Genomic DNA, 55562 nt, shown 5'->3' with positions numbered 1-55562 from the left:
GCCGCTGCCGGCTAGACCCGGGGAAAGATCCGGCGACATCGACCATGCGGCTGACCTTCGTGCCGATCCACGTGTTCCGCGAAACCCCTGCGGTCACGTTCTTTGACGCCAGCGTGCCGGAGAGCAACGGCTCCGACGTGGTGTTGCACACGGGAGCGGCGGTGTCCCCTCCCGATGCCGGGGGATTTCAGCAGTTCTACGTCCACGCGCACCAGATCGACCACAACCTGGTGCTGCAGGGTCGCCGCACCTACACGCTGCTCAACCCCGCCTGGCCGCACGTTCACCACGTGGTGCATCTCGAGCGGGTGATGGGCGCACTGCAGATTCCCACCGGCACTTACCACCGCTCGGTGTCCGGCGAGGAGGGCAGCCTGGTGCTGAACCAGGCAACACGGGATCCGGAGTTCACCTACGCCACCGAGTTCATTCCAGTGAACGTGGAACAGCGCCCCGATCTCCAGGCTGCTCTGGCCGCACCGGCCTGCGTATGGCGCTGGCGCAACGGTCACATCTGCCGCGACCCAGCCTGAACCGGCCGGCCCCGGTCAGCTCTGCAGCGCGGGCGCCCGCTTCTCCCAGATGGCCGCCGCCTGCGCGAGGGCATCCTGCGGACCGCAGAGGCTGAGGCGGGGCCGGGGCAGATGGCGCCGGGCGGCCGCGAGCAGCTGCTCGGGCGTCACGGTCTCGGCGAGCTCAAGCGTGCGGGCCACATAGTCCTCCCCGAGCCCATGGCCGAGCACGAGGGCCTGGCGATCGGCGATCTGGCCGCAGGTCTGGCGGCCCATGGCGTCCTGACCCCGGAACTTGGCCTTGGCCATGGTGAGGGCATCGGTCTCCAGGGGCTCTTCCAGAAGACGTTCCCATTCCTCCAGCAGGCAGCGGGTGGCCTCCATCGCCCGTTCCGCAGAGGTGGACAGATGCCAGACGAACGGCGTGGCACCGCAGCGGGCGGGCATGTGCACGCCCACGTCGTAGGCCAGCCCGCGCTCCTCCCGCAGCAGCACGAAGAGGCGGCTGGACATGCCCATCCCCAGATGGGCCTGGAGCAGACGCAGGGGCAGGGCATCGGGATCGCCCAGGGGCACCGTGGCGCTTCCCAGCAGCAGCACCACCTGCTCGGTGTCCTGCGGATGGAGGGCCAGCGAGGGGCCGGGCAGGCCAGGGGCACCCGCATGGCGCTGCGGCAGGGCGGTGGTCCAGGGGGTCTGCACCAGCTGGTCCACCAGGGCGGCCATCAGGCTGCCGTCCCCGGGGATGTCGCCACAGATCACCAGCAGTGCCCCCTCGTCCCCCAGCTGCTGGAGCAGGGGATGGAGTGTCCCCACGTCGAGCGCCTCGAGCTCGGCCTCCACCCCCAGGGGGTCATGGCCGTAGGGACCGTCACCGTAGAGCTGATGCCGCAGCTGGTCATGGGCCAGCTGGAAGGGGTCCTCCTGCTGGCGCTGCAGGCTCTGGAGGTTCAGCTGACGCTCCAGCTCCAGCTGGTCCGCTTCCAGGCTGGGCTGGCGGGCCATGGCCAGCAGCAGCGGCAGGAGGTCCGGGGCATCCTCGGTGGCGCACTTGAGGCTGATCACCAGCGCGTCCTCGTGGGCCTCACTGCGCAGGGCCGCGCCCCGGCCCTCGACCAGATCCGCCAGCTGTTCGGCGTCCAGCTGTCCGCACCCCCGGGTCATCAGTCCGGCCAGCAGCTGCATCGCCCCGCGGCCGCCCTGCGGGTCACGGCTGCTGCCGCCGCGGAGCCACAGGCGGGCCGCCACCAGCCCCACCCCCGGCCGGTGCTGTTGCACCAGCACGAGACCGCCGGGGAGGGTGTGCTGCAACCAGGAGGTCATGCGGGGGGTCTCATGCGGAGGGTCTCATGCGGGTACGGCCTCGAGCACGCAGGCGAGCGCGGGATCGAGCAGGGGCAGGGTCCGGGCCTGGAGCTCCGGCGCCGTCCAGCGGCTGATCTCCGCCAGAGGAGCATCGAGGCCATGCCGACGCCGCCACAGCAGGTTGCTGCCGATGGTGGCGGCCACCCCACCGGCAGATTCGAGCCCGAAGCGGTAACCATTCGCCACCAGACGCTGGGCCCGCAGCCATTCCTCTGCGGCCATGCCTGCCTCCGCGAGGTCCTGCCAGACCTCGCCGATCGTCTGGCGCACCAGAGGCAGATCGGGCTCCTCGCAGATCGCTTCGAGCAGGGCGAAGCTGCCGCACTCGAGCACGTGAAGGTCGAGGTCGACGCTCTCAACGATGCGCAGATCCTCCCGGAGCCGCTCCACCAGCCGGCTGCGGCGGCCCTCGGCCAGCACCGTGGTGAGCAGGTCGGCCCCCATCACGGCGTGCAGCTCGTGGGCGGGCGGCAGACCCCACAGCATCAGCAGCCGGGCGGACTCCAGCCGGGGCAGGGCGATGCGGTGCAGCCCGGGCTGCACGCTCAGGAGGGGGCGCGGTGCCGGTTCGGGAACGGTGGCGAGTCTGGCCAGCGCCCCCTCCCGCAGGCGCCGGGCCAGGAGCCCGGCGTCCGTGTCGGTCTGCTGGGAATCGAAGCTGGGATCCAGGGCGCCGCTGAGTGCCAGCACACAGGTGTTGGCCCCGTACAGGCGCTGCTGGAAGGCGCCCATGCTGGCCGGAGTGTGCTGCAGCAGAGCCTCCCGGCGTCCCAGGATCGGCTGGCCGTAGGCGTGGGGGCCACAGGCCTTCAGCAGCAGCTGCTGCAGGGCGACCTCATCGGGCTGATCCTCGCTCTGGGCGAGCTCCTCGAGCACCACCTGCCGCTCCAGCTGGAAGGCCTCCGCCTCCAGCCGAGGCTCCAGCACCAGCTCCAGCAGCAGATCCAGGGCATCAGCCGCCGCCGCCGGCGGAATCAGCACGTGGTAGTGCACATCATCGAAACCGGTGGCGGCATTGCTGTTGCCACCCATGGCCTCGATCCGGCGGTCGAACTCCCCCGCATCCAGCCCCTCGCTCCCCTTGAACACCATGTGCTCCAGGAAGTGGGCCAGGCCGCTTTCCTCGGGTCGTTCGTAGACACTGCCGGCGCGGCACCAGAAGTCGAGGCACACCAGTGGGGCCTCCGGCAGGGGAAGCTGCACCACCTGCGCTCCGTTCGGCAGCAGCTCCACCCGGGGGTCGGCCAGACCTGGCAAGCGGCGGGAGGGAGGGGCCAGGGGCAAGGGGTGGGTGCATGGCAGGATCGGCATTCTGCTGGCTGGTGATCCCCTGTGAGCACCGTTGAGGTCGAATCCGGGGCCCTGGGCGGGGCCGCAACCAGAGCCAGCGGTGGGATCCATCCCCTGGTCGACGCCCTTGCCGAACGCATCCGCGCCAGCTGGCAGACCCTTCCTGGCCTCGCGCCGCTGCCCATCGACCCGGAGCTCGAGGCGATCAGCGGCAGCCTCGATGGCGAGGCCCTGTTCATCCGCAACGAGCTGCGCCAGTGCCGGGGCCTGCGCAAACTCCACCTCGAAACGGCCCGGCTGGGGGCCGGCCTGCAGATCCTCCACTGCGTGCTGTTTCCTGATCCCCGCTTCGACCTGCCGGTGTTCGGCGCCGACATCGTCGCCGGCCCGGCCGGCGTGTCTGCGGCCATCGTCGATCTTTCCCCCGTGACCGGGTCACTGCCGGCCGGCATCAGCACGGCGTTGGCGAACCGTCATCCGCGCCGCTACCAGCAGGAACGGGAGCTTCCTGGCTGGGGGTCGATCTTCTCGCCCCATGTGCGCTTCGTGCGGCCGGTCACGCCCGAGGAGGAAGCCTCCTTCATCGCCGAGGTCGGCGAGTTCCTGGCGGTGCTGAGCGACGCGCTGCGCAGCAGCGAGGCTCAGGCCGTGGATGCCCCAGCTACGGTTGATCGATGGAACGGCCAACTCCGATATTGCAAGCAGCAGAAACAAAACGACAAGACCCGGCGGGTCCTCGAGAAGGCCTTCAACCGGGAGTGGGCGGACCGGTACATCGAAGAGCTCCTTTTCGACGATCCTCCGGCCCTCTGACGCTGCTGGGACGGGAGGTGAGCCCCCGGCGTCTGTCGCTGATTCTCGGAGGCGCCGTGCTGGTGATCCTCGGCGGGGTGTTGCTCGCCCGTCAGGGGCGGCCCTCGGCGCCGAACCCCGCCTCCAGCCCGGCGACCCCCCTGCAGCCGGCTCGCTCGAGGATGGTCGCGGCCCTGGGGCGGCTCGACCCCCGGGGAGAGGTGCGCCAGGTCGCCGCCCCGATCAGTGGCATCGGCGGCAGCCCCCGCCTCACCCGCCTGCTGGTGCAGGAGGGGGATCAGGTGTCCGCGGGCCAGTTGCTCGCCATCTTCGACACGGCCCCGCCCCTGCTGGCCGAACGGCGCCTGCTCGATGTGCGCATCGCCAACCTGCGCAGCCGCCTCACCGTGCAGACCCGGGACATCGCCCGCTACCGCTCCCTCAGCCGCAGCGGTGCCATCCCCAGCGGTGAGCTCGACACCCGGGAAACCGACCTGCTCGAGCTCCAGGGGGAACTCCAGGAGGCCCTGGCGGAGCGCGACAAGGTCAGCGCCGATCTGCGGCTCACCGAACTTCGGGCCCCGATCAGCGGGACCGTGCTGCGGCTGCACGCCCGGGTGGGTGAACGTCCCGGCGACGACGGCGTGCTCGCCCTGGGTGCCAGCGAACGGATGGAGGCCCTGATCGAGGTCTACGAGAGCGACATCGACCGGATTCGCCTCGGTCAGACCCTCACCCTCACCAGCGAGAACGGCGGCTTCGAGGGGAGCCTGCGCGGCCGGGTCGAGCGGATCAGTCCCCAGGTCCGGCAGCGCGAGATTCTCGAGACGGATCCCACCGGTGATGTGGATGCACGGATCGTCGAGGTGCGGGTGGCCCTGGATCCGCAGGATGCCCAACGGGTGCGGGAGCGCACCGGGCTCAAGGTGATCGCCCGCTTCGACCCCTGATGCTGGAGCGTTTCTGGCGGAGCCGGCGGATCCCCCTGGCCTGGCTGCTGTTGTCCCGCCAGCCGCTCAGGCTGGCCGTGGCCCTGGCGGGCATCGCCTTTGCCGGGATCCTGATGTTCATGCAGCTCGGCTTCCGGGACGGGCTGTTCGATGCCAGCGTCACGATCCACAAGCTTTTCGACACCGATCTGGTGCTGATGAGCCCCCGCACGATGAGTTCGATCGGCATGGCCGGGTTCCCCCGCCGGCGGCTGATCCAGGCGATGGCCGACCCCGCCGTACAGGACACGACGCCGGTTCACTGGAACCTGCTGCTCTGGAAGAACCCCGACAACGGCCGAACCCGCTCCATCCTGACCCTGGGTTTCGAGCCCAGCGATGCCCTCTTCGACGAGCCCGCCCTGAAGGCCCAGGCCCAGGTGCTCACCCAGAAGGGGCGCGTGATCTTCGATGAACGCTCCAGAAGCGAGTTCGGACCGATCGCCGCGTGGTTCCGCCAGGGCCGCATCGTCGAGACCGAGGTGGCGGGCACGCGGGTGCGCGTGGCCGGTCTGGTGAGCCTGGGACCCTCCTTCGGCGCCGACGGCAACATCCTGATGAGCCGGGAGACCTATCTGCAGCTCGTGCCGGGCACCCCACCCGGCAGCATCGAACTCGGGCTGATCCGCCTGGTGCCCGGGGCCGATCGCGAGGCCGTGCTGCAGCGTCTCGAGCGGGCCCTGCCTGACGACGTGCGGGTGTTCACCAAGGAGGGCTTCGAGGAATTCGAGAAGACCTACTGGCGCACCAGCACGGCGATCGGCTTCATCTTCACCCTGGGCGCCGCCATGGGCTTCATCGTCGGGTGTGTGATCGTGTACCAGATTCTCTATTCCGACGTGAGCGATCACCTGCCGGAATACGCCACCCTCATGGCGATGGGCTACCCGCTGCCCGGGCTGCTGGGGGTGGTGGCACGGGAGGGGCTGATCCTCGCCATCCTGGGTTACCTCCCGGCCTATGCCGCCGGTCAGGGCCTCTACGCCCTGGTGCGCAGCGGCACCAATCTGCCGGTCAGCATGAACACCCCGAGGGCCGTGATCGTCTTCACCATGATTCTGGTGATGTGCATGGGTTCAGCCGCCCTGGCCATGCGCCGCCTGGGGGATGCCGATCCCGCGGAGATCTTCTGATGACGCCCGCGCCCACCCCTGCCGCCACCGACCCGGACGCCACCTCCCCCCTGGTGGAGGTCCGGGGGCTGAGTCACTGGTACGGATCGGGATCGATGCGCCGCCAGGTGCTGCAGGGGGTGGATCTCACCATCGCGCCGGGCGAGGTGGTGCTGCTCACCGGCCCCTCGGGCTGCGGTAAGACCACCCTGCTCACCCTGGTCGGCGCCCTCCGCCAGGTCCAGGAGGGCTCGGTGCGGGTGTTCGGCGAGGAACTGAACGGCGCAGGCCGGTCTGCCCGCCAGCGGCTGCGCCGTCACATCGGGATGATTTTCCAGGGGCACAACCTGCTGCGCTGCCTGAGTGCGGAGCAGAACGTGCAGATGGGTTCCGACCTGCTCGGCGGTCTGGGCTATCGCGCCCGGCGGGACCAGGCCCGCGAATGGCTGCGGCAGGTGGGCCTTGGGGATCAGCTCCACAAGCTCCCCCACGACCTCTCCGGTGGCCAGAAGCAGCGGGTGGCGATCGCCAGGGCCCTGGCGGCCCGGCCCCGGTTGCTGCTGGCGGACGAACCCACCGCCGCCCTCGACAGCCGCAGCGGGCGGGAAGTGGTCGATCTGCTGAAGGGCCTGGCGCGGGAACAGGGCTGCGGGGTGCTCATGGTCACCCACGATCCCCGCATCCTCGACGTGGCGGATCGGCTGGTGCAGATGGAGGACGGCCAGCTGTCGGCCGGTTCCCTGGAGCTGGTCGGTGCGGGTTACCGCTGAGCCCGGTTGGTTAGGCTGATGACTGATCTGACCCCAACGTGCCGACCATATGGCCAAACGCCGGAATCTGAAGAAGGAAAAGCAGGAACGCAACCGCGCCTACGCCCGCAAGTTCAAGAAGCGCAAGCTGCGCAACGATGGCCGCGGTGAAGGCGCCGGCAACGGCGTCACCGGCACCGCCAACAACGGTGGAGCCGCGGACTGAACCCTGGTCGGCGTCGCGCCGCCCACCAGTCCGTTGATCGGGATCCCGAGGGATCCCTTTTTTGTGGCCCGGGCCGTGGGCCGGCACGGGCGACGACCGCTGGGAGTCAGCCCGGGTCTGTGGGGCCCATCCTGCGCACGTCCATTCCGATCTCCCCGCCCCGCCATCCGGCCTTCGGCGCCCATGTTCATCAGCGTCGTCATCCCCACCTACAACCGGCTCCCCATCCTCGAGAAGTGTCTCCGGGCCCTGGAGCATCAGCAGGGCCATGCCGCCCTCAGCGGATACGAGGTGGTGGTGGTCGACGACGGCTCGACCGACGGCACCGTGGCCTGGCTCGAGGCCCACGCCGCCGAACTGGCCCATGTGCGGTTGATCTGCCAGGACCACGGTGGACCGGCTGAGGCCCGCAACCGGGGGGTCGCAGCGGGCCAGGGTGATGTGGTGGTGTTCATCGACAGCGACCTGGTGGTGACCCGCTCCTTCCTGGCCAGCCATGCGGCCGCCCTGGCGCACAGCTGGAGCGAACGGGGGGACCGACGCTGCTTCACCTATGGCGCTGTCATCAACACCGCGGATTTCGAGGATCCCACCCGGGAGCGCCACAAGCTCCGGGATCTCTCCTGGGCCTACTTCGCCACGGGCAATGTGGCGATTGCACGGGAGGTGCTTGAACAGGCCGGCCTGTTCGACACCGGCTTCAGGCTCTACGGCTGGGAGGATCTTGAGCTGGGCGAACGGCTGCGGCGGCTCGGGGTGCGCCTGGTCCGCTGTCCGGAGGCGGTCGGCTACCACTGGCACCCAGCCCTGCGGCTCGAGCAGATCCCCGATCTGATCCGGGTGGAGCAGGAACGCGCCCGGATGGGCCTGGTGTTCTTCCGCAAGCACCCCACCCGCCGCGTCCGCCTGATCATCCAGTTCACCTGGTTTCACCGCCTGCTCTGGGAGCTGCTCACCCTGGGCGGCCTGCTGAACGAGCGGAGTCTGCGGCCGTTGTTGGCCTGGTTGATCCGCCGCGATCGGGCAGCCCTGGCGATGGAGATCCTCCGCCTGCCGCTCAACCGGATCGGCGTTCGGGCGCTGCAGGCCCAGGCCCGGCGTGAGGGGCTGGCCTGACGCCGCACCCCGTTTGATAGGGTTCGTGGGTTCCACTCACACCGCACACCTGCGTGTTTCGGGTGATCTGGGGCGCAGCGGACGGTCAACAGCTGCAACGCACCGGTGTCGCGGGGCCATGAAGCCTCGAGCCCAGACGTTGAGGCCACCACCACCGCGGCCCCGCGATCCCTAGGCAGGTGGAGGCAAACCCGAAACCCCAACCCCAATCCCATGGCTGTCGTCACGCTCGCCGAAATGATGGAGGCGGGTGCCCACTTTGGGCACCAGACCCGTCGCTGGAACCCGAAGATGTCGCGCTACATCTACTGCGCGCGCAACGGCGTTCACATCATCGATCTGGTGCAGACCGCCGTCTGCATGAACAACGCCTACAAGTGGGTGCGCAGTGCCGCCCGCAGTGGCAAGCGCTTTCTCTTCGTGGGCACCAAGAAGCAGGCCTCCGAGGTGATCGCCCTGGAGGCCAACCGTTGCGGCGCCGCCTATGTGAACCAGCGCTGGCTGGGCGGCATGCTCACCAACTGGACCACGATGCGCGCTCGGATCGAGCGGCTCAAGGATCTGGAGCGCATGGAGTCCTCCGGCGCCATCGCGATGCGTCCGAAAAAGGAAGCTGCCGTGCTGCGGCGTGAACTTGAGCGGCTCCAGAAGTACCTCGGCGGCCTGAAGAACATGCGCCGCCTTCCCGATGTGGTGGTGCTCGTCGACCAGCGGAGGGAGACCAACGCCGTCCTCGAGGCCCGCAAGCTCGACATCCCCCTGGTGTCGATGCTCGACACGAACTGCGATCCGGATCTCTGCGACGTGCCCATCCCCTGCAACGACGACGCCGTGCGCTCCGTGCAGCTGGTGCTGGGACGCCTGGCCGATGCCATCAACGAAGGGCGCCACGGCTCCTCGGAACAGGCGCAGAGCGACGACGCCTGAACGGCGTCCCCTGGGAGTTCCGTTCCTGCACCATCCCCATCCATCGTCACCTGATCACCACACGTCATGGCTCAGATTTCGGCAAAGCTCGTCAAGGACCTGCGCGACAAGACAGGCGCAGGCATGATGGACTGCAAGAAGGCACTGTCTGAAACCAACGGCGACAGCGACAAGGCCATCGAGTGGCTGCGCCAGAAGGGCATCGCCTCCGCGGAGAAGAAGGCCGGCCGTACGGCCGCCGAAGGTGCTATCGGCTCCTACATCCATACCGGTGCCCGCGTTGGGGTTCTGGTGGAGGTCAACTGCGAGACCGACTTCGTGGCCCGGGGTGAGATCTTCCAGGAGTTGATCCGCAACGTGGCCATGCAGATCGCTGCCTGCCCTTCCGTCGACTACGTCACCACCGACGCCATCCCGGCCGAGGTGGCCGATCGGGAAAAGCAGATCGAGATGGGTCGTGATGACCTGGCCGGCAAGAAGGAGGAGATGAAGGAGAAGATCGTGGCCGGCCGGATCGGCAAGCGCCTCAAGGAAATGGCCCTGATGGATCAGCCCTACATCAAGGACAGCACCATGACCGTGGCCGAACTGGTGAAGCAGGTCGCTGGCAAGGTGGGCGAGAACATCCAGGTGCGCCGCTTCGTTCGCTTCAACCTCGGCGAGGGCATCGAGGTGGAGAAGATGGACTTCGCCGCGGAAGTGGCCGCCATGCAGGCCGCCTGATTCCACCGGCTCCCCAACCCCCTGCCCGATCCCAACCCAGCCACCGTCGTGGACTCCCTGCTGGAGGCGCGTCACCAGCTCGCCGGCATGCGCCGGGAGCTGCAGCGCGGCAATCCGGAGTTGTACCGGCACCTGGCCCTGTATCTGCAGGTGCTCCGCCAGAGCCTCCTCCAGGTCATCCAGCAGGCCTGTTTCCACCTGGCGACCCAGGTGCACCCCGACCGCTACTGCCGCATGACGGCGTCCAGCCGCACCGAGCTGCACGAGCGGATGGAGGATCTGGTGCGACGGGCCAGTGCCCTGCTGACCGTGGAGCAGGTGGCTGCCATGGCGGCGCAGATGGCCCGCCAGGAACGCCGTCCCCCCCAGCACCTCGCCAGCAGCGAGGCGCAGGAGCCCCAGGCGTTCAGCCCGGCGGGGAGGCCCCCGGGGAGGCCGGCCGGGAGGAATGATCCCGTCGGCTCGATCCAGCTGGGCATGGAGCCACCGATCGATCCCCGCCTTCTTCAGGGCCGCGATGCGGACGCGTCGGGCCCTGCAGGCCTCGAGGCAGCGTGGCCCGAGGTCGGGGCAACGGCCCCCGATCTGGCCGCCCTGCTCGACGCGATGGTCGAGGCGTTGGAGCCATCGGGGACCCAGGCTGCCGACACCCCCCAGGCTGCCGGGACCCCGGAACCGCTCGCCTCCCCCTGGGAGGGGGCGGTGCTGCCCACGGACCCCCCGACCCTGCTGCACTGGCTCGACGGCTATGAGCGGGCCCTGGCCAGACGGCTGCGCAACCTCTCCCACGCCCTCAATGTGCAGTTCCTCAGGCTGGGCCTGACCCGCGGTCTGCTCCCCGTCGGTCTCCTGGATGCGGCCCTCAGCGGGCAGGTGGAGCCCCTGCAGGCGCCCCCGAACCTGCTGCGGCTCTCCGTTCCCGTGGCGGTGGAGCCGGGGCCGGAGTCGGGCCCGGAGTCGATGGATCTGGTCGCTGTGCTGCTGCGCCTCCCCGATCTGGAACTGGAACAGCCCCAGCTGCGCACCTGCCGTAGCCGACTCCTCCAGCACCGCCAGGAGGTGCGCAGAATGGCGCAGCAGTATCGCCGCGTGCAGCGGCGGGTTCGGACCCTCGAGGCGGAGCGGCTGTGGCTGGAGGACAACCGCAGGCCCACGACCACCGGGGAGCAGAAGCAGCCTCCGCCGGACACCAGCCCCTCGCCGCCACACCCGAGAGCTGGCTGAGCACCCTGCAGCAGGCACTGCAACTGGAGGCGGACCGGGGCTTCACGGACCTGATGGGCCGCCGGGAGCGCTTCAGCGGCTTTCTGGCGCGCAACCTGCGTGAGGCCGACCCTGCAATGCCCGAGCCGCAGCAGCGTCAGGAGCTGGCCGCAGCCTTCGAGGGCTACGGGGAGCTGAGCCCGGGCCGGCGCCAGACCCTCGTGCGCCGCTGCCGGGAGCACCTGCACGCGCTGCGGCGCTCGCTGCAGCCGGCCACCCCGATGGGCCCGCCGCGGCTCCGCCTCACCGCGACGCCCTCGGCCCCTCCGGCCTCAACGGAGGGACGCGGCGGAGCGCCGGCTCCTGCCTGGAACCCGGAATCGCCCCTTGGCGAGATCCGGGGCATCGGTCCTCGAACCGCGGCGCGGCTGGCTCAGCTGGGCCTCTTCGTGGTGCGCGATCTGGTGCATTACTACCCCCGCGACTATCTCGATTACGCCAACCTGGTGCGGATCACGGGCCTGGAGGTGGGGCGCACCGCCACGATCGTGGCCACGGTGCGGCGTTGCCATGGATTCAGCAGTCCCCGCAACCCCAATCTGGCGATCCTCGAGCTCCACCTGAGCGACCCCACCGGGCGCATCCGGGTCAGTCGCTTCTTCGCCGGCCGGCGGTTCGCCAGCCCGGGCTGGCTGAAGAGCCAGGAACGGCAGTACCCGCCCGGAGCCACCGTGGCCGTCAGCGGCCTCGTGAAGGAGAGCCCCTACGGGCCTGCCTTCCAGGATCCACTGATCGAAGTGCTCGAAAGCCCCCAGGCCCCGGTGCGGCACAGCGCCATCGGCCGGCTGATGCCCGTCTACGGGCTCACCGAGGGACTGGGTGCGGACAGGTTGCGCCAGGCGATGGCCGCGGTGCTCCCCCTCGTCGAGCAGTGGGGGGACCCTCTGCCCGCCGACCTGCGGCGGGTGGAGCAGCTGATCGATCGGCCCCAGGCCCTGCAACAGATCCACAACCCCTCGACGCAGGAGCTGCTGCGGGCCAGCCGCCACAGGCTCGTGTTCGACGAATTTCTGCTGCTCCAGGTGGGCCTGCTGACACGGCGACGCGAACTCACCAGCCGGCCCGCCCAGCCGCTGCAGAGCCCCGGCGGCGACAGTCTGGTGACGCGCTTCCTGGCGTTGCTTCCCTTCCCCCTCACGGCGGCCCAGCAGCGGGTGCTCGATGAGATCCGCGCCGACCTGGCCCGCGAGCAGACCATGGCCCGCCTCGTGCAGGGGGACGTGGGCAGCGGCAAGACGGTCGTGGCGATCGGCGCCCTGCTCACGGCCATCGATGCGGGCTGCCAGGGCGCCCTGATGGCCCCCACGGAGGTGCTCGCCGAACAGCACTTCCGCAAGCTGGCTGCCTGGTTGCCCCAGCTGCACGTGAGTTGTGCTCTGCTCACCGGTTCCACGCCGGCGCGGCGGCGGCGGGAGCTGCTCACGGACCTGGCCAATGGCCAGCTGCAGCTTCTGGTCGGCACGCATGCCCTGCTGGAGGATCCGGTCGCCTTCGCCCGGCTGGGGTTGGTGGTGGTGGATGAGCAGCACCGCTTCGGAGTCGCCCAGCGGAACCGACTGCTCGCGAAGGGCCTCCAGCCCCATCTGCTCACGATGACGGCCACCCCGATCCCACGGACGCTGGCCCTGTCCCTGCACGGGGATCTCGAGGTCAGCCAGATCGATGAACTCCCACCGGGGCGGACGCCGATCCGGACCACCCTGCTGCGGGGCTCCGAACGGGATCGGGCTTACAGCCTGATCCGGGACGAGGTGGCCCGGGGCCAGCGGGCCTATGTGGTGCTCCCCCTGGTGGAGGAATCGGAGAAGCTCGATCTGCGCTCCGCGGTGGAGGTGCATCGGCAGCTGAGCCAGGAGATCTTTCCCGACCTCATGGTCGGGCTGCTGCATGGCCGCATGGCCAGCCAGGAGAAGCAGAAGGCGATCCAGGCCTTCGCCGCCGGCCAGAGCCAGGTGCTGGTCAGCACCACCGTGGTGGAGGTGGGCGTCGATGTGCCGGAGGCCTCGGTGATGGTGATCGAGCATGCCGAGCGCTTCGGCCTGGCCCAGCTGCACCAGTTGCGCGGCAGGGTGGGCCGGGGTGCGGCGGCCTCCCATTGCCTGCTGCTCAATGACAGTCGCCAGGCCCAGGCGAAGCAGCGGCTGGACGTGCTGGTGCGCTCCACGGACGGCTTCGAGATCGCCGAGATGGATCTGCGCCTGCGGGGCCCTGGCCAGGTGCTCGGCACCCGGCAGTCGGGCCTGCCGGATCTGGCCCTGGCGTCCCTGAGCGACGACGGGGCGGTGCTCGAGCAGGCCCGCCGCGTCGCCCAGCAGATCCTGGGACAGGACCCGGAGCTCGCCCACCATCCCCAGCTCGCGGCGTTGCTGGCCCGCCAGCGGGCGCGGCTGACTGCCGCCGTGCGGCTCAACTGACAGGTGCCAGCCAGCCACGGACGCGGCTGGCCCAGACTGGACGCTGCCGTTCGGCCCGCGATGGCGCTGCGTCCCTGGAATGGCCTGGCGATCCAGCCCAGCTCCGAGCCCCTCTGTCCCCTGCCCGCGGAGCTGCTCCGTCTGGAGCCCCATCCCTACAGCGCCCTCGGGGCGCCCTATGGCGCCGCTGCCGGACCGTTCCAGCTGCGCCAGGGGGTGATCGAGCGTCTGCTGATGGCCCAGGCCAGCCTGCAGCGACTCCGGCCGGAGTGGCGGCTGGCGATCTTCGATGGCTGGCGCCCCGTAGCCGTGCAGGCCTTCATGGTCGAGCACACCATCCGGCAGCGCTGCGCCGAGCTGGGCCTGGACCCTGACGCGGCATCACCGGCACGGGAGGCAGTGGAGGTGGAGGTGGCTCGCTTCTGGGCCCCCCCGAGTCCGGACCCCCTCAGCCCTCCCCCCCACAGCACCGGTGCCGCCGTGGACCTGACCCTGGCCGATCAGTCCGGGCTCGAGCTCGCCATGGGATCTCCGATCGACGCGCTCGGGGCGGTGTCCGAACCGGATCACTTCGGCGCGCTGGCGCAGCGCAGTGTTGACCAGCAGCAGCGGCAGGAGGCGCTGCTCTGGCACGGTCGCCGCGCCCTGCTGCGCCAGGTGATGGAGGCGAGCGGCTTCGCCCAGCACCCGAACGAGTGGTGGCATTTCAGCTGGGGAGATCAGCTGTGGGCCTGGCGCACCGCGCAGCCCGCCGCGTTCTACGGACGGGTGGAGCCGGTGGTCTGAGCGCTGACGAGCTCCGTCCACAGCGCCGAAGCCGTCTCCCTGTCCATGAGGCCCTTGCTCACACAGCGCTGCAGACTGGAGCGCGTCATGTCGAGCTGCACCTTCCGCAGTTGCGCCAGCACGGTGGGGCTCTGGCTGGCGTAGGGCTCCAGCTGCCGCTCGAACGCCTCCCGGATGGTGGCGGGCTGGCAGGTGAGGGGATCGGGGTCGTAGATGGTGGGCTTCGAGGCCGGCAGGGCCGGTGCCCGGCGCCCCTGGGCCTGCAGGGGCAGCTCGGCGTGACTGATCAGCAGCAGGGCACCGAGGAGGGAGCTCAGCCCCATCAGGAGGTGCCCCATGGTTCAGGCCGCCGCCAGCATGGCTTCGACGGCCGGGCGGCCGGTCCTGGCGACGAAATCACCGAAGCTGCGCCGCCCTCCGGCGCTCTGCCAGGCACGCAGCAGGGGTTCAAGCGTGGTCTCCAGCTCGGCCAGAGGCAGGCGCTCCAGGTAGGGCTCGGCCAGGCGGCTGAGGTTGGGGGTGCCGCCGAGCCACAGCTGGTACTGGTCCACGCCGCTGCCCACCAGACCGATCTCCGCCATGTAGGGCCGCGCACAGCCATTCGGACAGCCGGTCATCCTGACCAGCACCGGTCGGGTGATCCCGAGGGTCTCGAAGAGCACCTCCAGGCGCTCCAGCACATCGGGGAGCACGCGCTCCGCTTCGGTCACCGCCAGCCCGCAGAGCGGCAGTGCCGGACAGGCGAGGGCGTGGCGGGCCAGGGGGCGGGGAGCCTCGGGGGAGGCGAATCCGAGCTGCTCGAGTTCGGCGCGGATGCTGCTGCGCTGGGCCGCGCCGATGTTGCACAGCAGGATGTCCTGGTTCGGGGTGAGCCGCAGTTCCAGCTTGTAGGTGTCAACAAGGCGCCGCAGACCCGGCTTCAGCTCTCCGGAGATCCGACCGCAGAGGATCGGCAGGCCGACGAACCAGAGGCCCTGGCTCTGGCGGTGCCAGCCGAGATAATCCTCCAGCTTCGCCTTCGGCTCTAGGCGCATCCCCTTGATCGGATGGGCGAAGTACGTCGCTCTGAGCTCCTGGCGGAACCAGTCCACGCCCCGGTCGTGGATGAGGTACTTCATGCGGGCATGGCGGCGCAGCTGGCGGTCGCCATGGTCCCGCTGCAGGGCCACGATGGCCTGCACGAGCTCCAGCAGGTGCGGATAGGCCACATAACCCAGAGGGTCGGCCGTGCGGGCGAAGGTCTCCTCCTTGTTGTGGGTGCGGCCCATGCCGCCGCCGACGTAGACATTGGCCCCTTGCGGGCGCCCCTGGGGGTCGGTGAACAGGACCAGGCCGATGTCCTGGGTGAGCAGATCGACCGAGTTGTCTCCCGGAACCGTCACCGCCACCTTGAACTTGCGGGGCAGATAGGTGGCCCCGTAGAGGGGTTCCTCGGAGTCGCCGCTGTACACCCCACTCTGGTGCTGGGCCTCCTTCACCTTCCGGGCCGCTGGGCTGGGTTTGATGCGGTAGCTGAGGTCCCCATCGACCCAGAGATCCAGGTAGGAACCCTCGGCGGCCTGGGGGGCCAGCAGATCCGCGATGTCGTCGGCCAGCTGCCGGGCCGCGGGGTAGCCGCCCTTGGAGAACGGGGCCGCCGGAGCCATCACGTTCCGGTTGATGTCACCGCAGGCGGCCAGGGTGGAGCCCAGGGAGCGCACGATGGTGCCGATCACCTCCTTGAGGTTGTCCTTGCGCACCCCGTGCATCTGGAAGGCCTGGCGCGTGGTGGTGCGCAGGGTGCCGTTGCCGAGCCGGTCGGCCAGCTCGTCGATGGCCAGGTAGAGCTGTGCCGGCACCCGGCCGGCCGGGTTGCGCAGGCGCAGCATCATCTGCCAGTCCTTCGACTGGCCTTTCTGACGGTTGTCGCGGTTGTCCTGCTGGTAGCTGCCGTGGAACTTCAGGATCTGAACGGCACTGTCCGTGAAGTTCGGATCCGCATTGGCGAGTTCCGTGAGCAAGGGCTCGCGAAGATGCCCACTGGTGGCCTTGAGTTGCTCGAACTTCGTCGACCCAGACGTCACGGTTACGGCAACCACCCGATATCCGCCTGACGGTAGCGAACGGTGCAGGTCCTGAAGTCGGTCCGCCAGGGTCGGCTCCATAAAGTTGGCTGCTGCCGAAGCCCATCCCTTGTCGACGTTTCTGCTGGAGATCGGTACCGAGGAACTGCCGGCAGATTTTGCCCGGCTGGCCCTGCCCCAGCTGGAGACGGCCGTGCGGGCGGACCTGCGGGATCAGCGCCTGGTCCACGGGGCCATCCACTGCACCAGCACGCCGCGACGGCTGGCCCTCAGCGTGGAAGGACTGCCGGAGCGTCAACCGGATGCCAGCGAAGAACGCAAGGGTCCGCCGGCGGAGCAGGCGTTCAGGGACGGGCAGCCCACGCCGGCGGCGATCGGCTTCGCCCGTCGCTGCGGGGTGGAGCCCGAGGCCCTGGAGGTGAGGGCGACGCCCAAGGGCCCCTTCGTCTTCGCCAGCCGGGTCGAGCCGGGCCGCAGCACCGCTGCGGTGATGGCCCAGCTCATCCCGGCCTGGATCCAGGGGCTCCAGGGGAGGCGGTTCATGCGCTGGGGCGAGGGCGAGAGCCGCTTCTCCCGACCGTTGCGCTGGCTGGTGGCCCTGCTCGATGAGACGGTCGTCCCCCTGAGCCTCCCAGGTACGGATCCGGAAATCCGCTCAGGCCGCCTCAGCCGCGGACACCGGCTCCATGCCGACGCGGTTCCGATTGCGGCCGCCAACGCCTACAGCCAGACGCTCGGAGCGGCTGGGGTCATGGTGGAGCGGGAGCGCAGGGCCGCGCTGATCCGCTCCGGCGTGGAGCAGGCCGCTGCGGCACTGCAGGCCCGCCCCGACCTGCCCGACAGTCTCTTCGAGGAGCTCACCGATCTGGTCGAGGCCCCCCAGCTGATCGAGGGATCGATCGAACCCTCCTTCCTCTCCCTCCCGGCCGAGGTGCTGTGCACCGTGATGCGCGCCCATCAGCGCTACATCCCCCTGTACCGGCAGGGGGCGGCGGTCGACCCGCTGGCCTTCGAGGCCGCTGACGCACTGCTTCCCAGGTTTCTCTGCATCGGCAACGGGCTCCCCGCCGCGGACTCCCTGGTGCGCCGTGGCAATGAACGGGTGCTCAAGGCGCGGCTGGCGGATGCCCGGTTCTTCGTGGACGCCGACCGCGCCGTTGCGAGCATCGACCGGCGCGACCAGCTCGCCCGGGTGACCTTCGCCGAGGGGCTGGGGTCCCTGCGGGACCGGGTCGAGCGGATGGAATGGTGCACCGACGTGCTGCTGGAGGCCCTGCCCCTGCCGGACGTCGACGCCGACCATGCCCGCCGGGCCGCCCACCTCTGCAAGCACGACCTCGTCAGCCAGATGGTGGGGGAGTTCCCTGAACTGCAGGGCGTGATGGGCGCCAAGTACCTCCTGGCGGAGGGGGAGCCCCGGGAGGTGGCCGTGGCGGTGCTGGAACACTACCTGCCGCGTGGGGCCGGTGATGCCCTGCCGGCCACCGCAGCCGGTGCGGTTGTGGCCCTGGCCGAGCGGCTGGAGCTGCTGCTCAGCATCTTCGGAAAAGGGGAGCGTCCCACCGGCTCCTCCGATCCCTACGCCCTGCGTCGAGCCGGTAACGGAATCCTCCAGATTCTCTGGTCGCAGGGGTGGCGCGTGGATCTGGTCGCCCTGCTGGAACGGTGCACCAGCCACTGGGCGACGCTTCTGCCCGAGAGCCTTCCCGATCCCCAGGGGCTGGCGCTGGAGCTGATGGAGTTCCTCCGCCAGCGGATCAGCAGCCTGCTCGAGGAGGAAGGCCTCGACAGCGACCTGGTCCAGGCCGTGGCCGGTGAGTCCACCGCCACGGGGCGACTGCTGGGCGACCCCGGTGACGTGCGCGTCCGGGCCCGGCTGCTGCAGGATCTGCGCAGCCGGGGCACGCTCATGGCGATTCAGGCCGTCGTGACCCGGGCAGCACGGCTGGCGGACAAGGCGGAGCTGGCCCCGGATCTGCTCAGCCCCGCGCAGGTGGTGAACCCGAGCCTGTTCGAGAAGCCGAGCGAGGGGGCGATGCTGGCCGAACTGCAGCGGCTGGAACCCCTGGCTTCGGCCTCCACGGCCCAGGGATACGCAGGTCTCGCGGCTGCCCTGGCTGACAGTGCGCCGGTTCTGGCAGCCTTCTTCGATGGGGAGACCAGCGTGATGGTGATGGCGGAGGACCCCGGCGTGCGAGCCAACCGGCTGGCCCTGCTCGGGGTGCTCCGCAACCAGGCCGCGGTGCTGGGAGACTTCAGTCGCATCACGGGCTGACCCCCCCGGGACATGACGCCCGCCGCGGAACGTGCTTGGCGTGAGGTCCTCAGGGTGAGGTCCTCAGCGGGGCGCGTTCAGGGGCGCGCCCTCGCCTGCGCCAGGCTCACTTGCCGGAGAGAACCGGCTCGCGGCTGTCCCGCTCGACCTCCACGGCATCACGGCCGCCGGCCTCGGAGCCTGGGGTCGGCTCGCCGCGCATCCGGATGCCGCCCTTGATGGTGCTGACCGCGAGCATCGCATTGACCTCATCGTCGTCCCGCACGGCACTGTCGACCGGCTTGTAGCTCTGGGGAGCCAGGGCATTGCCCCGCAGGACGGCGCCGAGGGTGAGGAAGGTGAGCTTCAACTGCTGCCAGGGGTTCATGGCCACCACCCGCTTGTAGAGGTAGCTGTCGAAGGTGAGCCGCTGCACATCCTTGTCATCGCACATCTCCACGAAGGCCTCCCGTGCGGCATCGTTGCGGTAGAAGATGTTCTGGAGGATCTCCAGCACCTTGTAGGTGGCGCCGTACTGGCGGTCCCACTTCTTGAGGTACTTCTTGAGATCCGCCTCGGTGGGGATCCTCTGGCCGCCCTGGCTGGACTCCACGATCTGCTCGGCGCACATCCGGCCACTCTTGGCCGCGAAATAGATGCCCTCACCGGAGCTCTTGGTGACGTAACCGGCGGCATCGCCCACCAGCGCCATGCGTCCCACCACCCGCCGGGGGCGGGGATGCTCGGGAATGGGATGGGCCTCCACCTTGATGACTTCACCATTGGCCAGCCGCTTCCTGGCGCGCAGCCGGATGCCCTCCTGCAGACCCTTGATCAGGGACTGGTTCTCCTGCATGGTGCCGGTGCCGACCGCCACATGGTCGTACTTGGGGAACACCCAGGCATAGAAGTCCGGGGACACGTCGGTGCCGACGTACATCTCCGCCAGATCCTCGTAGTAGCTCATCTCCTTGGCCGGGAGCTTGATCCGTTCCTGGAAGGCAATCGCCACGTTGTAGTCGCCCGCATCCATGGCCTTGGCCACGCGGCTGTTGGCCCCATCGGCGCCGACGATCAGGTCGACCTCCAGGGTCCTGGTCTCGCCGGTGGCCTCACCGGTGCCGTAATCGGAATAGGTGAGCGTGTAGGGGCCCTGGCGGTTCGCCCCGGTGTCGATCTTCGTGACCAGGCCGTTGACGAGATGGGCACCCAGCTCGGCCGCACGGTTGCGCAGGAAGGCATCGAGCACCTCCCGGCGGCACATGCCGATGTACTCGGCCTCATTCTCGAGATTGATGTCCACCTCCCGGTTGGAGGGCGAGATCATCTTCATGTGGCGCACTTTCCGGTCGATGATCGATTCCGGAAGGTCGAATTCAGACACCATGCAGAGCGGGATCGCGCCGCCGCAGGGCTTGGCGTTATCGAGCTTGCGCTCGAAGATCCAGGTTTCGATGCCGGCCTTGGCGAGGACCTCGGCGGCACAGGAGCCACTGGGGCCGCCGCCCACCACTGCGACACGCAACATCGGACAAACGCTCCGCCAGAAATGGTTCTGGCCGGAAGCTAACACTGTTGCTCGGCCCGAGGACGCCCATTCCGGCCTCCGCCCATAGGATCGTCACGCTTGGAATCTCAAGGGGTGATCGGTGCCAGGCGGCAGGGCGCGGGCGGAGCAGCGGACGGGTCCTCAGGCAGGTCGTCAGACCGGTCCTCAGGCCGGTCCGGGATGGGGTTCGATCGCGGGTCGGGCCAGAGGTCGGGCCGGAGTCGGGCGGGGAGGTCGGCCTTGACGCCCCTGCGCAGCGGCAGCCGCGCCAGCTCCCGCAGGGCCTCCGGGACAACGGTGGAGGACATTCCGGTCGCCCGGCGCTCCGTACCGGCGACGCCGAAGGGTCCCGGACTGCTTGGACGGCTGGCCCTGGGGGCCGGAGCCATGGCCATCGTGGCCGCTGGCCTGGCGCTCGTCTTCCCCCAGCCCCTGCGGCGGCTGCTGGCACCTCCCCCGGTCGCCGGCCTCACTGCCCGCCCAGGAGCCGATGGACGCCTGCTCGGCCATTTCCCCTACCCGGAAGCACCTGCCAGCGCGCTGGTGAGCGTCGGCCCGGGCCAGCGCCTGCGCCGCGATGCGGCCGAGGCCCTGGAGGCGATGCGCCGGGCCGCCGCCGCTGATGGCATCGAGCTGGAACTCCTCAGCGCCTTCCGTTCCCAGGACCTGCAGAAGACGATTTTCTTCGACGTCAAGTCGGAACGGAATCAGAAGGCCGTGGAACGGGCCCAGGTGAGTGCCCCGCCGGGGTTCTCGGAGCACAGCACCGGCTACGCCGTCGATCTCGGTGACGCGCGGATGCCCCACACCCATCTCAGCCCGAGCTTCGACCAGACCGAGGCGTTCGCCTGGCTCGAGAAGCATGCGGCCCGCCACCACTTCATTCTTTCGTTCCCACCTGACAACCGCCAGGGCGTGAGTTACGAGCCCTGGCACTGGCGCTTCGAGGGCAGCGGCGAGGCGCTGCAGCTGTTCGAGCCGGCCCAGAGGCTGGCCCGCTGATGCAGCCCTTCCAGCCTCAGCGGAATCCGGAACTCCTGGCTCCCGCCGGGCACTGGGAGGCCCTGCGGGCGGCGGCGGCGAGCGGTGCCGATGCCGTCTACTTCGGGGTGGATGCCTTCAACGCCCGCATGCGGGCGGCCAATTTCCGGCGCCGCGAGCTGCCGGCGATCGTCGACTGGCTGCACCGTCGGGGCCTGAGGGCCTACCTGACCCTCAATGTGCTGATCTTCACCGACGAGCTCGAGGAAGCCGGGGAGCTGGTGCTGGAGGCGAGCCATGCCGGAGTGGATGCCTTGATCGTGCAGGACATCGGCCTGGCCCGGCTGGCCGGAATGCTCGCGCCCGAGCTGGCGGTGCACGCCTCCACCCAGATGTCGATCACCAGCGCCGCCGGCGTGGCCCAGGCCGCCGCCCTGGGTTGCCGCATGGTCGTGCTGGCGCGGGAACTCAGCTTGCAGGACTTGGAGCGCATCCAGCAGCAGCTGCTGGCCCGGGACCTCGTCGTGCCGCTGGAGGTGTTCGTGCATGGAGCGCTCTGTGTGGCCTACTCGGGCCAGTGCCTCACCAGCGAGGCCCTGGGACAGCGCAGCGCCAACCGGGGCGAGTGTGCCCAGGCCTGCCGTCTCCCCTACCAACTCGTTGTCGATGGGGTGGAGCGGGACCTCGGGGATCGGCGCTACCTGCTCTCCCCGCAGGATCTGGCGGCCTGGGACGTGCTGCCGAAGCTGCGGGAGCTGGGCATCGCCAGCCTCAAGATCGAGGGTCGCCTCAAGGACGCCAGCTATGTGGCTGCCGTCACCCAGGCCTACCGCCAGGGGCTCGACCGGCTCGCGCAAGGCGCGGTGCCCGAGCCGATGGACGCCGAGCGGCGCAGGGATCTGGAGCTGAGCTTTTCACGGGGTCTGTCCACCGGCTGGTTCGAGGGGGTCAACCACCGCCAGTTGGTGCATGCGCGCTGGAGCAAGAAGCGCGGTCCGGAACTCGGGGTGCTGCAACGGATCGAACCGTCAGGCTGGTGGCTGCTGGACACCGACGCCAGCCTCAAGCCGGGTGATGGCGTCGTGTTCGAAGCTGCCGGCGGCTCCCCCCTCACCGCGCCGCTGGAAGTCGGAGGCCGGGTCATGGCCGTCCAGCAGCGGGGTGAGGGACGGCTGGCCGTGCGCCTGGGCCCCGGGCGGATCGCCGGGGAGGGCCTGCCGCCGGGCAGTCCCTGCTGGCTCACGAGTGACCCCGAGCGGGAACGGCGCTGGAGCCGCCTGGCCGGGAGCGAACCGCCCGAGCGGCGGCGGCCCCTGCATCTGCTGGTGCAAGGGCGAAGGCAGCAGGTGCTGACGGTGCGCACGGTGGGACAGCCGGGGGGCGACCTGGAGGTGTGCAGCACGATCGCCCTCGTGCCGGCCGAGGGCGCCGGTCTCGATGCGCCGCGCCTTCAGGCCCAGCTCGGGCGCCTCGGCGGCAGCGGATGGTCGCTGGACACCCTGACCGTGGAGCTCGCCGATGGCCCCCTGTTCCTGCCCGTGGCGGAGCTGAACCGGATCCGCCGGCGGCTGGTCGCGCTACTGGACGCCCGGACTGGCGACCATGCCACCGATCGGAGCGTCGGCAACCCGGCTGAACCGCTCACGCCACTGCAGGCGCTGATGCGGCTGCAGCCCCCTCAGCCGGAGGGTTGCGGCGATGACGCGGCGCCGCAGGATCCCCATCTGGTGGTGCTGGTGCGGAGCCTGGAGCAGCTGCGGGCCCTGCGCCACGCGCCGGTCCACGCGGTGATGGCCGACCTGGAGCAGCCCCGCGAGCTCCGGGAGGCCGTGGCGATCGGGCAGGGGTGCTGGCCCGGGGGACTCTGGCTCGCCGGCCCCCGCATTGTGCGTCCCGACGAAGCCTGGAGCCTGGAGCCGCTGCTGCGGGCCCGACCGGATGGCTACCTGGTGCGCAATGCGGACCAACTGGAGCGGCTGACCCCGGAGGCACCCTGCATCGGCGATTTCAGCCTCAATGTCTCCAATCCCCTCAGCCTCGGATGGTTCCTGGAGCGCTGGGGCCTGCACCGTGTCACCGCCAGCCACGATCTCGACCTGCAGCAGCTGCTGGGGCTGCTGGTGGGTTCACCCCCGGGAAGTGTGGAGATCACGGTTCATCAGCACATGCCGCTGTTCCACATGGAGCACTGCCTGTTCTGCGCCTTTCTCTCCGACGGGCACGACCACACGGATTGCGGCAGGCCCTGCGAGCAGCACACCGTGCTGCTGCGTGATCGCAGCGGAGCCGAGCACCCCCTCAGGGCCGACCTGGGCTGCCGCAACACCCTGTTCAACGCCCGTGCCCAGAGTGCGGCCGAGGCTCTGCCGCAGCTCCTGGCGGGAGGTGCGCGCCACTTCCGCATCGAGCTGCTGGATGAGGACGCCACCGCAACCCGTCGTCGGGTCGTGGCGTACCGCGAGGCGCTGGCTGGACGCCTCAGTGGGCGTCAGCTGTGGCAGCAGGAACGGCTCGAAAGCCGGCTGGGGGTGACGCGCGGCAGCCTCAGGGCCAGGGCCTGAACTGCGGGAAACCGCCCGGTGGGGACCTCAGGGTGCATGGGATAGAGTGGCCGCTTGGCTTCATCCGTAACCGTAGGAATTCTCAATCTATGAGCGGCGCACATCCAGGCACGCCGATTCGCAACATTGCGATCATTGCCCACGTCGACCACGGCAAGACCACCCTCGTCGACGCGCTGCTCGCCCAGTCCGGCATCTTCCGCGACAACGAGGCGGTCCCCACCTGCGTCATGGACTCCAACGACCTGGAGCGTGAGCGGGGTATCACCATCCTCTCGAAGAACACGGCGGTCGATTACGAGGGGATTCGCATCAACATCGTCGACACCCCCGGCCACGCCGACTTCGGCGGTGAAGTGGAGCGGGTTCTCGGCATGGTGGATGGCTGTCTGCTGATCGTGGACGCCAACGAGGGGCCGATGCCCCAGACCCGTTTCGTGCTCAAAAAGGCCCTGGAAAAGGGTCTGAGGCCGATCGTCTTCGTCAACAAGATCGACCGGGCCCGGGTGGATCCCGAGGTCGCGGTCGACAAGGTGCTCGACCTCTTCCTGGAACTGGGCGCCGACGACGACCAGTGCGACTTTCCCTACCTGTTCGGCAGTGGCATGGGCGGCTACGCCAAGCCGGACATGAAGACCGACAGCGACACGATGCGTCCGCTGTTCGATGCCATTCTCCGGCACGTCCCGCCGCCGGTGGGTGATCCCGCCAAGCCCCTGCAGCTTCAGGTCACCACCCTCGACTACAGCGACTTCCTCGGTCGCATCATGATCGGGCGGATCCACAACGGCACCATCAAGGCCGGCCAACCGGCTGCCCTGCTGCGCGATGACGGCAGCGTCAAGCGCGGCCGGATCAGCAAGCTGCTCGGCTTCCAGGGCCTGCAGCGGGTCGAGATCGAGCAGGCCAGCGCCGGCGATCTGGTGGCCGTCGCTGGATTCGACGAAGTCAACATCGGCGAGACCATCGCCTGTCCGGACAACCCGGAAGCCCTGCCCTTGATCAAGGTGGACGAACCCACCCTGCAGATGACCTTCGTGGTCAACGATTCCCCCTTCGCGGGCAAGGAAGGGAAGTTCGTCACCAGCCGGCAGATCCGTGACCGTCTGCAGAAGGAACTGCTCACCAATGTCGCCCTGCGGGTCGAGGACACCGACTCACCCGACCGCTGGTCCGTCAGCGGGCGTGGCGAACTGCACCTCGGCATCCTGATCGAAACGATGCGGCGGGAAGGCTATGAATTCCAGGTGAGCCAACCCCAGGTCATCTTCCGCACCATCGACGGCACCCCCAGCGAGCCCTACGAGACCCTGGTGCTCGATGTGCCCGAGGCGGCCGTGGGTGCCTGCATCGAAAAGCTGGGCGTCCGCAAGGCGGAAATGCAGAACATGGAAAACACCAACGACGGGCGGACCCAGCTCGAGTTCGTGGTTCCCGCCAGGGGCCTGATCGGCTTCCGGGGCGAGTTCATCCGTGCCACCCGGGGCGAGGGGATCATGAGCCACTCCTTCCTGGATTACCGGCCGATGCAGGGGGACTTCGACGCCCGCCGCAATGGGGTGCTGATCGCCTTCGAGGAAGGCACCGCCACCTTCTATGCCCTCAAGAATGCCGAGGATCGCGGCCAGTTCTTCATCACCCCGGGCACCAAGGTGTACAAGGGCATGATCATCGGTGAGAACAACCGGCCCCAGGATCTCGAGATCAATGTCTGCAAGGCGAAGCAGCTCACCAACATGCGCTCCGCCGGCGCCGAGGAACTCGACACCCTCCAGGCTCCCGTGCAGATGACCCTGGAACGGGCCCTCGAGTACATCGGCCCCGATGAGATGCTCGAGGTCACCCCCGAGTCGATCCGGCTCCGCAAGCTGCCCGCCAGAAAGGCCGCCAAACGCTGAGCAGGGCAAGGGTTGAGGGCATGGGCTCAGCCGAAGCCATCGATCCGGCCCTGCCGACCGGCAGGGCCGGGGTCGACACCGAGGAGCTCGGCCTGCTGGCCGACCCACGGCTGGCCGTCGCCATCGACCAGTTCAACGCGGGCGACTGGTACGGCTGCCACGACGGCTTCGAGGAGCTGTGGCATGAGACGGCGGGTCTGTGCAGGCCCGTTCTGCAGGGCATCCTGCAGATCGCCGTGGGACAGCTCCATGCCGAGCGCGGCAACCGCCGTGGGGCGACGATCCTGACCGGCGAGGGGCTGGGTCGGCTGACCAGCGCACCGGACAGGGCTCTGGGCCTCGATCTGCTGGCCCTGCGTCAGACCGCCCGGACCTGGCTGAAGGCCCTGCAGGAAGGAACTCCCCTGGACGAGCTGCCCCCCCCGGTGCTGGCACGGCTTCAGGCCCCCGGGGGGGACTTGTAGATTGCTTCGAGCCGTCGGCTCCGGCCCCTTGCCACTGCCCGCGATCCGTCACGCCACCCTCGGTCTGCTCGGCCTCTGCCTGATTGCTCTGCCGGGCCTTCCCGCCCACCCGCAGCCGAACACCACCGCCCCCGGCGATGGGCCCGTCACGACCCCGGTGACGGGAATCGTGTCGATCGAATCCGACCTGCAGAAGGCCGACAATGCCACGGGCATCCTCACCGCCACGGGAAACGTTCGCATCCTCTATCCCGATCAGCGGGTCGTCGCGACGGCGCGGCAGGCCCAGTACTTCAGCCGGGAGGGCCGGTTGGTGCTGAGCGGCGATGTGGACGTGGTGCAGGGTGACGGTCACAGCATCCGGGCTGAACAGCTGACCTATCTGGTGCAGAACGAACGGCTCCTCGCCCAGCCGTCCCCCGGTGAACAGGTGATCACCCGCTACCGGCTGGACACCACCCCCCCGGCCGCCACGCCCGCGGGAGCCGACCTGCCGCCAGGGGATGCCCCCCGGCCATGACGCTGGAGCTGAAGGATGTGGTCCTGGCCATCGGTGGCCGGGTTCTGGTCAACCGTGTATCGCTCCATCTGGAACCCGGCGAAGTGGTCGGCCTGCTCGGACCGAATGGGGCCGGCAAGACCACGACCTTCGGCCTGGTCACCGGATTGATCCGACCTGACGCAGGCCAGGTGCTCCTGGACGGGCGGGATATCGGCCGTCTGCCGATGCCCACCCGGGCCCGCCTCGGCATCGGCTACCTGCCCCAGGAGCCCAGCGTGTTCCGTCAGCTCAGCGTGCGCGACAACCTGCGTCTGGCGCTCGAGGCGAGCCACACGCCCCGCCCTCTGCGCCGTGAGCGACTGGAGAATCTGATCGCAGACTTTCACCTCGGACCCTTCCAGGCCCGCCGCGGCTTCCAGCTCTCAGGTGGCGAGCGTCGCCGTACCGAGGTGGCCCGGGCCCTGGCCGTCGGCGCCGAGGGGCCCCGCTATCTGCTGCTCGACGAACCCTTTGCCGGGGTTGATCCGATCGCCGTGGCCGACCTGCAGCAGTTGATCGAACAACTGCGCCATCGGGGCATGGGGCTGCTGATCACGGACCACAACGTGCGGGAGACGCTGGCGATCACTGATCGGGCCTACATCCTCTCGGAGGGCGCGATTCTGGCGTCCGGCAGTTCGCGCGAGGTGGGGAATGATCCCCTCGTGAGACGCCATTACCTCGGGGAGGGCTTCCGCCTGTGACACAGCTCCACGCCGCCGGTGCCTCCGCCCGCCACCGCCTGCTGGCGCCCTGGCGTCGCCTGCCCCTGGTGGATCGCTGGATGCTCGGGGAGCTCATCGCTCCGCTGATCTTCGGTGTCGCTGCCTTCACCGCGGTGTCCCTCTCGGTGGGTTCGGTGTTCGAGCTGGTGCGACGCGTGGCCGAATCCGGCCTGCCCCTCGATGTGGCGCTGCAGATTCTGGTGCTGGAGCTGCCCTCGTTCCTGGTGCTCTCCTTCCCGATGGCCACCCTGATGGCCAGCCTGCTGACCTACAGCAAGCTCTCGGGCAACAGCGAACTGACGGCCCTGCGCAGCATCGGGGTGCCCACCTGGCGGATGGTGGTGCCGGCCGTGGCCCTCTCCCTGGTGATGACGTTGCTCACCTTCGCCTTCAACGAGGCGATCGTGCCCCGCACTCTCTCCCAGGCCGATGCCACCTTGAACCGGGCGATCGGCCGTGCCGTGGCCGGCGAGGAAAAGGACGACGTGCTCTTCTCCAAGTTCGGGCGGGTGGAGATGCCGGACGGCGACTCCGAGAAGGGGCTGACCCACATCTTCTATGCCCGCCGCTTCAAGCAGGGGGTGATGGAGGATGTGACCCTCCTGGATCTGAGCCGATCAGCCAACAGGCTGCTGCTGAGGGCCAACCAGGCCCGCTGGAGTGACCGGGAGGCTCAGTGGGAATTTCTCGATGGGCAGATCATCGGCGTTGGCGGCGGATCGGTCGAATCGATCACCACGGCCCGGTTCGATCGTTACCTGTACCCCCTGGGCAACCAGCCGATCAGGGTGGCCAAGCTGCCGCATGATGCCAATGAGATGACGATCGGCCAGGCCCGCACCGCCGAACGGTTGCTGCGCGAATCAGGTGACGCCCAGGCGGCGCGGAAGCTCAGGGTGCGCATCCAGGAGAAGTTCTCCTTCCCGGCCGTCTGTCTGGTGTTCGGCCTGATGGGCAGCAGCCTCGGCGGCCGGCCCCATTCCCGCCGCAGCCGCAGCCAGGGTTTCGGCCTGACCGTGCTGTTGATCTTCGGCTATTACCTGGTGGCCTTCAGCTTCAGTTCCCTCGGCGTGAAGGGAACCCTGCAGCCCGTCCTGTCGGCCTGGCTGCCCGTGCTGATCGGGCTGGGAACGGCCCTGATCCTGTTGCGGCAGGCCAGTCGGTAGCAGCGAGTCACCGTGAACAGCCAGACTGGGCCGGCATCTCCCTGTCACCCTTGCCGAACCTGCTGCACGATCCAGTCCTGGGCCTGGGGCTCGCGGCCTTCGCCCTGCTGCTGCTGGTGCTTCCCCTGTCCTTCTGGTCCCTGAGCGGGGGGCGCAGCAGCGGTCTGGTGAGGATCCTGGTTGCCAGCGCCAACCTCTGCCTCACCGCCCAGCTCGTGCTGCGCTGGATCGACTCCGGTCACTTCCCGATCAGCAATCTCTACGAGTCACTCTGTTTCCTGGCCTGGGGATGCACCCTCACCCAGCTGCTGGTGGAACGCTCCTGGCCCTCACCGCTGGTGCCGGCCGCCGCCACCCCGGTGGCGCTGGGATGCGTGGCCTTCGCCAGCTTCGCTCTGCCGGAGCGGCTTCAGGAGGCCTCACCGCTGGTGCCGGCCCTGCGCTCGAGCTGGCTGGTCATGCACGTGAGCGTGATCATGCTGAGCTATGCGGCCCTGCTGGTGGGCTCGCTGCTCTCCCTGGCGGTGCTGTTCACCGAACGGGGGCAGGAGCTGCAGCTGCGCAGCAGCTCGATCGGCAGCGGCGGCTACCGCCAGGCCCAGCTGGCGGCCGACGGGCCGGGCGCGATGGCTGCCCCGATGAAGCTGCGCAGCGTGGCGATCTCCCTGGCCGAGCAGCTGGATTCGCTCAGCTACCGCACGATCACGGTGGGCTTCCTGTTGCTGTCGGTCGGCCTGGTCAGCGGCGCCGTCTGGGCCAACGAGGCCTGGGGCAGCTGGTGGAGCTGGGACCCCAAGGAAACCTGGGCCCTGATCTGCTGGCTGGTGTACGCGGCGTACCTGCACACGCGGCTGATCCGCGGTTGGCAGGGGCGGAAACCGGCGATCGTGGCCTCGGTGGGACTGGTGGTGATCGTGGTCTGCTACATCGGCGTCAACCTGCTGGGCATCGGCCTGCACAGCTACGGCTGGTTCTTCGAGAGCTGAACCGTCCCTGAACCCACCGCTGCCCCGGGCACCAGACCATGAAAAAACTCCCCCCGGATCGCGGGGGGAGTGTGATCTCGCCCGTCAGGCTGACGTTGGCGTGGCTGCTCAGGCGGCCACGGGTGCCGGCCGGCGGCTGTTGCGGATCCCGGTGATCGCCTCGGCGTAACTCGGCTGGTTGAAGACACCGGAGCCGCTCACGATGGCGTTGGCCCCGGCCTCGATCACCTTCCAGGCGTTCTCGGCCTTGATGCCGCCATCCACCTCGATCCAGGGATCGAGGCCCTTGGCCTCGCACATGCGGCGCAGGTCACGGATCTTGTCCACCTGGCTGTCGATGAAGCTCTGCCCTCCGAAACCGGGGTTGACGCTCATCACCAGCACGAGGTCACAGAGCTCGAGGCAGTACTCCAGGGTGTCGATGGGGGTGCTGGGGTTGAGCACGGCGCCGGCCATCTTGCCCAGATCCCTGATCTGGGCAAGGTTGCGGTGCAGGTGGGGACAGGCCTCGACCTGCACCGAGATGATGTCGGCGCCGGCCTTGGCGAATTCGGGAACGTACCGCTCGGGCTCGACGATCATCAGATGGACGTCGAGGGGCTTGGTCGTGACCGGCCGGAGCGCCTGCACGATCAGCGGACCGATCGTGATGTTCGGCACGAACCGGCCGTCCATCACGTCCACGTGGATCCAGTCCGCACCGGCCTGATCCACGGCACGCACGTCATCCCCGAGCCGGGAGAAGTCGGCGGAAAGAATCGAGGGCGACACCACCAGGGACTTGGTGCTCATGCTGCGGCCAGGGGCAGGGGAAGGCCGATTGTAGGTAGGGCACCGGCGGCCACCCGCCGGAGGGCTGGCGGCCGCCGCGCGCCCGGGGAAGGCTGGATGGATGCCGCTGATACAGTGATGACCGCTTCTTTCCTGAAATGCCGTGCAGCAGCTGGCATCTCAGGTCCCCTTCCGAAGCCTCCACCCTTGCCGGACCACTGTGGATCGCACCCTCATCCAGGAAATTCTCGAGGTCGTTGAACAGGCCGCCATCGCGTCAGCGGAGCTGACCGGTCTGGGCCAGAAAGACGAGGCGGACGCCGCTGCGGTGGAGGCGATGCGCAAGCGGATGGGTCAGATCCAGATGCAGGGACGGATCGTCATCGGCGAGGGCGAGCGCGACGAGGCGCCGATGCTCTACATCGGCGAGGAAGTGGGCAGTGGCACGGGCCCCGGTGTCGACTTCGCAGTGGATCCCTGCGAGGGCACCAACCTCTGCGCCAACAACCAGCGCGGTTCGATGGCCGTGCTGGCGGCCTCCGACCGGGGCGGCCTGTTCAACGCGCCCGACTTCTACATGAACAAGCTGGCCGCTCCCCCGGCCGCCAAGGGCAAGGTGGACATCCGCAAGAGTGCCACCGAAAACATCGAGATCCTCAGCCAGTGCCTCGGCCTCGCCAAGAGTGAGCTGGTGATCGTGGTCATGGACCGGGCCCGTCACAAGGGCCTGATCGCCGAGATCCGGGCCACCGGTGCCCGCGTGCAGCCCATCTCCGACGGTGACGTGCAGGCTGCGATCGCCTGTGGCTTCGCCGGCACCGGCACCCATTGCCTGATGGGCATCGGGGCAGCTCCTGAGGGGGTGATCTCCGCCGCCGCCATGCGGGCCCTCGGTGGCCACTTCCAGGGCCAGCTCGTCTATGACCCAGCTGTGGCCCAGACCAAGGAGTGGGAGGGGCTGACCCGGGAAGGCAACCTTGCCCGCCTGGCCGAGATGGGCATCACCGATCCGGACAAGATCTATGAAGCCGAGGAGCTCGCTTCCGGCGAAAACGTGGTGTTCGCCGGAAGCGGCATCACCGATGGTCTGCTCTTCGACGGCGTCAAGTTCGAGAAAGATTGCACCCGTACGAGTTCGCTGGTGATCAGCACCCTCGACAACACCGCCCGCTTCACCAACACCGTGCACATCAAGCCCGGTGCCCAGAGCATCGCGCTGCGCTGATCAAGTTCTGGTCAGCCCAACGCGAGCAGCCACCATGCACATCGCAGTCGTCGGACTGAGCCATCGCACGGCTCCGGTGGAGATCCGTGAGAGGCTCAGCATCCCGGAGCAGGCCATGGATGCCTCGCTCCAGCAGCTGCGCAGCGATGATCAGGTGCTCGAGGCCTCAATCCTCAGCACCTGCAACCGCCTCGAGATCTACACCCTGCTCCGCCATCCGGAGCACGGCATCTCGGCCGTGGGGCAGTTCCTCAGCCAGCATTCCGGGCTGGCCGTCGATGAGCTCACCCCCCACCTGTTCACCTACCACCATGAGGAGGCCGTGGGCCACCTGCTGCGGGTCGCGGCAGGACTCGACTCCCTTGTGCTCGGCGAGGGGCAGATTCTCTCGCAGGTGAAGAAGATGGTGCGCCTCGGCCAGGAGCACCGCTCCGTGGGGCCGATCCTCAACCGGTTGCTCAACCAGGCCGTGAGCACCGGCAAGCGGGTGCGCACCGAGACCAACCTGGGCACCGGCGCCGTCTCGATCAGTTCGGCCGCCGTGGAACTGGCCCAGCTCAAGGTGGGCCAGAGCCGGGGCGTGGATGAACTCGTCCCGCTCGACCAGGAGCAGGTGGCCGTGGTGGGCGCCGGCCGCATGGCCCGCCTGCTTCTGCAGCATCTCCAGGCCAAGGGCTGCAGGGGGGTCGTGCTGCTCAACCGCACGGTCGCCCGGGCCGAACAGCTGGCGGCGGACTTTCCCACGCTGCCGGTGCAGTGCCGTCCGCTCGAGGACCTGGACCATTGCCTCAGCACCTGCTCGCTGGTGTTCACCAGCACCGGTGCGGAGGATCCGATCATCACGGCAGAGCGGCTGGCGGGCCTGAACCGTCGCAGCTCCCTGATGCTGGTGGACATCGGCGTACCGAGGAACATCTCCCCGGACACGACGGAGCTGCCGGGGGTTCAGGCATTCGACGTGGACGATCTCCAGGAGGTCGTGGCGCGCAACCAGGAGGCGCGGCGTGAAATGGCCGCGGAGGCTGAAGGTCTCCTCGACGAGGAAGCACGGCTCTTCCTGGAGTGGTGGGATGGCCTGGAGGCCGTGCCGGTGGTGAACCGGTTGCGGCGCCACCTGGAGGAGATCCGCGAGCAGGAACTGCAGAAAGCCCTCAGCCGCATGGGTCCCGATCTCTCCGCCCGGGAACGGAAGGTGGTGGAGGCCCTGAGCAAGGGCATCGTCAACAAGATCCTCCACACCCCGGTGACCAACATCCGGGCACCCCAGCCGCGCCCCCAACGCCATACGGCCATGCGGGTTCTGGAGGATCTGTTCGAGCTGCGGGATGAGCTGCAGGACGGCTGAACCGGGGCGTCACCTCCCCTTGGCCTACCCCTGCAGGGTCACTGCAACAGTTCATGCCGGCGGTGACCCCGGCACTCGCCCCAGGGCCGCACGCTCCAGTACGGTCCCCCCAACAGGAGGAAGGAATCAGAAACAATGAAACGTGTTCTCGCCATCATTCTGGGAGGGGGTGCTGGAACCCGCCTCTATCCGCTCACCAAGATGCGGGCAAAGCCGGCTGTTCCTCTGGCCGGCAAGTACCGCCTGATCGACATTCCAATCAGCAACTGCATCAACTCCCAGATCAACAAGATCTATGTGTTGACGCAGTTCAACAGCGCTTCCCTGAACCGCCACCTCACGATGACCTACAACCTCTCGGCCGGATTCGGCCAGGGGTTCGTGGAAGTTCTGGCCGCCCAGCAGACCCCGGACAGCCCCAGCTGGTTTGAGGGCACCGCCGATGCGGTCCGGAAGTACCAGTGGCTCTTCCAGGAGTGGGATGTGGACCACTACCTGATCCTCTCCGGTGACCAGCTCTACCGGATGGACTACAGCAGTTTCGTGCAGCATCACATCGACACGGGTGCCGATCTCTCCGTCGGTGCCCTGCCGGTGGATCCTGGGCAGGCCGAGTCCTTCGGCCTGATGCGCACCGACAGCGACGGCCGCATCCAGGAGTTCCGCGAAAAGCCGAAGGGTGAAGACCTGGAGGCCATGCGCGTCAACACCGAGAGTCTTGGACTCTCCCGTGAAGAGGCGCAGCGACGTCCCCATCTGGCCTCGATGGGGATCTACGTGTTCAGCCGCGACACCCTCTTCGATCTGCTCAACTCCCACTCCTCCTTCACCGATTTCGGCAAGGAAATCATCCCGGCCTCGCTGGCCCGTGGGGATCGTCTGCAGAGTTACCTGTTCGACGATTACTGGGAGGATATCGGTACGATTGGAGCCTTCTACGAGGCCAACCTCGCGCTCACCCAGCAGCCAAATCCGCCATTCTCGTTCTACGACGAGAAATTCCCGATCTACACCCGCCCGAGGTACCTCCCACCGAGCAAGCTTCAGGATGCCCAGGTGACCGAGTCGATCATCGGTGAGGGATCTCTGTTGAAATCCTGCAGCATCCACCACTGTGTGCTGGGGGTACGGTCCCGCGTGGAGGACGAAGTGGTGCTTCAGGACACCCTCGTGATGGGCTCGGATTATTTCGAATCCTCCGAGGAGCGCCTCACATTGCGCCAGCGCGGCGGCATTCCGATGGGGGTCGGGAAGGGAACAACCGTCAAAGGGGCGATCCTCGACAAGAACGTGCGCATCGGCACGAACGTCACCATCGTCAACAGGGACCGCATCGAGGAGGCGGACCGTCCCGAGCTGAACTTCTACATCCGCAACGGGATCGTCGTGGTGGTCAAGAACGGCACGATTGCCGATGGGACGGTGATCTGAACCTGACACCACCCTGCTCTTGGGCGGCCTCCCTCCCCACCCACGACCCCGGGTGCCGCGCAGCTCCGGCGCAGCGCCTGGCCCACCGCCAGCCCATGACGCCTCTCCCCACGGCAGCGGGCCCTGAGCAGGGTTTGTGCCGGGCGCCAGAAGCCTCCCATCAGCCTCCTCAGGCCAGGAGATGCTGACAACCAGCGCTTCAGTTGTGACGGATCGGCACCGCCCGTGGATGGTCTGGCCACACTGTGCGGGAAGCCACGGACCTCGTACATGGGCACGGCACATTTCGGCCTGATCGGCCTTGGGGTGATGGGCGAAAACCTGGTGCTCAATGCTGAGCGGAATGGGTTTTCCTCCGTCGTCTACAACCGCACCTACGCCAAGACGGAGGCCTTTCTCCAGGGCCGGGGGGCCGGCAAGGACATCGTCGGAGCCAGAACCCTCGAAGAGTTCGTGGCCACGCTGGAACGCCCCCGCCGCATCCTGATGATGGTGAAGGCCGGGCAGCCCGTGGATGACACCATCGCCTCCATCTCACCGCTTCTGGAGGAGGGAGATCTGCTGATCGACGGCGGCAATTCCCTCTACACAGACACGGAGCGGCGTGTCGCCGAACTCGAAAGCAAGAGCTTCGGTTACATCGGCATGGGGGTCTCGGGAGGGGCCAAGGGTGCCCTCGAGGGACCCAGCATGATGCCCGGGGGGACACGCACCGCCTATGACGCGATCGAATCCCTGGTGCGCAAGATGGCCGCCCAGGTGGACGACGGTCCGTGTGTCACCTACATCGGACCGGGCGGGGCCGGGCACTTCGTCAAGACGGTGCACAACGGCATCGAATACGGCATCGAACAGATCCTGGCGGAGGCCTACGACCTGATGAAGCGGGTCGGTGGCATGGACGGGGACGCGATGGCCGATGTTCTGGCGCACTGGAACACCACCGAGGAACTCGCCTCCTTCCTGGTGGAGATCACGGAGGTGTGTCTGCGCACCAAGGATCCGGCCGGCGGCGGCGATCTGGTGGAAGTCATCGTCGACGCCGCCGGCCAGAAGGGGACCGGGCTCTGGACCGTGGTCAGCGCCCTGGAGATGGGAGTCCCGGTTCCCACCATCTATGCGGCCCTCAATGCCCGGGTTCTGAGTTCGCTGCGTCCCGAGCGTCTGGCCGCCGAGGCCGTGATCGCGGCACCGCCCGCCGGGGGGGCCATGGATCTCGGCGACCCCGCCGCCGGTCTGCCGCCGCTGATGGATGCCTGCATTGCCGCCTGCATCGTCAGCTACGGCCAGGGGATGGCCCTGCTGCAGGAGGCGTCCCGGCTGCATGACTACGCCCTGGACTTCGCGGCGATCGGCCAGATCTGGAAGGGGGGCTGCATCATCCGGGCCCGGCTGCTGCAGCGGATCCAGAACGCCTACACCGCCGATCCGGCGCTCCCCAACCTGATGCTCGATCCCTGGTTCGCCGAGCAGATCAACCGGCGGCTGCCGGGACTGCGACGCATCGTGGCCGGTGCAGCCATGGCCGGCATTCCGGTGCCCTGCCTGTCGAGCACGCTCGACTACATCGACAGTTACCGCAGCGGGCGGCTGCCCCAGAACCTCGTGCAGGCGATGCGCGACTGCTTCGGCTCCCACACCTATGAGCGCCTCGATCAGCCCGGGGCGTTCCACACTGAGTGGATCAGCTGAGACGCCAGGATGCCCAACGCCACCGCCTACAGGGTTGAACGGGTCGAAGCCGGCGAAGCCCTGGCGCGTCGGGCCGCCGAACTGATCGCCACGGGCATCGATCTGAGCCTGGCCGAGCGGGACCGCTGCCGCATTGCCCTGGCCGGTGGCAGCACGCCCGAGGCGTCCTACGCCAAGCTCGGCGGCCAGCACCTGCCCTGGAACCGGGTGGACGTGCTGCTGGGGGATGAACGGTGGGTGCCCGCCGATGACCCCGCCAGCAATGCCCTGATGCTGCGCCGCAGTCTGCTGGCCCAGGAGCCCGGCCGCGGAGCCTGCCTCCACCCCGTCCCCACGGCGATGGCCACCCCCGAGGAGGGGGCGGCGGCCTACGCCGAGCTGATCCGCCTCCTCTGTCCCGGGGAACCGCCGGTGCTCGATCTCGTGCTGCTCGGGCTCGGTGATGATGGTCACACCGCCTCCCTGTTTCCCGGCACGGACGCCCCGGCGGTGACCGACCGGCTGGTGACGGTCGGCATGGGGAAGGGACTGCCGCGGATCACGATGACCGTGCCGCTCCTGTCCGCGGCGCGCCATGTCATCTTTCTCGTCAGCGGCGGCGGCAAGGCGGAGGCCCTGCGGCGGCTGCTCGATCCAACCGAGAGTGCTGAGCGGACCCCGGCGCGGCGGGTACAGCCGTCCACGACGATCACCGTGCTGGCCGACAATGCAGCGGCGGCGTTGCTGAACGATTGATCCAGATTGCGGCAGGCGACGGGTTCAGCGGCTGGCATGCCCTGAACGACACGATCATGGGCGGTCGCAGCCAGGGTGTCTGCCAGGCCGGTGCGGCTGGTCTGCAGTTCCAGGGCTTGCTGGTGGAGGAAGGAGGGGGCTTCGTGAGCTGCCGCTCGCCGCTCTTCTCGCCCCCGCTGGATCTCTCGGCCGCGGAGGGGCTCGAACTGGAGCTGCGCGGTGAGGGGAGAACCTTCAAGCTCGCCGTGGCCTGCGCGGATGGACTGGCCGGCCTGACGGAACTCATCCCCGGCGGACTGCGCTGGGTGGCGGGATTCGGGACCGAACCCGAGGGCATGACCCGCCTGCGCATTCCATTCGCCAGCCTTCGCCCATCGGTGCGGGCACGCCCGGTGGGATTGCCGCTCCGCTTCGACCCCAGCCGCGTCAGCCGGGTCCAGCTGCTCCACTCCCGCTTCGGTGACGATGGAAGCCCCAACCCCGGCTTCAAGGCCGGTCCGATCCAGTTCACCCTTCAGGCCCTGCGTGCCTACCCCTGAGCCGCCACCACTCCCCAACACCGATCTGGCCCAGCTGGTGGCCGCAGCGGCAGACCTCTGTCGCAAGCCACTGCGCCATGCCGTGCTGCCTGGCCAGCCTGGTGAGGTGCCTCGCATCGAGGACTGCTGCCTGAAGATCGAGGTGCGGGGCCCGGATGGGGAACGCCTGCCCCGGGAGGATCTCGAGCTGGAGCTCTACCGCAGTGGCGGCCAGCTGAACCTGACCCTCGCCTGGGCGACGGAGCCCGAACGTCCGATGCTGTGGCATGGACTCCATCCGGTCTGGATGGCAGGCGAGACCGGGCAGCGCTGTGCCAGGCCCCTCGACGGCGCACCCCTGGAAGCCCTGGCCCGGCGGCTACGGGCCCTGCTGGCCTGATTCAGAACAGGTCCTGGTCGGTCAGGGCGCCCTGGCTGCTGCTGCCGACCAGGCGGGCGTACTTGCCCAGCACTCCCGTGCGGTAGCGGGGTGCCGGTCTGACCCAGCTGGATCGACGACGCTCCAGCTCCTCGTCGGGCACGTTCAGCTGGATCAGCAGCTGGTGGGCATCCACGGTGATGCTGTCGCCCTCCTGCACCAGGCCGATGGTGCCGCCGACGGCCGCCTCCGGCGCCACGTGTCCCACCACCAGGCCGTAGGAACCGCCGGAGAAGCGTCCGTCGGTGATCAGGGCCACCGATTCGCCTAGGCCCTGGCCGATGATCGCCGCCGTCGGGCTGAGCATTTCCCGCATGCCGGGGCCGCCGACGGGACCCTCGTTGCGCACCACCACCACGTCGCCGGCCTGGATCCGCTCCGCCAGGATGGCCTCGAGGCAGGACTCCTCACTCTCGAAGACCCGGGCCGGGCCGGTGATGACCGGGGTCTTGACGCCGGAGATCTTGGCAACGGCCCCCTCGACGGCCAGGTTGCCCTTGAGGATGGCGAGGTGCCCGCGGGCATAGAGGGGGTTGCTGAGCGGCCGGATCACGTCCTGGTCGGCGGGGGGTTCACTGGGGACGTCAGCCAGAACCTCGCGGATGGTCTTGCCTTCGATCGTGCGGCAGTCACCGTGCAGCAGCCCGGCATCGAGCAGCAGCTTCATCACCTGGGGAATGCCACCCGCCTGGTGGAGGTTGACCGTGACATAGCGACCGCTGGGTTTGAGGTCGCAGATCACCGGGACCCGCTGACGGATGCGCTCGAAGTCGTCGATGCTGAGCGGCACCCCCGCGGTGCGGGCGATGGCCAGAAGGTGCAGCACCGAGTTGGTCGAGCCCCCCACCGCCATGATCACGGCGATGGCATTCTCGAGGGCCTCCCGGGTGATCAGATCCCGGGGGCGGATGTCCTTGGCGATCGCCTCGACCAGAACTTCGGCGGAACGGGCGGCGCTCTCTGCCTTCTCCGGATCTTCCGCCGCCATGGTGGAGCTGTAGGGCAGGCTGAGGCCCAGCACCTCGAAGGCGGAGCTCATCGTGTTGGCGGTGAACATCCCGCCACAGCTGCCGGCCCCTGGACAGGCGTTCTTCTCGATGGCGGTGAGTTGCTCCTCATCGATCCGGCCACCGGAGAATTGACCCACGGCCTCGAAGGCACTCACCACGGTGAGATCACAGGGCCCGAGTCGGCCCGGCTTGATGGTGCCGCCGTACACGAAGATGGCCGGAATGTTCATACGGGCCATGGCCAGCATGGCGCCGGGCATGTTCTTGTCGCAGCCCCCGATCGCCAGCAGGCCATCCATGCTCTGGGCGTTGCAGGCCGTCTCGATCGAATCGGCGATCACCTCCCGGCTCACCAGGGAGTACTTCATCCCCTCGGTGCCCATGGAGATGCCATCACTGACGGTGATCGTGCCGAACGTCTGGGGCATGGCACCGGCCGCCTGGGCCGCGTGCTCGGCACGCCGGGTGAGATCGTTGAGCCCCAGATTGCAGGGGGTGATGGTGCTGTAACCGTTGGCGATGCCGATGATGGGCTTGCCGAAGTCGTCATCGCCGAAGCCGACGGCCCGCAGCATGGCCCTGTTGGGCGACCGCTGGACGCCCTGGGTGATTGCATCGGAACGGAGCATGGCCGCAGAGGGGAGTGCCTGCAGGCAACCTACCGGCCGGTGGCCAAGGCCTCGAGCTGCCGACGCACGTCGTCGATGGCCTCATTGAGCTGGTGAACCTTGCTGTGCAGCTCCTGCTCCGTGGGGGAAGCCGCGAACCGGGCCGGGGGAACGCCGTCGAGGGCGCCACCGCTCTCCTGATAGCGCGACAGCCGCAGAACCCTCTGCTGGCGGGCATGCAGGCGGCGCTTCTCCGCCTCGGACAACAGCCACCAGGCCAGCCCCGCCGCTCCCAGCACCGCCCCGGCCAGAGCGCTGGCCAGCACCATCGACCTGCTGCCGGAGGGTCCGGAGGCAGTGCCGCGGAAACCGCCAGGATCGGCTTGCGGAGCGACCATCAGAAGCGGATAACTGAAGCCAGCCTAGGCAGGGGCGACGGCCGAATCCACGGGGAGATCGCCGCTGGAGGGCCGGGCCTGGAGCGAGATCCCGAACAGGCGCTCTTCCACGTTGCCGATGCCGGGGTCGATGGCGGAGGAGGGGCTCAGTCCAGCGTCGATGCAGGCGGTGTAGATCGTCAGCGTCGGACAGCGTTCACCCAGCAACTTCAAGCCAGCCGACGAGGCCAGGGCGGTGATCACCCGCAGCCGCTCGCCCGTGACCGAGCGCTGGGCCAGGGCGTCGAGCAGGTTGGCCAGGGAGTCCCCGCTGGCGATCTCCGGGGTGAAGACCAGCACACCACAGCGGGTCTCGATGCTGTCCGGCAGGGTCCTGCCGTGGCGATCGACATGGAGCACGCGGGCCGCCGGGATCACGGCCCGGGCCCCGTCCCAGAGCCCCAGACCGGCCCGAAGCACGGGCAGAGCCAAAATCGGCACGGCGGGGTCGACGATGGACCCCTCCGTATCCCCCTGGCATCCAGGGATGGGGATGGTGCGCTGGGGCAGCCAGTCCCGCAGGGCCTCGTAGGTGAGCCAGCGGCCCAGCTCGAGGGTGGCCGTGGCGTAGAGGGCCGGGGGGGTGGACCGGTCGCGCAGCACGCTGAGCCAGTGGCCGATGAGGGGATGGGGGGGAACCACCACCCGCAGGGTCATGCCCATGGTTGCCATAACTTTGGTCTCACCGTAGGGCTGCGTGCATGGTCCAGTTCCGTTTCGCCCTGTCGGGGCTGGGCAGGTTGACGGCCCATCTGCTGAATCTGTCGCGGGGGGGGCTGGTTCTGGGGGTGCTGCTGGCGGTGCTGGCCCTGGGCGCCCCCCCCGCCTCTGCCATCACCGCGCCGGAACTGCGGGCTCAGAAGGCCGTGCAGGATCTGCAGCCGGACATGCACGGCCGCAACCTCCAGCAGCAGGAATTCCTCAAGGCCAGCCTGGATGGGTTCGATTTCAGCGGTGCGGACCTGCGGGGCGCCGTGTTCAACGCCAGTTCGCTGCGCCAGGCCGACCTGAGCCATGCGGATCTGGGGGACGTGGTGGCCTTTGCGACCCGTTTCGATGGCAGCAACCTCTCCGGTGCCATCCTGCGCAACGCGATGCTGATGCAGAGCCGCTTCAGCGGCTCAGCGATCGAAGGTGCCGACTTCACCGATGCGGTGCTCGATCTGCCGGAGCAGAAAGCCCTCTGCGGCAGGGCCAGCGGCACCAATCCCACCACCGGGGTTTCCACCCGTGACAGCCTCGGCTGCCGCTGAGTCGCTTGCCCATAGGATCGGCATCCGGTTCCGGTGGGGATCAGCCACCGGAAGCAATGGGGAAAGCCCGGTGAAAGCCCGGCACTGTCCCGCAGCTGTGAAGGCAGACCGGAGCCTCCGGAACCTCTGCCCAGTCAGAACGCCCGCCGGTTTCACCCATCCTTCGGCGCGGACCGTTTCATGAGATCCCCTCAACCTTCCAGCCCGTCCCAGGCCGGGCCCACCCCCGTGCGGGCGGCCCTGCGGCTGGGGCCGGCAGCCGGGCTGCTGGTTGCTCTGCTGGCTGCCGTGCTGAGGGCCCAGCCCGCCCAGGCGCACCATCTGGTCGAGATCAACGCGCTGCAGGCCTCACCCCTGAACGGCCTGATCAGCGGTCTGCTCCATCCTGTGCTGGGGCCGGACCATCTGATCTTTCTGCTGGCGCTCTCCCTGGTGGGCCTGCGCCACCGTCGTGGCTGGATGCTCGGCCTGCTGGGCGTGGGCCTGCTGGGCAGCGGCGCCGGCCTGATCGCTCCGGGTCTGCCCGGAGCCGAACTGATCACCGCTGCGACAATCGCCCTGGTGGGGCTGGTGCTGCTGGGACGTCTGCCGGTAGCTGTCCTGCTGCCGGCGATGGCCATGCACGGCTATGTGCTGAGTGGGCCTGTGCTGGGGTGGTCTGCCATGCCGGTCGCCTTCTATGCCGTGGGCCTGTTGCTGAGCCAGGCGGCCCTGCTCCTGCTCGCCCTGGCCGGCCTGCGCTCCCTGGTCGAGCGGTTGAGCCCGGCGCGGCTGCGGTGGATGGGGATTGCCCTGCTGGGCGCTGGCGCGGTGCTCGCCCGCGCCAGCTTCAGCGCCTAGGTCCCAACCCATGGCTGACCTTTCGCAACGCCTGCCCGTCACGGTTGTGACCGGCTTCCTCGGTGCCGGCAAGACCACCCTGTTACGGGAGCTGCTGCTGCATGGCGGGCAGCGGCTGGCCGTGCTCGTCAACGAGTTCGGTGAGGTGGGCATCGACGGTGATCTCCTGCGCAGCTGCGGGTTCTGCCCCGAGGAGGACGTGGACTCCCGGCTGGTGGAACTGGCCAACGGCTGCCTGTGCTGCACCGTGCAGGAGGACTTCCTCCCCACCATGCAGCAGTTGCTGGAGCGGGCCGACCAACTCGACGGGATCGTGGTGGAGACCAGTGGTCTGGCCCTCCCCGAGCCCCTGTTGGCCGCCTTCCAGTGGCCGGAGATCCGCTCCCGCACCCGGGTCAATGGGGTGGTAACCGTGGTGGACGGCGAAGCCCTCGCCAGCGGCTCGGTGGTGACGGATCCGGCCGCCCTTGAGGCCCAGCGGGCCGCCGATCCCAGCCTCGACCACGCCAGTGCCATCGATGAGCTGTTCGCGGAGCAGCTCGAGTGCGCGGACCTCGTGCTGGTCAGCCGCTCCGACAGCCTCGACGCCCACCAACAGCAACGGGTTCGGGAACGGCTCGAGCCCCTGCTCCGGCCCACCACCCCGGTGCTGGCGATGGAGCGGGGCCGGATCGATCCGGCGGTGGTGCTGGGACTCGAGCCCCGCAGCACCACCACAGGGCAGCACAGCCCGGCCGATCACGAGCAGGGGCACGCCTCCGACGACCACGACCATGACCACGACCACGACCACGACCACGACCATGACCACACCCATGTGGCGATGGAGTCGGTGGCCCTGCAGTGGACAGGTGCCTTTGAGCGGGAGCCTCTGGAGCGCGCGCTCCGTCAGCTCTGCCTGGACCACAGCCTGATCCGGCTGAAGGGCCGGCTCTGGCTGAAGGGCAAGGCGCGGCCCCTCGTGCTTCAGGCCGTTGGCCCCCGCTTCGAGAGTGTTTTTGAGGCCGAGCCCCCAACCGGCGCCAGCACGGTCGGCGCCAAGCCCCTGGGGCTGGAGCTGGTCATGCTGGGCTTCGACCTGCAGCGGCGCGATCTGCCGAGCCGGCTGCAGGAGCTGCTGGCGGGAACGGGGCCAGGCACCGCCCCCGTGATGCCGGGCGCGATCGTCGCGACGGGTCCGTCAGCCGGGACGGCCTAGTCGAGGGGCAAATCACCCTGGGCACAGATGCCGTCCCAGCAGAGGGCGGGATCCTCGCTCCAGCTGGCCTCCACCGGAATCCAGTTGGAGTGGTCCCGCTGCATCGCAAAGGCGCCTCGGCCGTCCTGACGGAACTCGATGCGTTGGCCCCCCACGATCAGGCTCCAGCGCTCACCCACACTCTCCACCTCCATCCGGCAGGGCTTCCACGGACCACTGCCCTCACGGCAGCGCAGGTCGATCCCGCGGGGCTCTGCCGTGGCCGGTGTGCCTGGGGCCAGCATCAGGAGCGCGGTGAGCAGCCCGAGGGCCGGGCCCCTGACCAAGGGGCGCGGCTGTGCCCACCCGGGCTGTGCCATCCCAGGCTGTGCCCTCCGGAGCCATGCCATCCGGGGCAGCGCCATGGAGGGGCCCACGCGGCGGGACATCGCGCTGGATCAGTTACCTCTTCAACCTGCACCTGCCAAGGGGGCCGGGACAAGCGAGCTGCCAAGATTTAACAAACTCCGGCTTCTCCGTGCCCGTCTACAGCGCTCGCGTTCAGGTTTCGCTCCGCCCGTCCGTGCTCGATCCAGCCGGGGAGGCGACGAGGGCCGCCGCTGCCCGCCTTGGGGTGGATGGTGTGCGCCGGCTGCGGATCGGCAAGGCCATCGAACTGGAGCTGGAAGCTCCCGATCAGGCCACGGCGCAGCAGCAGCTGGAACTGCTGAGTGATCGGCTGCTGGCCAACCCGGTGATCGAGAACTGGAGCCTCGACCTGACCGAGCTGAGCGCCGGGGAACTGGCATGACGGTCGGGATCGTGGTGTTTCCCGGCTCCAACTGTGATCGGGACGTGCGCTGGGCCCTCGAGGGCTGCCTCGGGCTGCAGACCCGCTTCCTGTGGCATGAGGAGCGCGACCTCTCCGGATTGGAGGCGGTGGTGCTGCCCGGAGGCTTCAGCTACGGCGACTACCTCCGCTGCGGGGCGATCGCCCGCTTCGCCCCGGTGCTCGAGGAGCTGCGTCACTTCGCCGAGCGGGGCGGCCCCGTGCTGGGCATCTGCAACGGCTTCCAGGTGCTGACGGAGATGGGACTGTTGCCCGGAGCCCTCACCCGGAACGAGCGGTTGCACTTTCTCTGTGAGCCGGCCGATCTTCAGGTGGAGCCGGGCTCCTGCCGCTGGCTGCAGAACTACGGCGAGGGGGAGAGGATCGCTCTGCCGATCGCCCATGGCGAGGGGCGCTTCCAGGTCGATCCGGAGCAGCTGGCCGCTCTGGAGGACCGTGGCCAGGTCGTGTTGCGCTATGCCGCCAACCCCAACGGCTCGATGGGTGACGTGGCCGGACTCACCAATGCCGGCGGCAATGTGCTCGGCTTGATGCCGCATCCCGAACGGGCCTGCGATCCCCTCACCGGCGGCACCGACGGTCAGCGGATGCTGGCCAGCCTGCTGGGCTGACCTCGTTGCGCCCACCCTTCGCGATCGGCCGTGGGCAGGACGCCGCCGTCCAGCCGTAGCGGGGAGATCATCCGCCCAGAGGGGTGCTCCATCCGGACAGCAGAAAGGGGGCCAGGGGCCCCCCGATCTGTGGATCTGCTTCATCTGTGGATCTGCCTCGGCTCTGCGGATCAGGGCGCGGAGGGCGCCGGCAGAGTCACTGGATGAACGCGGTCGCTGGAGTCAGTTCACGGCAGCGAAGAAGTCCTTGGACTTCACCGGATCAGGGTTCATCGTCTTGTCGCCGGGCTGCCAGTTGGCGGGGCAGACCTCATCGGGATGGGACTGGACGTACTGGAAGGCCTGCAGCACACGCAGGGTCTCATCCACACTGCGGCCGACGGGCAGGTTGTTGATCGTGCTGTGCATGATCACGCCGTCAGGATCGATGATGAACAGACCGCGCAGGGCCACGCCGGCCTCTTCGTCCAGCACGTTGTAGGCGCGGGCGATCTCCTTCTTCAGGTCGGCCACCAGGGGGTAGTTGCAGGTGCCCAGGCCGCCGTTCTTGCGGTCGGTCTGGACCCAGGCGAGGTGGCTGAACTCACTGTCCACCGACACACCGAGAACCTCGGTGTTCTTGCTGGTGAAGTCCGCGTAGCGGTCGGAGAAGGCGGTGATCTCCGTGGGGCAGACGAAGGTGAAATCGAGGGGGTAGAAGAAGAGCACCACGTACTTGCCGCGGTACTGGGAGAGGGAGACCGTCTGGAACTCCTGATCGACCACAGCGGTGGCCGTGAAGTCAGGGGCCTGCAGACCGACGAGCCGGGACATGCGCGAGTGGGGTGGGTAGACGAAGGGTGGACCGAAAGCGACGCGGAGCCTGGGTGCTCGAACTCGTATCGACTTCCAGTTACGAGCAACAATTTATCACAACCGGCTGCGGGCCGGGCCATAGGCTGGCACGAACCACGGGGCCAACGGGATGGGATGGGATCCGAGCGTTCTGCGCAAATACAACACCACTGGGCATTTCCGGCTGCTCAGCCGGCTGCGCAGCGAACTGAAGTCGAACCCCCTGGTGCGGCCCAAGGATGGACAGACCATCGGGGAGGTGAACCGGAGCAAGGGCCTGATCCGCGCCATGGAAGCCCGGGGTACCGGGCGCAGCCGCAGGGCGGCCGCTGCCGCGATGGCAGCGGCTGCCTTTCCGGTGGTCGTGAGCGCCGAAGAGGCGGATGGCGCCCGCTCTGAACAGAAGGCCGCTGAACGCAAGGCCTCGGAACGGAGGATGGGCGCGCGGAGCACGGCGGAGCTGAGCACGGCGGAGGGGAGCCGAGCTGAGCGCCACAGCGCTGATCACCACAATGCTGATTGGAACAGCGGGGATTGGGACGGTGGGGACTGGGACCGTGCGGATCGGAATCCCGCCGACAGCGCCTCTGCCGACCAGGGGAGCGGTCCATGCTCGTTCCGCGACCGGCTGAACGCGATTGATCTGCGCTGAGGTGCAGGGCGCCACGGCACTGGCCCGGCGCAACGTCGGGTCAGTCCAGGAGGGATGGCGACGACGCAACGATGCGCAAAGACTGTGAACAGAAGCTGTGAGCAGGGCATCACAGCAGAACAAAGCACAATGGCTCGGGGGAGACTTGAACTCCCGACCTTGGGGTTATGAATCCCACGCTCTAACCAGCTGAGCTACCGAGCCGCGGTGGGATGAGTGTATCAGGCGCGCGGCGGCAGGAACTGGAGCGGATTGGCAGCCCCTTTGGAGGGGGGGTGGATCTCGAAATGGAGGTGAGGACCGGTGCTGCGACCGGTGCTGCCCATCAGGGCGATCAGGGTGCCCTGGGCCACGTCCTGGCCGACCGACACCATCAAGCGGCTGTTGTGGGCATAGATGGAGCGGCTCCCATCGGGGTGGGAGAGCGTGACGAGATAGCCGTAGCCACCGTCATGCCATCCCGAGAACACGACCCGGCCGCGTCGCGCGGCCACGATCGGCGTGCCGACGTTGTTGGCCACGTCGATGCCCTTGTGCATGCGACCCCAGCGCCAGCCGTAACCGGAGGTGAACACCCCCTTGGCCGGCCAGATCCAGCCATCGGCCGTGGAGCCGTCGAAGGGCTCGGGCTCCGTGCCGAGGCCAGGAATCTGGGGCCAGCTCAGGCCGCCGCTGGTGCTGGGCTTCAGCCCGAGGACGGCCCGGGGACGCTGGGGAGCGGCCTGGACGAGCTGAACTTCGGTGCCGGCCACCAGCCGGGCCGTCTGCATGCCGGGATTGAGGCGCAGCAGCTCCGCCATGGTCAGGCCGTAGCGCTGGGCGATCTTGAAGACGGTGTCACCCAGACGGACCTCTCCCTTGGCCTGGACGGGTGGGGGGGCCTGCAGCGGCGGGCTGCGGCGCAGTTCAGACGTGTCGATCGAAGCCAGCATCTTGATCTGGCGGGTCTGCTGGGTGGGAACAACCAGCCAGTCACCGCGCTCGAAGCGGTGATCTTCATCGACGTCATTCAGCTGGGCGAGCCGTTCCTCCTGCAGGCTCAGCTGGGAGGAGAGCTCCTCGATGCTGACGGGACGGCGCACCTTGACCCAGAGCTTGTCGTTGCTGGGCTTCGGGAGAGCAGCCAGCAGGGTTTCGATGGGGGCCTCGTCCTGGTTGACGGGGCCGAAGGCAAAACTGACCGCCGGCACGCCGGTGGCGAGACCCGCGGCGAGAAGGAAGGTGGTTCGAAAAGATTGCAATGGCTTCATACGGTGTCCCCCAAACGACAGAGCCCAGTAGAGAAGCCGAGATCCCTGGACCGCGCAGACAGTAGCGGACGGAACCTTCGGCATCAAGTCGCCAGGGCAACAGCGAGACAGGCCAAGACCAGTAGAATCCCGGCCCTCACAGGGTTCCGGGCTCGGGCAGATCGAGTTGGCGCAGGGCCTCGAACAGCACGACACCCACCGAGACCGAGAGGTTGAGGCTGCGCACGCCCCCGTCAGGGTGCTGCCGCGGACGCCGCATCGGAATGGTGAGGCAGGTGCTGGCCTCCGCCGTCACCTCGGCCGGGAGCCCGTCGCTCTCCCGACCGAACAGCAACCAGTCGTCCGCCTGGAAGCGAAAGCCGGTGTAGGGCAGCTGGGCCTGGGCACTGAGGGCGATCAGCCGACCACCCCGATCGGTCCTGCAGGAGAGGAAGGCCGGCCAGTCGGCATGGCGGTGAAGCGGGACGTAGGGCCAGTAATCCAGACCGGCGCGCCGCAGCGTGCGGTCGTTGATGCTGAAACCGAGGGGCTCGACCAGGTGGAGTTCCTGGGCCGTCGCCGCGCAGGTGCGTGCGACGTTGCCGGTGTTCGGTGGGATCTGGGGTTGGAACAGAACGATCCTTGGCATCGCCCGAGGCTGATCAGCGGGGGACAGGCAGACCGAGACCGCTGAGGTCGAGGGCCCGCCCCGCCACCACCAGCCAGGTGGTGTCGCAGCGGGCGGCGAGCTGCTGCTCGAGGGCACCGAGCCGGTCGCGGAAGAGTCCTCCCACGGCCGTCGCGGGCACCACGCCCCAGCCGGTCTGCTCGGCCACCAGGATGACGCGCCCCGGGGAGGCAAGCAGGGCAGCCTCCAGGGCATCGCAGCGGGCCTGCCAGGCTCCCCGATCCTGATCGAGGCCCCAGGCCACCCAGGTGCCGAGCGAATCGACCAGAGCCAGTTCGCCGCCGGCAAGCTCCTGAAGCACCCGGGCCAGCTCGGCCTGGAGCTCCAGGGTGCGCCAGTGGGGCGGCCGCCGCCGCCGATGCGCCTGAACACGTTCCTGCCAGGCGGGGTCGTTCGGCAGGGCAGGCCCGGTGGCCACATAGCTGACCGGGCCGGTGTGTGCGGAGGCCAGGTGCTCCGCCCAGCGGCTCTTGCCGCTGCGGGCAGGCCCGGTGACCAGCTGAAGCCGGGGCGGCACCGCGGCAGAGCGGGCCGGCCCGGGGGGAGTCTGGAGCTCAGCCACCTCCATTCATGTTGCGCAGGGTCGCCACCGAGGAGGGAGAGACGCGGTTGAGATAGCGGAAGATCCAGTACTTGAACACCGTGGCGAGCACCACAGGGAAGGTGGCGATGAACAGCATGATGAAGTTCTGCCGAGCCGGCAGTCCGAGATGGTTCGCGACTCCATCCAGCAACACAGTCCAGCCTTCGGGACTGTGAAATCCAACAAAGATGTCCGTGAACAAAATGATGGCAAAGGCCTTGGCACTGTCGCTGAGGCCATACACCAGTTCGTCCAGAAAGCCTCGCAGAACCTGCAGATCGCGGCGCCAGACGACACACACGAAGAGAAAGCCGAACAGCCCGGCCAGGTCAGCGAAGACGTTCTTGATGGCGTGGGTGCTCTCCTGGTCGGCCTGCTCCTTGAGCTCCTGGGCGCGGGACGCCAGTTTGGCGTGGAGCTCCTCCCGGGAGGGGAGCGGCTGTCCGGTCAGCAGATAGTCGAATTCGATCTCGGCGCGGTAGACCCTGAGTTTCTCCACGGCCCGCTCCTCGAGCTGGGGGCTCGGGTAGCTCAGAAAGGCATGGTCGGGGGCAAAGCGGTCCACCAGGGGGGAGACCAGGTAGGTGCGGCTGACCTGCTGGACCAGCACCGGCACCAGGATCAGCAGCAGCAGGATCCGCAGCGACACCAGGGTGGAATCGCGGCGCCGCCGGAAGCCCGCAACCATGTTGGCTTCGGCCTCAGGATCGAGCTGGCGGCGCACCTGATCCACAACCCCCAGCAGGCTGCGGGGGAGCACCTCCGGCGAACGGCTGATCGCCGGCAGGGGTTGGCGGCGGACGGGGTAACGGGAGACGACCGTCTCGATCAGCTGCAGCTGGCGTTGCTCCTGGCCGATCAACTCGCCGCGATGGGCCTCCAGGGTGACCAGGCTCTGCCGGCAGATCTCCAGAGCGGCCCGAAAGCGGCGCAGGAGCTGGGCCTGGGCAGCCCGGGGAAGCGCCAGCTCGAGTTCAGGACGGACAGGTCTGTCGTTGTAGTGCTCGAGCTCGATGCTCTGAATCAGCAGAGCAGCCTCATAGCCCCGATCCAGGTCGTGGCTGACATCGTGGGCCTCCGCCCGACGAAAGGCACCGAGCCAATCGGTGAGGGCCATCGGTGATCAGCGGGAAAAGACCCACCAGGTGGCCATCGGCACGATGGTGCCGACCACGAGCAGCACGATCACCCAGGTGAAGGCGTTGCTCTCGGCGGTCTCCTCACGGGTGGGGATGTTGGTGGGTGCCGCGACGATCTCCGCCGTGACGGGCTCGCCAGGATCCTCGCCGCCCTGCAGCACGCTGAGCAGACGGTCAATGCCATCCAGACTCGCCTGGCGGAAACGGGCGCCTTCACGGATCGGCAGCGCCATCGTGGTGCGGGCCGTGCTGCGCAGCAGGCTGGGGGGCAGCTGCCCCTCCAGGCTGGGCGACGCAACCACGGCAGCGGTGTTCGTCTGGCTGTCGATCAGGAACAGCAACTGGTTCTGGAGGCCGGCGCTGCCCTGCCAGCGCTCCAGCAGCTGCTCGCCCAGCTGGGGAAGGCTCAGGCCGTAATCCAACCGCTTGACCGTGACAAGGTGCGCATCGATGCGCTGGTCGGTGAGCCCCTCGAGCTGGTGGCTCACCTCGGCGTTGGCGGCACGGCTCAGCACGGCGGCGGTATCGAGCACCCTCTCCTCAGGTGCAGTCGCAGGGAAGCCCTCAGCCGAAACGGCCAGGGCCGGTGCAGCCAGACCAAGCAGCAGCAGCATGGCCACAGCCCAGCCGGTGCAGCGGCGCAGCCAGTGCCCGGGGCCGGCGGCGGCGCTGCCGAAGGGGACCGCAGGGTGGGGCCGGCGCAGGTGGGGAATCAAGGGCCTGGGGCATGCTTGTGCCTAGTTTGCCTGCTGTGGCCAGGAGTGTCCGCGCCATCGCGGCGCTCCCTCCCCATCCGCTCGTGGCGCATGAACCTCCCCACCCCTGCCCGGGTCTGTCTGTCCCTCGGGGTGGTGGGACTGGCGCTGGTGGTGGCCAACCAGCTCACCGCCCCCCGGCTTGATCCAGCTCTCGAGCGCGCCGGGGTGCTGGCCAGTCTGCTGGCGGTCGGGCTGATGCTCGTCGCCGTGCTCTGGACCAGGGCCGTGCCGGAGGCGGCGGCACGGGCCCCCCTCGAGGGCACCGATGGGCTGTGGCGCTTGCCCGACCTGCCTGAGGCGGTCAACGAGGAACTGGGCTGGGGAAGCCAGATGCTGCTGACGGCGACGCCGGCCGTGGTGATCGCCGTGCACTGGGAGGGGCGGTGCCTGCTGCGCCGCGGGCTGCTGGGGCAGGGGAGCTTCGAGCCCGGTGCGATCTGCCGGCGCGCCATGGAACGGGGGAAGCCCCTCTCCCTGGTCAATCTGAGCCTCTACCCGGGCCGTGAGGAATTCCAGGGCCTGCTGCCGGATCTCCCGGCGGTGCTGATTCAACCGCTGGGGGAGGCCGGGGTCGTGGTCCTGGGTGGATGGTCAACGCGCTGCTTCAGCCGCAGCGACCTGACCTGGGTGGAGGGTTGGGCCCAGCGGCTCACAGGGCGATTGCTGGACGCTTCCGTTTCCGATCGGTGTCAGGATCGGCGGGAGCACCCGGAAGGCCGGGCTGACCTCCTGGCGGCAGACGGAACTCCGTCGTGACGCGCCCGCCGCTCCCGCCGAACTGCACAAAGCCATTTTTCGCGACGCGACCGGCCAGACGCTCCGAGCGGGTGACCTGGTCGGGGTCCTGACGCCGCAGCGTGACCCCGCCGACGGCCTCCACCGCTCCGGTGCTCCAGTTCCAGTGGCACCGAGCGGCTGTCAGCAGGTCGCCGGGCTGGGTCAACCGGCAGGCTCCGCCCACTTCCGCCGTGGTGGCGGCCAGGTCGAGGCGGAGTCGGTCACCGGAGAGGGTCGCCCGCCCCAGGCGTCCGGTGAAGGGCTCGGCTGTGGAGACGAGCCGGCCCGCGAGGTCCAGCCGGGCCTGGCGGGCCTCCAGGGAACCGTCCTTGGCAGGGTCACTGAGGCGCACTGGACCCGCCAGGTCGATGATCTGGGTGCGGGTATTGGCGCGCAGCGATGGGGCCGTCAGGGTCTGGAGCGAGCTGTCCGGCTGGAGGCGCTGGCCGCGCACGGGGCCGACCGCGCGCAGGTCTCCGGAGCCGGGCAACCAGTCGAGCGAGGCCACCTTCAGCCGGAGCGGATCCTGGCCTTCTCGCACCAGCTCGGGCTGACCGCGAAGCTCCAGGCGGTCCTGGTCGATCAGGAACCGGACCTGCTGGCTGGTGAGCCGCAGGTCGGACTGGGTCGCCAGCGGAGAACGGTCGATCTCCATGAGCTTGCGGGCCGGGTACCAACGCACCCGCTGGGCCGTGATCACCAGGGGATGGTCGGAATCGAGGCGCTGCACCCGGGTCGGCCCCTCCAGCTGCACCAGCTCGCCATCATTGAGCACCACGCCGTTGGCAGCCGTGAAGCGGTAGAGAGCCCGCCCCTGGCTGTAGAGAACGCCGCGGAGGTCCCGCGACTGGGCGACCCGCCGGCTGAGGTCATAGCGCGTCTCGGGACTGGTGAGCTCCCAGAGGGGGCGTCCGGCCGCATCCTGCTGGCGGAGGTTGAGGCTGCGGAAGACGAAGGGCTGGATGCGCTCCTCCTGCGCTTCGGGGGCGCGGCAACCAGCGATCAGAAGGGGCAGCAGGAGCCCCAGCCCGAGGCTAGCCCGCCCTGCCGCCGCGAAGGGTCTCACAGCGGTGCGTCGAGTTCCAGCCGCGCCAGCACCGGCTCGGGCGCGGGCAGGGGCTGGCCGGGCTGAAGCAGACCCCATTGCTGGGCCTGGAGCCAGGGGGCGCCCCTGGATGGCGCTGAACAGGGCTCGGCGGAAGGGCTGGGGTCCGAGGGGCTGGGTTCCGAAGGGCTGACAGGACCGCTGGCGAAGGGCGCGAGGGCCAGCTGGCTGAGCATCCGCTCGGAGAGATCGGGCAGCAGCGGGGCCAGCAGGACGGCCACCCAACGGGCCGCTTCGAGCACCGCATACAGGTCGGCGGCCACCTGGACCTCCTGGCCTGGCTGCTTCATCCGCTTCCAGGGGGCCTGGTCATTGAGATAGCCGTTGGCCGCCGTGGCCAGCTGGAGCGTGGCCTCGGCCGCCCGTCTGAAGTCGAGCTGATCGAGCCCCTCCCGCACCCGCTGGCCCGCTGCCAGGGCCGCCACGGCCAGGGGGTGCCCAGCCACGGCTCCGTCTCCAGCCGGCGGGATGGATCCGTCGAACCACTTGCGGGCCATCGAACTGGTGCGGTTGAGGAGATTGCCGATGGTGTTGGCCAGGTCGTTGTTCACCAGATCCGTGAAGCGCTGCTGCTGAAAATCGCCGTCATCGCCGAAGGGGATGTCGCGGAGCAGATACCACCGCACCGGGTCCCGGCCGCAGCGGGTGAGCAGCACGTCAGGATCGAGCACATTCCCCAGCGACTTACCCATCTTCTGGCCCTCCCGGGTGAGGAAACCGTGGCCGAAGACCCGCTCCGGCAGGGGGAGGCCCGCCGACAGCAGCATCGCGGGCCAGTAGACGGCGTGAAAGCGCAGGATGTCCTTGCCGATCACGTGCAGCTGGGCCGGCCAGCCCTGCGCGAGGATGTGCTCCAGCTCGATCGACGCCTCAGGCTCCAGCAGGGCCGTGAGGTAACCCAGCAGGGCGTCGAACCACACGTAGAAGGTGTGGCCGGGATGGCCGGGCACCGGAATCCCCCAGGGCAGGTCGACCCGGGAGATCGAGAAGTCGCGCAGGCCCTGGGCCACGAAGTTCTCCACCTCGCGGCGGCGGCTGGGGGGCTGGATGAAGTCCGGCTGGGCGATCAGCGATTCGATCGCCCCCTGGTAGCGGGAGAGCCGGAAGAAGAGGTTGACCTCATCACGCCACTCCAGGGGCTTGCGGTGGATGGGGCATTCGGGGTCCTGCGCTTCATGCGGGTCATCCTTGAATTCCTCACAGGCCACGCAGTACCACCCCTGCTGACGCCCCTCCAGGACGTCGCCGCTGGCCTCCACCCGGGCGAAGAACTGCTCCACCAGCTGACGGTGGCGCGGATCGGTGGTGCGGATGAAGCGGTCGTGGCTGATCTGCCAGCGTTCCCAGAGGTCCCGGTAGCCGGCGCTGACGCTGTCGCAGTGGGCCTGGGGACTCAGACCGGCGGCCTCGGCGGTGCGCTGGATCTTCTGGCCGTGCTCATCGCAGCCGGTGATGAACACCACCCGTTCACCCCGCAGCCGCCGGTAGCGGGCGATCGCATCGCAGGCCAGCGTCGTGTAGGTGCTGCCCAGGTGGGCGCGGTCGTTGACGTAGTAAAGCGGGGTGGTGAGGGTGTAAGACATGCGGCGGGAATTGGCCCGGCGGGACTCTGGGCTCGCTGCGCCGCCGGAGCGGCCCTGTGCCGGGGCCGGATCCTACCCATCGTGCCCGTGATTCCCGATGACTGAGCAGCAGGTGCCCCTGGCGGTCTGGGGCGGCGGTACCGGTGGTGCGGCGGCAGCCATCCAGGCGGCCCGAGCCGGTGCCCCGACCCTCCTGCTCACGCCAGGGGCCTGGCTCGGGGGAATGGTCAGCGCCGCAGGGGTCTGCTGCCCGGACGGCAACGAGCTGACGCCCTGGCAGACCGGGCTGTGGGGAGCCCTGCTGCGGGAACTGGCCCGCCGGGAGCCCGCCGGACTCGATCACAACTGGGTCAGCTGCTTCGGGTACGCGCCCGCAACGGCCGAAGCGGTCCTGCGGGCCTGGGTGGCCGAGCTTCCCTCCCTCACCTGGTGGCCCAACTGCAGGCTGCTGGGGGTGCGCCGGATCGGAGCACGGATCGAGGGACTTGAACTCGAGCGCCTCGATGGCGAGGGACGGGTCGCGGCACGGGTGGAGCTCCGGCCCCGGCTGGTGGTCGATGGCAGCGATCGCGGCGAGCTGATCGGCCTCGCCGCGGCGCCCCATCGGCTGGGCTGGGAGCCCAGGGAGCTGTGGCAGGAGCCGAGCGCACCGGCTGCCAAGGACCTGGCGGAGGATCCCTTCTTCAGGCGGCAGCCCGTGCAGTCGCCGACCTGGGTGGCGATGGGGCAGCTGCGTCAGGACCGGGTGTGCCCCGCGGGAGCCCCCAGCCTGCGCGAACCCTTCGCCCAGGCCACGGCAGCCTTCGGGCTGGAGCGCACCCTCACCTACGGCCGCCTGCCGGGCGACCGCGTGATGTTGAACTGGCCCCTGCACGGCAACGACTGGCACCGCGGCCTGGATGGGGCCTTCGGTGACGATGCGGCCCGGGAGGCCGAGCTGGTGCTGGCGATGCAGGAGCACAGCCTCGCCTTTGCCGCTGCCCTCACGGAGGCCAGCCAGGGATGGCTGGAGCTGGCGGAGGTGTTTCCGCGCAACGGCCGGAGCGCGGACCTGGCAGGCCCCTCCCCCCTCGCCCTGATGCCGTACTGGCGCGAGGGACGCCGCCTGCAGGGGCTGTCCACGGTGATCGAGCAGGACCTGCTGCCCCGGGGGGCCGGGGCAGCGATCGCCCCGCTCCCCGGAGGCGACGGCCGCTCGAGCGCTGTCGCCGTGGGTAATTACGCCAACGACCACCACTATCCAGGGCCGGACTGGCCGCTGGCGGCCAAGAGCTGCCGCTGGGGCGGGCGCTGGAGCGGCACGCCCTTCTGCATCCCCTACGGAGCCCTCGTGAGTGAGGCGGTGGTGAATCTGCTGGCGGCCGACAAGGCGATCAGCGTGAGCCACATGGCGAACGGGGCGACACGGCTCCAGCCACTGGTGCTCAATCTCGGCCAGGCCGCCGGGATGGCGGCCGCCCTGTGCCTTCAGGGGAACCGGGAGCCGGCCGAGCTGCCGCTGGAGCCGTTGCAGCGGGCCCTCGTGCTCGACCCGCGGGCTCCGGCCGCTCCCATGCCCCTGTGGGACACCCCCTGGCACCATCCCAACTGGCGGGAGCGGCAGCTGGCGGCCCTGGAGGATCCCGCCCTGCTGGGCACCGATGGGCACCTGGCGTGCCCCGGCAGCCTGCGGCAGAGCCTCGGTGAGGATCTGCTCCCGAGCCAGGCGCCGAAGGAGCCCGGTGAGCAGAGCTGGCGGGGCAGCCTCAGCGCCGATGGGGAGGGTGGCTATCGGCTCACGACCGCCACCGACTGCTGGCCCGTGATCACCCTGGAGCCGG

The 55562-nt window shown here is 68.9% G+C and carries 51 protein-coding genes, 1 tRNA gene, 4 pseudogenes and 1 riboswitch; of the genes and pseudogenes, 36 read left to right on the top strand and 20 right to left on the bottom strand.

Translation table 11 applies throughout. The features are described 5' to 3' along the window. The first annotated feature begins 44 nt into the window (after positions 1-44). On the top strand, positions 45-533 hold the full coding sequence (locus tag ACLD7X_RS05765; RefSeq protein WP_412006674.1) for a hypothetical protein: 489 nt from the start codon (positions 45-47) through the stop codon (positions 531-533). A gap of 15 nt (positions 534-548) precedes the next feature. On the opposite strand, the gene ACLD7X_RS05760 is transcribed toward ACLD7X_RS05765, so the two are convergent. Beyond that, positions 549-1835 carry a M16 family metallopeptidase gene (locus ACLD7X_RS05760; RefSeq protein WP_411422552.1) on the bottom strand — a complete coding sequence of 429 codons (1287 nt, stop codon included), beginning with the start codon at positions 1833-1835 and terminating at the stop codon, positions 549-551. Between the two features lie 24 nt (positions 1836-1859). Further along, entirely contained in the window at positions 1860-3188 is a 1329-nt protein-coding gene (locus tag ACLD7X_RS05755; RefSeq protein ID WP_411422551.1) for a M16 family metallopeptidase, read from the bottom strand. Between the two features lie 21 nt (positions 3189-3209). Here ACLD7X_RS05755 and ACLD7X_RS05750 point away from each other — a divergent pair, with 21 nt between their 5' ends. From ACLD7X_RS05750 to ACLD7X_RS05700, 11 genes and pseudogenes are all read left to right on the top strand, one after another. Further along, positions 3210-3980, top strand: coding sequence for a phycocyanobilin:ferredoxin oxidoreductase (locus ACLD7X_RS05750; protein ID WP_411422550.1), 771 nt, complete (start codon positions 3210-3212; stop codon positions 3978-3980). Between the two features lie 17 nt (positions 3981-3997). Further along, on the top strand, positions 3998-4909 hold the full coding sequence (locus ACLD7X_RS05745) for an HlyD family efflux transporter periplasmic adaptor subunit (RefSeq protein WP_411422549.1): 912 nt from the start codon (positions 3998-4000) through the stop codon (positions 4907-4909). Next, the gene (gene devC, locus ACLD7X_RS05740) at positions 4909-6081 is read left to right on the top strand and encodes an ABC transporter permease DevC (RefSeq protein WP_411422548.1); all 1173 of its coding nucleotides are present in this window, start codon (positions 4909-4911) and stop codon (positions 6079-6081) included. Before ACLD7X_RS05745 ends, devC begins: the two co-directional genes overlap by 1 nt. Further along, on the top strand, positions 6081-6830 hold the full coding sequence (locus ACLD7X_RS05735; protein WP_411422547.1) for a DevA family ABC transporter ATP-binding protein: 750 nt from the start codon (positions 6081-6083) through the stop codon (positions 6828-6830). Before devC ends, ACLD7X_RS05735 begins: the two co-directional genes overlap by 1 nt. 49 nt (positions 6831-6879) lie before the next feature. Next, positions 6880-7035: a hypothetical protein gene (locus tag ACLD7X_RS05730; RefSeq protein ID WP_006171625.1), complete on the top strand. Its 156-nt coding sequence runs from the start codon at positions 6880-6882 to the stop codon at positions 7033-7035. A 183-nt stretch (positions 7036-7218) separates the two neighbouring features. Beyond that, positions 7219-8151 carry a glycosyltransferase family 2 protein gene (locus ACLD7X_RS05725; protein ID WP_411422546.1) on the top strand — a complete coding sequence of 311 codons (933 nt, stop codon included), beginning with the start codon at positions 7219-7221 and terminating at the stop codon, positions 8149-8151. 213 nt (positions 8152-8364) lie between these two features. After that, positions 8365-9072 (top strand): annotated as a pseudogene (gene rpsB, locus ACLD7X_RS05720) (30S ribosomal protein S2); the annotation flags it as partial. Between the two features lie 72 nt (positions 9073-9144). Then, positions 9145-9801: a translation elongation factor Ts gene (gene tsf, locus ACLD7X_RS05715; RefSeq protein ID WP_411422545.1), complete on the top strand. Its 657-nt coding sequence runs from the start codon at positions 9145-9147 to the stop codon at positions 9799-9801. 48 nt (positions 9802-9849) lie between these two features. Further along, positions 9850-11025 (top strand): hypothetical protein, encoded by a 1176-nt coding sequence (locus tag ACLD7X_RS05710; protein ID WP_411422544.1) that lies wholly within the window; start codon positions 9850-9852, stop codon positions 11023-11025. Next, the gene (recG, locus tag ACLD7X_RS05705) at positions 11022-13478 is read left to right on the top strand and encodes an ATP-dependent DNA helicase RecG (RefSeq protein WP_411422562.1); all 2457 of its coding nucleotides are present in this window, start codon (positions 11022-11024) and stop codon (positions 13476-13478) included. Before ACLD7X_RS05710 ends, recG begins: the two co-directional genes overlap by 4 nt. Before the next feature lie 60 nt (positions 13479-13538). After that, the gene (locus tag ACLD7X_RS05700) at positions 13539-14264 is read left to right on the top strand and encodes a M15 family metallopeptidase (protein ID WP_411422543.1); all 726 of its coding nucleotides are present in this window, start codon (positions 13539-13541) and stop codon (positions 14262-14264) included. Here the strand turns inward: ACLD7X_RS05700 and ACLD7X_RS05695 are convergent. Beyond that, positions 14237-14602, bottom strand: coding sequence for a hypothetical protein (locus ACLD7X_RS05695; RefSeq protein ID WP_411422542.1), 366 nt, complete (start codon positions 14600-14602; stop codon positions 14237-14239). The genes ACLD7X_RS05700 and ACLD7X_RS05695 overlap by 28 nt on opposite strands. Before the next feature lie 3 nt (positions 14603-14605). Beyond that, a complete protein-coding gene (gene sir / locus ACLD7X_RS05690) occupies positions 14606-16327 on the bottom strand; it encodes a sulfite reductase, ferredoxin dependent (protein ID WP_425625104.1) in 1722 nt (573 codons plus the stop codon). A gap of 109 nt (positions 16328-16436) precedes the next feature. On the opposite strand from sir, the gene glyS reads away from it, so the two are divergent. Beyond that, complete coding sequence (gene glyS / locus ACLD7X_RS05685; RefSeq protein WP_412006673.1) at positions 16437-18602, top strand: glycine--tRNA ligase subunit beta; 2166 nt, start codon at positions 16437-16439, stop codon at positions 18600-18602. Between the two features lie 292 nt (positions 18603-18894). Here glyS and chlP read toward each other — a convergent pair. Beyond that, a pseudogene (chlP, locus tag ACLD7X_RS05680) lies at positions 18895-20109 on the bottom strand (geranylgeranyl reductase); the annotation flags it as partial. Between the two features lie 107 nt (positions 20110-20216). Beyond that, positions 20217-20438, bottom strand: coding sequence for a hypothetical protein (locus tag ACLD7X_RS05675; protein ID WP_425625103.1), 222 nt, complete (start codon positions 20436-20438; stop codon positions 20217-20219). Here ACLD7X_RS05675 and ACLD7X_RS05670 point away from each other — a divergent pair. The 8 genes from ACLD7X_RS05670 to ccsB all read left to right on the top strand — a co-directional run bounded on the left by ACLD7X_RS05670 (position 20428) and on the right by ccsB (position 29452). Further along, positions 20428-21132 (top strand): M15 family metallopeptidase, encoded by a 705-nt coding sequence (locus tag ACLD7X_RS05670; RefSeq protein WP_425625102.1) that lies wholly within the window; start codon positions 20428-20430, stop codon positions 21130-21132. The two genes, ACLD7X_RS05675 and ACLD7X_RS05670, sit on opposite strands and share 11 nt — an antisense overlap. Beyond that, a complete protein-coding gene (locus ACLD7X_RS05665; RefSeq protein WP_411422538.1) occupies positions 21132-23672 on the top strand; it encodes a U32 family peptidase in 2541 nt (846 codons plus the stop codon). Before ACLD7X_RS05670 ends, ACLD7X_RS05665 begins: the two co-directional genes overlap by 1 nt. An 89-nt stretch (positions 23673-23761) precedes the next feature. Further along, on the top strand, positions 23762-25570 hold the full coding sequence (gene typA / locus ACLD7X_RS05660; RefSeq protein ID WP_411422537.1) for a translational GTPase TypA: 1809 nt from the start codon (positions 23762-23764) through the stop codon (positions 25568-25570). Positions 25571-25590: 20 nt separating this feature from the next. Further along, complete coding sequence (locus ACLD7X_RS05655; protein WP_411422536.1) at positions 25591-26034, top strand: DUF309 domain-containing protein; 444 nt, start codon at positions 25591-25593, stop codon at positions 26032-26034. Positions 26035-26062: 28 nt separating this feature from the next. Beyond that, on the top strand, positions 26063-26554 hold the full coding sequence (locus ACLD7X_RS05650) for an LptA/OstA family protein (protein WP_412006672.1): 492 nt from the start codon (positions 26063-26065) through the stop codon (positions 26552-26554). Further along, complete coding sequence (lptB, locus tag ACLD7X_RS05645) at positions 26551-27279, top strand: LPS export ABC transporter ATP-binding protein (RefSeq protein ID WP_411422534.1); 729 nt, start codon at positions 26551-26553, stop codon at positions 27277-27279. The genes ACLD7X_RS05650 and lptB overlap by 4 nt, the downstream gene beginning before the upstream one ends. After that, positions 27276-28466 (top strand): LptF/LptG family permease, encoded by a 1191-nt coding sequence (locus ACLD7X_RS05640; protein WP_411422533.1) that lies wholly within the window; start codon positions 27276-27278, stop codon positions 28464-28466. Before lptB ends, ACLD7X_RS05640 begins: the two co-directional genes overlap by 4 nt. Before the next feature lie 59 nt (positions 28467-28525). Continuing rightward, the gene (gene ccsB, locus ACLD7X_RS05635) at positions 28526-29452 is read left to right on the top strand and encodes a c-type cytochrome biogenesis protein CcsB (protein WP_411422561.1); all 927 of its coding nucleotides are present in this window, start codon (positions 28526-28528) and stop codon (positions 29450-29452) included. A gap of 108 nt (positions 29453-29560) precedes the next feature. Here ccsB and rpe read toward each other — a convergent pair whose 3' ends face one another. After that, positions 29561-30244: a ribulose-phosphate 3-epimerase gene (gene rpe, locus ACLD7X_RS05630; RefSeq protein WP_411422532.1), complete on the bottom strand. Its 684-nt coding sequence runs from the start codon at positions 30242-30244 to the stop codon at positions 29561-29563. Positions 30245-30443: 199 nt separating this feature from the next. Between rpe and glpX the strand changes: the two genes are divergently transcribed. From glpX to ACLD7X_RS05595, 7 genes are all read left to right on the top strand, one after another. Beyond that, a complete protein-coding gene (glpX, locus tag ACLD7X_RS05625) occupies positions 30444-31448 on the top strand; it encodes a class II fructose-bisphosphatase (protein WP_411422531.1) in 1005 nt (334 codons plus the stop codon). A gap of 34 nt (positions 31449-31482) precedes the next feature. After that, positions 31483-32793 (top strand): glutamyl-tRNA reductase, encoded by a 1311-nt coding sequence (locus ACLD7X_RS05620; RefSeq protein ID WP_411422530.1) that lies wholly within the window; start codon positions 31483-31485, stop codon positions 32791-32793. A 135-nt stretch (positions 32794-32928) separates the two neighbouring features. Then, positions 32929-34224, top strand: coding sequence for a glucose-1-phosphate adenylyltransferase (locus ACLD7X_RS05615; protein WP_411422529.1), 1296 nt, complete (start codon positions 32929-32931; stop codon positions 34222-34224). 270 nt (positions 34225-34494) lie between these two features. Further along, positions 34495-35916, top strand: a complete 1422-nt coding sequence (gene gndA / locus ACLD7X_RS05610) for an NADP-dependent phosphogluconate dehydrogenase (RefSeq protein ID WP_411422528.1) — start codon at positions 34495-34497, stop codon at positions 35914-35916. Positions 35917-35925: 9 nt separating this feature from the next. Further along, positions 35926-36651 (top strand): 6-phosphogluconolactonase, encoded by a 726-nt coding sequence (gene pgl, locus ACLD7X_RS05605; protein ID WP_411422527.1) that lies wholly within the window; start codon positions 35926-35928, stop codon positions 36649-36651. Then, positions 36648-37190, top strand: a complete 543-nt coding sequence (locus ACLD7X_RS05600; protein ID WP_411422526.1) for a CIA30 family protein — start codon at positions 36648-36650, stop codon at positions 37188-37190. The genes pgl and ACLD7X_RS05600 overlap by 4 nt, the downstream gene beginning before the upstream one ends. After that, entirely contained in the window at positions 37177-37569 is a 393-nt protein-coding gene (locus ACLD7X_RS05595; protein ID WP_411422525.1) for a hypothetical protein, read from the top strand. The genes ACLD7X_RS05600 and ACLD7X_RS05595 overlap by 14 nt, the downstream gene beginning before the upstream one ends. Position 37570: 1 nt before the next feature. Here the strand turns inward: ACLD7X_RS05595 and ilvD are convergent, their stop codons facing one another. Genes ilvD through upp form a run of 3 tightly spaced genes read right to left on the bottom strand, consistent with a single transcriptional unit; the run spans position 37571 to position 40326 of the window. Continuing rightward, the gene (gene ilvD / locus ACLD7X_RS05590) at positions 37571-39247 is read right to left on the bottom strand and encodes a dihydroxy-acid dehydratase (RefSeq protein ID WP_411422524.1); all 1677 of its coding nucleotides are present in this window, start codon (positions 39245-39247) and stop codon (positions 37571-37573) included. Between the two features lie 29 nt (positions 39248-39276). After that, on the bottom strand, positions 39277-39624 hold the full coding sequence (locus ACLD7X_RS05585; RefSeq protein ID WP_411422523.1) for a hypothetical protein: 348 nt from the start codon (positions 39622-39624) through the stop codon (positions 39277-39279). A 24-nt stretch (positions 39625-39648) separates the two neighbouring features. Then, positions 39649-40326, bottom strand: a complete 678-nt coding sequence (gene upp / locus ACLD7X_RS05580) for a uracil phosphoribosyltransferase (RefSeq protein ID WP_412006671.1) — start codon at positions 40324-40326, stop codon at positions 39649-39651. A gap of 38 nt (positions 40327-40364) precedes the next feature. Here upp and ACLD7X_RS05575 point away from each other — a divergent pair, with 38 nt between their 5' ends. The 3 genes from ACLD7X_RS05575 to cobW all read left to right on the top strand — a co-directional run bounded on the left by ACLD7X_RS05575 (position 40365) and on the right by cobW (position 42954). Further along, positions 40365-40916: a pentapeptide repeat-containing protein gene (locus ACLD7X_RS05575; RefSeq protein WP_411422521.1), complete on the top strand. Its 552-nt coding sequence runs from the start codon at positions 40365-40367 to the stop codon at positions 40914-40916. An 8-nt stretch (positions 40917-40924) separates the two neighbouring features. After that, a riboswitch (cobalamin riboswitch) is annotated at positions 40925-41081 on the top strand. Positions 41082-41144: 63 nt separating this feature from the next. Then, positions 41145-41756 (top strand): HupE/UreJ family protein, encoded by a 612-nt coding sequence (locus ACLD7X_RS05570; RefSeq protein ID WP_425625101.1) that lies wholly within the window; start codon positions 41145-41147, stop codon positions 41754-41756. Positions 41757-41766: 10 nt separating this feature from the next. Then, positions 41767-42954 (top strand): cobalamin biosynthesis protein CobW, encoded by a 1188-nt coding sequence (cobW, locus tag ACLD7X_RS05565; RefSeq protein ID WP_411422519.1) that lies wholly within the window; start codon positions 41767-41769, stop codon positions 42952-42954. On the opposite strand, the gene ACLD7X_RS05560 is transcribed toward cobW, so the two are convergent. Next, positions 42951-43280 carry a hypothetical protein gene (locus tag ACLD7X_RS05560; RefSeq protein WP_411422518.1) on the bottom strand — a complete coding sequence of 110 codons (330 nt, stop codon included), beginning with the start codon at positions 43278-43280 and terminating at the stop codon, positions 42951-42953. The genes cobW and ACLD7X_RS05560 overlap by 4 nt on opposite strands. Positions 43281-43471: 191 nt before the next feature. On the opposite strand from ACLD7X_RS05560, the gene purS reads away from it, so the two are divergent. After that, positions 43472-43744 (top strand): phosphoribosylformylglycinamidine synthase subunit PurS, encoded by a 273-nt coding sequence (gene purS, locus ACLD7X_RS05555; protein WP_411422560.1) that lies wholly within the window; start codon positions 43472-43474, stop codon positions 43742-43744. Next, positions 43741-44394, top strand: a complete 654-nt coding sequence (purQ, locus tag ACLD7X_RS05550; protein ID WP_411422517.1) for a phosphoribosylformylglycinamidine synthase subunit PurQ — start codon at positions 43741-43743, stop codon at positions 44392-44394. Before purS ends, purQ begins: the two co-directional genes overlap by 4 nt. A gap of 222 nt (positions 44395-44616) precedes the next feature. Here the strand turns inward: purQ and ACLD7X_RS05545 are convergent, their stop codons facing one another. After that, positions 44617-45207, bottom strand: a complete 591-nt coding sequence (locus ACLD7X_RS05545) for a peroxiredoxin (RefSeq protein ID WP_411422516.1) — start codon at positions 45205-45207, stop codon at positions 44617-44619. Between the two features lie 151 nt (positions 45208-45358). Between ACLD7X_RS05545 and ACLD7X_RS05540 the strand changes: the two genes are divergently transcribed. Next, positions 45359-45880, top strand: coding sequence for a hypothetical protein (locus tag ACLD7X_RS05540; RefSeq protein WP_411422515.1), 522 nt, complete (start codon positions 45359-45361; stop codon positions 45878-45880). A 130-nt stretch (positions 45881-46010) separates the two neighbouring features. On the opposite strand, the gene ACLD7X_RS05535 is transcribed toward ACLD7X_RS05540, so the two are convergent. The 6 genes and pseudogenes from ACLD7X_RS05535 to psb32 all read right to left on the bottom strand — a co-directional run bounded on the left by ACLD7X_RS05535 (position 46011) and on the right by psb32 (position 50235). Next, positions 46011-46084: transfer RNA gene (locus ACLD7X_RS05535), tRNA-Met, on the bottom strand. 17 nt (positions 46085-46101) lie between these two features. Next, a pseudogene (locus ACLD7X_RS05530) lies at positions 46102-46479 on the bottom strand (M23 family metallopeptidase); the annotation flags it as partial. A 787-nt stretch (positions 46480-47266) separates the two neighbouring features. Further along, positions 47267-47758 carry a tRNA (cytidine(34)-2'-O)-methyltransferase gene (locus ACLD7X_RS05525; protein ID WP_411422513.1) on the bottom strand — a complete coding sequence of 164 codons (492 nt, stop codon included), beginning with the start codon at positions 47756-47758 and terminating at the stop codon, positions 47267-47269. A gap of 13 nt (positions 47759-47771) precedes the next feature. Further along, positions 47772-48365, bottom strand: coding sequence for a bifunctional adenosylcobinamide kinase/adenosylcobinamide-phosphate guanylyltransferase (gene cobU / locus ACLD7X_RS05520; protein ID WP_425625100.1), 594 nt, complete (start codon positions 48363-48365; stop codon positions 47772-47774). After that, complete coding sequence (gene pxcA / locus ACLD7X_RS05515) at positions 48352-49497, bottom strand: proton extrusion protein PcxA (protein ID WP_411422511.1); 1146 nt, start codon at positions 49495-49497, stop codon at positions 48352-48354. The genes cobU and pxcA overlap by 14 nt, the downstream gene beginning before the upstream one ends. A 6-nt stretch (positions 49498-49503) precedes the next feature. After that, complete coding sequence (gene psb32, locus ACLD7X_RS05510; protein WP_412006669.1) at positions 49504-50235, bottom strand: photosystem II repair protein Psb32; 732 nt, start codon at positions 50233-50235, stop codon at positions 49504-49506. A gap of 90 nt (positions 50236-50325) precedes the next feature. Between psb32 and ACLD7X_RS05505 the strand changes: the two genes are divergently transcribed. Then, complete coding sequence (locus ACLD7X_RS05505) at positions 50326-51033, top strand: cofactor assembly of complex C subunit B (protein ID WP_411422509.1); 708 nt, start codon at positions 50326-50328, stop codon at positions 51031-51033. On the opposite strand, the gene lptC is transcribed toward ACLD7X_RS05505, so the two are convergent. Both lptC and metG read right to left on the bottom strand, forming a co-directional pair. Beyond that, positions 50927-52120: an LPS export ABC transporter periplasmic protein LptC gene (lptC, locus tag ACLD7X_RS05500; RefSeq protein ID WP_411422508.1), complete on the bottom strand. Its 1194-nt coding sequence runs from the start codon at positions 52118-52120 to the stop codon at positions 50927-50929. The genes ACLD7X_RS05505 and lptC overlap by 107 nt on opposite strands. Continuing rightward, a pseudogene (gene metG, locus ACLD7X_RS05495) lies at positions 52117-53751 on the bottom strand (methionine--tRNA ligase); the annotation flags it as partial. The gene lptC and the pseudogene metG, both read right to left, overlap by 4 nt. Before the next feature lie 88 nt (positions 53752-53839). Here metG and ACLD7X_RS05490 point away from each other — a divergent pair. Then, a partial coding sequence (locus ACLD7X_RS05490; protein WP_411422507.1) for an FAD-dependent oxidoreductase occupies positions 53840-55562 on the top strand: 1723 nt, incomplete at its 3' end.

The sequence above is a fragment of the Aphanothece microscopica RSMan92 genome (assembly GCF_046613545.2).
Classification (GTDB): Bacteria; Cyanobacteriota; Cyanobacteriia; order PCC-6307; family Cyanobiaceae; genus NIES-981.
Note: the sequence above shows the minus strand (reverse complement) of the source record. Positions and strands in the feature narration are given on the sequence as shown.

Excerpts from the sequence above, each read along its gene's own strand:
- purQ (WP_411422517.1), top strand. The coding sequence starts at position 43,741 with ATGACGGTCGGGATCGTGGTGTTTCCCGGCTCCAACTGTGATCGGGAC.
- typA (WP_411422537.1), top strand. The coding sequence starts at position 23,762 with ATGAGCGGCGCACATCCAGGCACGCCGATTCGCAACATTGCGATCATT.
- ACLD7X_RS05585 (WP_411422523.1), bottom strand. The coding sequence starts at position 39,624 with ATGGTCGCTCCGCAAGCCGATCCTGGCGGTTTCCGCGGCACTGCCTCC.
- ACLD7X_RS05695 (WP_411422542.1), bottom strand. The coding sequence starts at position 14,602 with ATGGGGCACCTCCTGATGGGGCTGAGCTCCCTCCTCGGTGCCCTGCTG.
- ACLD7X_RS05665 (WP_411422538.1), top strand. The coding sequence starts at position 21,132 with ATGCAGCCCTTCCAGCCTCAGCGGAATCCGGAACTCCTGGCTCCCGCC.
- ACLD7X_RS05675 (WP_425625103.1), bottom strand. The coding sequence starts at position 20,438 with ATGTCCTCCACCGTTGTCCCGGAGGCCCTGCGGGAGCTGGCGCGGCTG.
- pgl (WP_411422527.1), top strand. The coding sequence starts at position 35,926 with ATGCCCAACGCCACCGCCTACAGGGTTGAACGGGTCGAAGCCGGCGAA.
- ACLD7X_RS05545 (WP_411422516.1), bottom strand. The coding sequence starts at position 45,207 with ATGTCCCGGCTCGTCGGTCTGCAGGCCCCTGACTTCACGGCCACCGCT.
- upp (WP_412006671.1), bottom strand. The coding sequence starts at position 40,326 with ATGGGCATGACCCTGCGGGTGGTGGTTCCCCCCCATCCCCTCATCGGC.
- cobU (WP_425625100.1), bottom strand. The coding sequence starts at position 48,365 with ATGGAGGTGGCTGAGCTCCAGACTCCCCCCGGGCCGGCCCGCTCTGCC.
- devC (WP_411422548.1), top strand. The coding sequence starts at position 4,909 with ATGCTGGAGCGTTTCTGGCGGAGCCGGCGGATCCCCCTGGCCTGGCTG.
- ACLD7X_RS05735 (WP_411422547.1), top strand. The coding sequence starts at position 6,081 with ATGACGCCCGCGCCCACCCCTGCCGCCACCGACCCGGACGCCACCTCC.
- ACLD7X_RS05540 (WP_411422515.1), top strand. The coding sequence starts at position 45,359 with ATGGGATGGGATCCGAGCGTTCTGCGCAAATACAACACCACTGGGCAT.
- ACLD7X_RS05575 (WP_411422521.1), top strand. The coding sequence starts at position 40,365 with ATGGTCCAGTTCCGTTTCGCCCTGTCGGGGCTGGGCAGGTTGACGGCC.
- tsf (WP_411422545.1), top strand. The coding sequence starts at position 9,145 with ATGGCTCAGATTTCGGCAAAGCTCGTCAAGGACCTGCGCGACAAGACA.
- ACLD7X_RS05760 (WP_411422552.1), bottom strand. The coding sequence starts at position 1,835 with ATGACCTCCTGGTTGCAGCACACCCTCCCCGGCGGTCTCGTGCTGGTG.
- pxcA (WP_411422511.1), bottom strand. The coding sequence starts at position 49,497 with ATGGCCCTCACCGATTGGCTCGGTGCCTTTCGTCGGGCGGAGGCCCAC.
- ACLD7X_RS05525 (WP_411422513.1), bottom strand. The coding sequence starts at position 47,758 with ATGCCAAGGATCGTTCTGTTCCAACCCCAGATCCCACCGAACACCGGC.
- ACLD7X_RS05755 (WP_411422551.1), bottom strand. The coding sequence starts at position 3,188 with ATGCCGATCCTGCCATGCACCCACCCCTTGCCCCTGGCCCCTCCCTCC.
- ACLD7X_RS05505 (WP_411422509.1), top strand. The coding sequence starts at position 50,326 with ATGAACCTCCCCACCCCTGCCCGGGTCTGTCTGTCCCTCGGGGTGGTG.
- gndA (WP_411422528.1), top strand. The coding sequence starts at position 34,495 with ATGGGCACGGCACATTTCGGCCTGATCGGCCTTGGGGTGATGGGCGAA.
- ACLD7X_RS05730 (WP_006171625.1), top strand. The coding sequence starts at position 6,880 with ATGGCCAAACGCCGGAATCTGAAGAAGGAAAAGCAGGAACGCAACCGC.
- cobW (WP_411422519.1), top strand. The coding sequence starts at position 41,767 with ATGGCTGACCTTTCGCAACGCCTGCCCGTCACGGTTGTGACCGGCTTC.
- ACLD7X_RS05615 (WP_411422529.1), top strand. The coding sequence starts at position 32,929 with ATGAAACGTGTTCTCGCCATCATTCTGGGAGGGGGTGCTGGAACCCGC.
- lptB (WP_411422534.1), top strand. The coding sequence starts at position 26,551 with ATGACGCTGGAGCTGAAGGATGTGGTCCTGGCCATCGGTGGCCGGGTT.
- ACLD7X_RS05620 (WP_411422530.1), top strand. The coding sequence starts at position 31,483 with ATGCACATCGCAGTCGTCGGACTGAGCCATCGCACGGCTCCGGTGGAG.
- ACLD7X_RS05725 (WP_411422546.1), top strand. The coding sequence starts at position 7,219 with ATGTTCATCAGCGTCGTCATCCCCACCTACAACCGGCTCCCCATCCTC.
- ACLD7X_RS05655 (WP_411422536.1), top strand. The coding sequence starts at position 25,591 with ATGGGCTCAGCCGAAGCCATCGATCCGGCCCTGCCGACCGGCAGGGCC.
- rpe (WP_411422532.1), bottom strand. The coding sequence starts at position 30,244 with ATGAGCACCAAGTCCCTGGTGGTGTCGCCCTCGATTCTTTCCGCCGAC.
- ACLD7X_RS05765 (WP_412006674.1), top strand. The coding sequence starts at position 45 with ATGCGGCTGACCTTCGTGCCGATCCACGTGTTCCGCGAAACCCCTGCG.
- ACLD7X_RS05700 (WP_411422543.1), top strand. The coding sequence starts at position 13,539 with ATGGCGCTGCGTCCCTGGAATGGCCTGGCGATCCAGCCCAGCTCCGAG.
- ilvD (WP_411422524.1), bottom strand. The coding sequence starts at position 39,247 with ATGCTCCGTTCCGATGCAATCACCCAGGGCGTCCAGCGGTCGCCCAAC.